This window comes from Caballeronia grimmiae, assembly GCF_000698555.1.
GTDB lineage: Bacteria > Pseudomonadota > Gammaproteobacteria > Burkholderiales > Burkholderiaceae > Caballeronia > Caballeronia grimmiae.
In genome coordinates this window covers 284144-338854 of sequence record NZ_JFHE01000004.1, presented here as the reverse complement: position 1 = coordinate 338854, position 54711 = coordinate 284144, and the positions used below count along the sequence as shown (strand labels likewise).

General features: G+C 63.9%; 57 protein-coding genes and 1 pseudogene (2 of these 58 only partly in view). 41 read left to right on the top strand and 17 right to left on the bottom strand.

Annotated features, from left to right (window positions below):
* Positions 1-89 carry the final stretch of a DUF493 family protein gene (locus BG57_RS07600; RefSeq protein ID WP_035961866.1) on the top strand. Its footprint begins 199 nt before the window's first position, so 89 of the gene's 288 nt are visible here — the last part of the coding sequence; its start codon lies off the left edge, out of view; the stop codon is at positions 87-89.
* On the opposite strand, the gene BG57_RS07595 is transcribed toward BG57_RS07600, so the two are convergent.
* Positions 73-1026 (bottom strand): transcriptional regulator GcvA, encoded by a 954-nt coding sequence (locus tag BG57_RS07595; protein WP_035961865.1) that lies wholly within the window; start codon positions 1024-1026, stop codon positions 73-75. The two genes, BG57_RS07600 and BG57_RS07595, sit on opposite strands and share 17 nt — an antisense overlap.
* Before the next feature lie 122 nt (positions 1027-1148).
* Between BG57_RS07595 and BG57_RS07590 the strand changes: the two genes are divergently transcribed.
* The 6 genes from BG57_RS07590 (at position 1149) to BG57_RS07565 (ending at position 8405) form a co-directional block, all read left to right on the top strand.
* On the top strand, positions 1149-1475 hold the full coding sequence (locus BG57_RS07590) for a DUF2917 domain-containing protein (RefSeq protein WP_035961864.1): 327 nt from the start codon (positions 1149-1151) through the stop codon (positions 1473-1475).
* Between the two features lie 59 nt (positions 1476-1534).
* The gene (gene lipB, locus BG57_RS07585; protein WP_035961863.1) at positions 1535-2335 is read left to right on the top strand and encodes a lipoyl(octanoyl) transferase LipB; all 801 of its coding nucleotides are present in this window, start codon (positions 1535-1537) and stop codon (positions 2333-2335) included.
* Entirely contained in the window at positions 2332-3339 is a 1008-nt protein-coding gene (gene lipA / locus BG57_RS07580) for a lipoyl synthase (protein ID WP_035961861.1), read from the top strand. The genes lipB and lipA overlap by 4 nt, the downstream gene beginning before the upstream one ends.
* A 412-nt stretch (positions 3340-3751) precedes the next feature.
* The gene (locus BG57_RS07575; protein ID WP_229753843.1) at positions 3752-5035 is read left to right on the top strand and encodes a dicarboxylate/amino acid:cation symporter; all 1284 of its coding nucleotides are present in this window, start codon (positions 3752-3754) and stop codon (positions 5033-5035) included.
* Between the two features lie 21 nt (positions 5036-5056).
* A complete protein-coding gene (locus BG57_RS07570) occupies positions 5057-7042 on the top strand; it encodes a sensor histidine kinase (RefSeq protein ID WP_081850849.1) in 1986 nt (661 codons plus the stop codon).
* A gap of 22 nt (positions 7043-7064) precedes the next feature.
* Entirely contained in the window at positions 7065-8405 is a 1341-nt protein-coding gene (locus tag BG57_RS07565) for a sigma-54-dependent transcriptional regulator (protein WP_035961859.1), read from the top strand.
* Positions 8406-8462: 57 nt separating this feature from the next.
* On the opposite strand, the gene BG57_RS07560 is transcribed toward BG57_RS07565, so the two are convergent.
* Complete coding sequence (locus BG57_RS07560) at positions 8463-9002, bottom strand: TlpA disulfide reductase family protein (protein ID WP_035961858.1); 540 nt, start codon at positions 9000-9002, stop codon at positions 8463-8465.
* A 172-nt stretch (positions 9003-9174) separates the two neighbouring features.
* Here BG57_RS07560 and BG57_RS07555 point away from each other — a divergent pair, with 172 nt between their 5' ends.
* Positions 9175-9765: a hypothetical protein gene (locus BG57_RS07555; RefSeq protein ID WP_167569249.1), complete on the top strand. Its 591-nt coding sequence runs from the start codon at positions 9175-9177 to the stop codon at positions 9763-9765.
* 352 nt (positions 9766-10117) lie between these two features.
* Here BG57_RS07555 and BG57_RS07550 read toward each other — a convergent pair whose 3' ends face one another.
* Entirely contained in the window at positions 10118-11656 is a 1539-nt protein-coding gene (locus BG57_RS07550) for a YifB family Mg chelatase-like AAA ATPase (RefSeq protein ID WP_035961857.1), read from the bottom strand.
* A gap of 96 nt (positions 11657-11752) precedes the next feature.
* Complete coding sequence (locus BG57_RS07545) at positions 11753-12013, bottom strand: accessory factor UbiK family protein (RefSeq protein ID WP_035961856.1); 261 nt, start codon at positions 12011-12013, stop codon at positions 11753-11755.
* Between the two features lie 397 nt (positions 12014-12410).
* Between BG57_RS07545 and BG57_RS07540 the strand changes: the two genes are divergently transcribed.
* Positions 12411-12749 carry a P-II family nitrogen regulator gene (locus tag BG57_RS07540; protein ID WP_014190273.1) on the top strand — a complete coding sequence of 113 codons (339 nt, stop codon included), beginning with the start codon at positions 12411-12413 and terminating at the stop codon, positions 12747-12749.
* A gap of 101 nt (positions 12750-12850) precedes the next feature.
* Here BG57_RS07540 and BG57_RS33665 read toward each other — a convergent pair whose 3' ends face one another.
* Positions 12851-13018, bottom strand: a complete 168-nt coding sequence (locus tag BG57_RS33665) for a hypothetical protein (RefSeq protein WP_229753825.1) — start codon at positions 13016-13018, stop codon at positions 12851-12853.
* Between BG57_RS33665 and BG57_RS07535 the strand changes: the two genes are divergently transcribed.
* From BG57_RS07535 to ptsP (BG57_RS07510), 6 genes are all read left to right on the top strand, one after another.
* On the top strand, positions 13017-14249 hold the full coding sequence (locus tag BG57_RS07535; RefSeq protein WP_229753824.1) for an ammonium transporter: 1233 nt from the start codon (positions 13017-13019) through the stop codon (positions 14247-14249). The genes BG57_RS33665 and BG57_RS07535 overlap by 2 nt on opposite strands.
* A 291-nt stretch (positions 14250-14540) precedes the next feature.
* Positions 14541-15830, top strand: a complete 1290-nt coding sequence (gene gshA, locus BG57_RS07530; RefSeq protein WP_035961853.1) for a glutamate--cysteine ligase — start codon at positions 14541-14543, stop codon at positions 15828-15830.
* A gap of 50 nt (positions 15831-15880) precedes the next feature.
* The gene (gene gshB / locus BG57_RS07525) at positions 15881-16837 is read left to right on the top strand and encodes a glutathione synthase (RefSeq protein WP_035961852.1); all 957 of its coding nucleotides are present in this window, start codon (positions 15881-15883) and stop codon (positions 16835-16837) included.
* A gap of 225 nt (positions 16838-17062) precedes the next feature.
* Positions 17063-17551 (top strand): PTS sugar transporter subunit IIA, encoded by a 489-nt coding sequence (locus BG57_RS07520; protein WP_035961851.1) that lies wholly within the window; start codon positions 17063-17065, stop codon positions 17549-17551.
* Between the two features lie 36 nt (positions 17552-17587).
* Complete coding sequence (locus BG57_RS07515) at positions 17588-17857, top strand: HPr family phosphocarrier protein (RefSeq protein WP_035961850.1); 270 nt, start codon at positions 17588-17590, stop codon at positions 17855-17857.
* 221 nt (positions 17858-18078) lie between these two features.
* A complete protein-coding gene (ptsP, locus tag BG57_RS07510; RefSeq protein WP_174447197.1) occupies positions 18079-19839 on the top strand; it encodes a phosphoenolpyruvate--protein phosphotransferase in 1761 nt (586 codons plus the stop codon).
* A 3-nt stretch (positions 19840-19842) separates the two neighbouring features.
* Here the strand turns inward: ptsP (BG57_RS07510) and BG57_RS07505 are convergent, their stop codons facing one another.
* The 3 genes from BG57_RS07505 to gpmA form a co-directional block, all read right to left on the bottom strand.
* Positions 19843-20601 carry a HesA/MoeB/ThiF family protein gene (locus tag BG57_RS07505; protein WP_035961944.1) on the bottom strand — a complete coding sequence of 253 codons (759 nt, stop codon included), beginning with the start codon at positions 20599-20601 and terminating at the stop codon, positions 19843-19845.
* A 137-nt stretch (positions 20602-20738) separates the two neighbouring features.
* The gene (locus tag BG57_RS07500) at positions 20739-22322 is read right to left on the bottom strand and encodes a S41 family peptidase (RefSeq protein ID WP_035961847.1); all 1584 of its coding nucleotides are present in this window, start codon (positions 22320-22322) and stop codon (positions 20739-20741) included.
* A 181-nt stretch (positions 22323-22503) separates the two neighbouring features.
* Positions 22504-23250 carry a 2,3-diphosphoglycerate-dependent phosphoglycerate mutase gene (gene gpmA / locus BG57_RS07495; protein ID WP_035961846.1) on the bottom strand — a complete coding sequence of 249 codons (747 nt, stop codon included), beginning with the start codon at positions 23248-23250 and terminating at the stop codon, positions 22504-22506.
* Between the two features lie 186 nt (positions 23251-23436).
* On the opposite strand from gpmA, the gene BG57_RS07490 reads away from it, so the two are divergent.
* The 5 genes from BG57_RS07490 to BG57_RS07470 are packed head-to-tail and all read left to right on the top strand — an operon-like array spanning position 23437 to position 26239.
* Entirely contained in the window at positions 23437-23862 is a 426-nt protein-coding gene (locus BG57_RS07490; RefSeq protein ID WP_035961845.1) for a rhodanese-like domain-containing protein, read from the top strand.
* The gene (gene grxC / locus BG57_RS07485; protein WP_035961843.1) at positions 23859-24119 is read left to right on the top strand and encodes a glutaredoxin 3; all 261 of its coding nucleotides are present in this window, start codon (positions 23859-23861) and stop codon (positions 24117-24119) included. The genes BG57_RS07490 and grxC overlap by 4 nt, the downstream gene beginning before the upstream one ends.
* A gap of 54 nt (positions 24120-24173) precedes the next feature.
* Positions 24174-24644: a protein-export chaperone SecB gene (gene secB / locus BG57_RS07480; protein ID WP_035961842.1), complete on the top strand. Its 471-nt coding sequence runs from the start codon at positions 24174-24176 to the stop codon at positions 24642-24644.
* A 41-nt stretch (positions 24645-24685) separates the two neighbouring features.
* Positions 24686-25684: an NAD(P)H-dependent glycerol-3-phosphate dehydrogenase gene (locus tag BG57_RS07475; RefSeq protein WP_035961841.1), complete on the top strand. Its 999-nt coding sequence runs from the start codon at positions 24686-24688 to the stop codon at positions 25682-25684.
* A gap of 24 nt (positions 25685-25708) precedes the next feature.
* Complete coding sequence (locus BG57_RS07470) at positions 25709-26239, top strand: O-acetyl-ADP-ribose deacetylase (RefSeq protein ID WP_035961840.1); 531 nt, start codon at positions 25709-25711, stop codon at positions 26237-26239.
* On the opposite strand, the gene trmL is transcribed toward BG57_RS07470, so the two are convergent.
* On the bottom strand, positions 26212-26682 hold the full coding sequence (trmL, locus tag BG57_RS07465; RefSeq protein ID WP_035961838.1) for a tRNA (uridine(34)/cytosine(34)/5-carboxymethylaminomethyluridine(34)-2'-O)-methyltransferase TrmL: 471 nt from the start codon (positions 26680-26682) through the stop codon (positions 26212-26214). The genes BG57_RS07470 and trmL overlap by 28 nt on opposite strands.
* 26 nt (positions 26683-26708) lie before the next feature.
* Positions 26709-27494, bottom strand: a complete 786-nt coding sequence (locus tag BG57_RS07460; protein ID WP_052005655.1) for a ComF family protein — start codon at positions 27492-27494, stop codon at positions 26709-26711.
* Positions 27495-27599: 105 nt separating this feature from the next.
* On the opposite strand from BG57_RS07460, the gene BG57_RS07455 reads away from it, so the two are divergent.
* The 8 genes from BG57_RS07455 to BG57_RS07420 all read left to right on the top strand — a co-directional run bounded on the left by BG57_RS07455 (position 27600) and on the right by BG57_RS07420 (position 34645).
* Positions 27600-28586: a methyltransferase domain-containing protein gene (locus BG57_RS07455; RefSeq protein WP_035961837.1), complete on the top strand. Its 987-nt coding sequence runs from the start codon at positions 27600-27602 to the stop codon at positions 28584-28586.
* Positions 28587-28853: 267 nt separating this feature from the next.
* A complete protein-coding gene (locus BG57_RS07450; RefSeq protein ID WP_035961941.1) occupies positions 28854-29330 on the top strand; it encodes a DUF2244 domain-containing protein in 477 nt (158 codons plus the stop codon).
* Positions 29331-29377: 47 nt separating this feature from the next.
* Positions 29378-31009, top strand: coding sequence for a cytochrome c oxidase subunit II (coxB, locus tag BG57_RS07445; protein WP_035961836.1), 1632 nt, complete (start codon positions 29378-29380; stop codon positions 31007-31009).
* A 92-nt stretch (positions 31010-31101) separates the two neighbouring features.
* Positions 31102-32715: a cytochrome c oxidase subunit I gene (gene ctaD / locus BG57_RS07440; RefSeq protein ID WP_035961940.1), complete on the top strand. Its 1614-nt coding sequence runs from the start codon at positions 31102-31104 to the stop codon at positions 32713-32715.
* 66 nt (positions 32716-32781) lie between these two features.
* Positions 32782-32922 (top strand): cytochrome oxidase small assembly protein, encoded by a 141-nt coding sequence (locus tag BG57_RS33315; RefSeq protein WP_035961835.1) that lies wholly within the window; start codon positions 32782-32784, stop codon positions 32920-32922.
* A 1-nt stretch (position 32923) separates the two neighbouring features.
* Positions 32924-33496, top strand: coding sequence for a cytochrome c oxidase assembly protein (locus BG57_RS07430; RefSeq protein WP_035961834.1), 573 nt, complete (start codon positions 32924-32926; stop codon positions 33494-33496).
* Positions 33497-33501: 5 nt separating this feature from the next.
* Positions 33502-33705: a DUF2970 domain-containing protein gene (locus BG57_RS07425; protein ID WP_035961938.1), complete on the top strand. Its 204-nt coding sequence runs from the start codon at positions 33502-33504 to the stop codon at positions 33703-33705.
* Between the two features lie 82 nt (positions 33706-33787).
* Positions 33788-34645: a cytochrome c oxidase subunit 3 gene (locus tag BG57_RS07420; protein WP_035961832.1), complete on the top strand. Its 858-nt coding sequence runs from the start codon at positions 33788-33790 to the stop codon at positions 34643-34645.
* A 181-nt stretch (positions 34646-34826) separates the two neighbouring features.
* Here the strand turns inward: BG57_RS07420 and BG57_RS07415 are convergent, their stop codons facing one another.
* Entirely contained in the window at positions 34827-35036 is a 210-nt protein-coding gene (locus BG57_RS07415) for a twin transmembrane helix small protein (protein ID WP_035961831.1), read from the bottom strand.
* 131 nt (positions 35037-35167) lie between these two features.
* On the opposite strand from BG57_RS07415, the gene BG57_RS07410 reads away from it, so the two are divergent.
* From BG57_RS07410 to BG57_RS07390, 5 genes are read left to right on the top strand one after another with little or no spacing between them, the layout of a single operon-like run.
* Entirely contained in the window at positions 35168-35917 is a 750-nt protein-coding gene (locus BG57_RS07410; RefSeq protein ID WP_035961830.1) for an SURF1 family protein, read from the top strand.
* 19 nt (positions 35918-35936) lie between these two features.
* Positions 35937-36590: an SCO family protein gene (locus BG57_RS07405; RefSeq protein WP_035961829.1), complete on the top strand. Its 654-nt coding sequence runs from the start codon at positions 35937-35939 to the stop codon at positions 36588-36590.
* A gap of 9 nt (positions 36591-36599) precedes the next feature.
* Positions 36600-37712, top strand: a complete 1113-nt coding sequence (locus BG57_RS07400) for a COX15/CtaA family protein (RefSeq protein ID WP_035961827.1) — start codon at positions 36600-36602, stop codon at positions 37710-37712.
* A 12-nt stretch (positions 37713-37724) separates the two neighbouring features.
* Positions 37725-38630 (top strand): heme o synthase, encoded by a 906-nt coding sequence (cyoE, locus tag BG57_RS07395; protein WP_035961826.1) that lies wholly within the window; start codon positions 37725-37727, stop codon positions 38628-38630.
* A complete protein-coding gene (locus BG57_RS07390) occupies positions 38627-39214 on the top strand; it encodes an SCO family protein (RefSeq protein WP_035961824.1) in 588 nt (195 codons plus the stop codon). The genes cyoE and BG57_RS07390 overlap by 4 nt, the downstream gene beginning before the upstream one ends.
* A 48-nt stretch (positions 39215-39262) precedes the next feature.
* On the opposite strand, the gene BG57_RS07385 is transcribed toward BG57_RS07390, so the two are convergent.
* The gene (locus BG57_RS07385; RefSeq protein ID WP_035961822.1) at positions 39263-39559 is read right to left on the bottom strand and encodes a YciI family protein; all 297 of its coding nucleotides are present in this window, start codon (positions 39557-39559) and stop codon (positions 39263-39265) included.
* Between the two features lie 188 nt (positions 39560-39747).
* Here BG57_RS07385 and BG57_RS07380 point away from each other — a divergent pair, with 188 nt between their 5' ends.
* Positions 39748-40560 (top strand): MetQ/NlpA family ABC transporter substrate-binding protein, encoded by an 813-nt coding sequence (locus BG57_RS07380; protein WP_035961821.1) that lies wholly within the window; start codon positions 39748-39750, stop codon positions 40558-40560.
* A gap of 69 nt (positions 40561-40629) precedes the next feature.
* On the opposite strand, the gene BG57_RS33660 is transcribed toward BG57_RS07380, so the two are convergent.
* On the bottom strand, positions 40630-41217 hold the full coding sequence (locus BG57_RS33660) for a GNAT family N-acetyltransferase (protein ID WP_229753842.1): 588 nt from the start codon (positions 41215-41217) through the stop codon (positions 40630-40632).
* Between the two features lie 117 nt (positions 41218-41334).
* A pseudogene (locus tag BG57_RS33655) lies at positions 41335-41553 on the bottom strand (bifunctional helix-turn-helix transcriptional regulator/GNAT family N-acetyltransferase); the annotation flags it as partial.
* A 693-nt stretch (positions 41554-42246) separates the two neighbouring features.
* On the opposite strand from BG57_RS33655, the gene nagA reads away from it, so the two are divergent.
* From nagA to nagE, 4 genes are all read left to right on the top strand, one after another.
* Positions 42247-43353: an N-acetylglucosamine-6-phosphate deacetylase gene (nagA, locus tag BG57_RS07370; RefSeq protein WP_035961937.1), complete on the top strand. Its 1107-nt coding sequence runs from the start codon at positions 42247-42249 to the stop codon at positions 43351-43353.
* A complete protein-coding gene (locus BG57_RS07365) occupies positions 43343-44350 on the top strand; it encodes an SIS domain-containing protein (protein ID WP_035961819.1) in 1008 nt (335 codons plus the stop codon). The genes nagA and BG57_RS07365 overlap by 11 nt, the downstream gene beginning before the upstream one ends.
* 12 nt (positions 44351-44362) lie before the next feature.
* The gene (gene ptsP, locus BG57_RS07360; RefSeq protein ID WP_035961818.1) at positions 44363-46951 is read left to right on the top strand and encodes a phosphoenolpyruvate--protein phosphotransferase; all 2589 of its coding nucleotides are present in this window, start codon (positions 44363-44365) and stop codon (positions 46949-46951) included.
* 63 nt (positions 46952-47014) lie between these two features.
* Complete coding sequence (gene nagE, locus BG57_RS07355) at positions 47015-48793, top strand: N-acetylglucosamine-specific PTS transporter subunit IIBC (RefSeq protein ID WP_035961817.1); 1779 nt, start codon at positions 47015-47017, stop codon at positions 48791-48793.
* Positions 48794-48941: 148 nt separating this feature from the next.
* On the opposite strand, the gene rpoH is transcribed toward nagE, so the two are convergent.
* The gene (gene rpoH, locus BG57_RS07350) at positions 48942-49877 is read right to left on the bottom strand and encodes an RNA polymerase sigma factor RpoH (protein ID WP_035961936.1); all 936 of its coding nucleotides are present in this window, start codon (positions 49875-49877) and stop codon (positions 48942-48944) included.
* Between the two features lie 355 nt (positions 49878-50232).
* On the opposite strand from rpoH, the gene BG57_RS07345 reads away from it, so the two are divergent.
* Positions 50233-50799 (top strand): acyloxyacyl hydrolase, encoded by a 567-nt coding sequence (locus BG57_RS07345; protein ID WP_035961816.1) that lies wholly within the window; start codon positions 50233-50235, stop codon positions 50797-50799.
* 43 nt (positions 50800-50842) lie between these two features.
* Positions 50843-51226, top strand: coding sequence for a nuclear transport factor 2 family protein (locus tag BG57_RS07340; RefSeq protein ID WP_035961814.1), 384 nt, complete (start codon positions 50843-50845; stop codon positions 51224-51226).
* 18 nt (positions 51227-51244) lie between these two features.
* Here the strand turns inward: BG57_RS07340 and leuA are convergent, their stop codons facing one another.
* Both leuA and ybiB read right to left on the bottom strand, forming a co-directional pair.
* On the bottom strand, positions 51245-52897 hold the full coding sequence (gene leuA, locus BG57_RS07335) for a 2-isopropylmalate synthase (RefSeq protein WP_035961935.1): 1653 nt from the start codon (positions 52895-52897) through the stop codon (positions 51245-51247).
* Positions 52898-53344: 447 nt separating this feature from the next.
* Entirely contained in the window at positions 53345-54316 is a 972-nt protein-coding gene (gene ybiB / locus BG57_RS07330; protein WP_152562537.1) for a DNA-binding protein YbiB, read from the bottom strand.
* 364 nt (positions 54317-54680) lie between these two features.
* Between ybiB and BG57_RS07325 the strand changes: the two genes are divergently transcribed.
* Positions 54681-54711, top strand: the start of a protein-coding gene (locus BG57_RS07325; protein WP_035961811.1) for a fumarylacetoacetate hydrolase family protein. 668 nt of this gene lie beyond the right edge of the window; 31 of the gene's 699 nt are visible here — the first part of the coding sequence; the start codon lies at positions 54681-54683; its stop codon lies beyond the right edge, outside the window.

Sequence of the window (54711 nt, the reverse complement as noted above, 5' to 3'; positions counted from 1 at the left end):
CGTGCACCGTGCGCGCGCAGAATCGCGCGCATCTGGACGACATCTATCGCGCGCTCACCGGTCATCCGATGGTCAAGGTAGTGCTCTGAGATTGCCTGCGGGCGCATCGCACACGGCGGGGGTGCGCTCGTAGAGCAGGCGGAACTGTTCCGCTTCCGCGAAAATCCATTCACGAAACGCCTGAACGCGGGCCGTCCCCAGCAACTCGGGCAGGCAGACGAAGAAATAGGTCCACGGGCTCGGACCGTCCACGTTGAAAAGCCGCACCAGCCTTCCCGCGATGATTTCCTGCATCGCGAGCGAGCGCCGCACGAGCGCAATCCCCTGGCCATCGATGGCCGCCTGCAGCAAATTCGACGAATCCTCGTATAAGACGCCGCGCTTCGGCTCGGGCACGTCGGGGAGACCGGCTGCGTCGAACCACGGGCGCCAGAGTTCGTCGCTCGAACGAAGGAGCTGGAAATTCGGCAGATCGGCCGGTGCGCGAGGCAGCTGGCCGCCGTTGAAACGCGGCGAGCAGGCCGGGAAGAACACTTCGTCGAGCAAGGGTTCGGCGTGCACGCCTGCGTATTTGCCGAAACCGAAGCGGATGGCCAGATCGACATCGTCGCGGTTGAAATCGGTGAGCGAACTGGTCGACAGCAATTCGAGATCGAATTCTGGATGCCTCTCGATGAAACCGCCCACGCGCGAGGTCAGCCAGCGCGCGGAGAACGACGGAATCGTCGATACGACCAGCCGCCGGTCGCGATCGCCCGCGCGGATGCGTCGCGTCGATTCGGCCATTGCGACGAGGGCCGCGCGCACATCCGCCGCGTACTGGCGGCCACGGTCGGTCAGGCGCACGCGCTTGCCGTCGCGGGCGAACAGCGTGACGGCCAACTCCGCTTCGAGCGCGCGAATCTGATGGCTGACCGCGCCATGCGTGACGAAGAGTTCGTCGGCGGCGCGCGAGAAGCTCTCGTGGCGCGCGGCGGCTTCGAAGGCGCGCAGCGCGTTCAACGCGGGCAACTGGCGCAGGTCCATGTGGATCGATGTCGAGGCGTTTGTCAATTCGGCTCACATAGCGGTGAAAATTGATCGTTTTGTCGGATGCCTTGCTACGCCTAGGATTGTAGTCATCGAAACGTTCCTTGGCGGAGTGGGTCATGCGAGAAATATCGACAAGCATCACGTTTGAAATCAAGCCGGGCGAAACGGTGCCGATGCGCATCGCGCGCAGCACGCGGCTCACCGTTCATGGCGGCCCGGTCTGGGCGACGCGCAGCGACGATATCGAGGATTACTGGCTCGCACCCGGCGATCGCCTCAAGCTGCGCAGCCGCGAACGCTTGTGGCTATCGGTGGAGGGCGACAAGCCGGCGTGCATCGTCTTCACGATGATGCCGCGCCGCGACGAACGCGCGATCCGGTGGCTGTCGAGCGCGATCGAGCGCCTCACGCAGCGTGCGCGCGCCGGCTGGCGCACCGTCTGAGCGCGCGTTTCCTTCCACCACGGGCGGGCATGGAGCGATTTCGGTAAACTACCGGAACCATGTCCGCCACGCCGCTTGCCTTCTCCCCCGAGCCTTCCCCCGATAACGTCGACGTGCTGCACGACGTCAGGCTGCGCTGGCGCGGCGTCGAGCCGTACGGCGAAAGTTTCGACGCGATGCGCGCGTTCACCGACGCCCGCACGCCGGACACGCCCGATGAAATCTGGCTAGTCGAACATCCCCGGGTGTTCACGCTCGGGCTCGCGGGCAATCCCGCGCACCTCTTGCTGGCCGACAGCGGCATTCCGCTCGTCAAGGTGGATCGCGGCGGGCAGATCACGTATCACGGGCCGGGGCAGATCGTCGCTTACCTGCTGTTCGACTTGCGCCGCCGCAAGCTGATGGTGCGCGAGCTGGTGCGGCGCATCGAAGAGGCCGTCATCGAAACGCTCGCGACGTATAATCTCGCGACCGACCGCAAGGCTGGCGCGCCCGGCATTTACGTCGCGACGCCGTCGCCGGAGCAGGCGCAGCAAGGCGCGAACGTTCGTCTGCATCAGGCGCATGAGGGCGCGAAGATTGCCGCGCTCGGGCTCAAGATCCGCAATGGCTGCAGCTATCACGGCGTCAGCCTGAACGTGAAGATGGATCTGCGACCGTTCCTCGCGATCAACCCGTGCGGCTACGCGGGACTCGAAACGGTCGACATGGCGACGCTCGGCGTCACCGCCGACTGGCACGACGTGGCGCTCACGCTTGCCGAAAGACTGGCGCTTCAGATTGACGGCTCACAGGGCGCCGCCGCTCAACCGCAAGACGGCGCGAGCCGTTTCGCTGCATCTACCGGACCAACCGAATGACTGACGCAACCGCAAACCTGGCCGGCGACACCGCTTCATCGGCGCCTGTTCCCACCACCGCTGCTTACGACGCAACCGCGAAGCAGAAGGCGCAGGCGAAGACATCGCGCATTCCGATCAAGGTCGTGCCGATCGAGAAGCTCAAGAAGCCGGACTGGATTCGCGTGCGCACGGCGACGGGCAACTCGCGGTTCTACGAGATCAAGCAGATTCTGCGCGAGCACAACCTGCATACGGTGTGCGAAGAGGCGAGTTGCCCGAACATCGGCGAATGTTTCGGCAAGGGCACGGCCACGTTCATGATCATGGGCGACAAGTGCACGCGCCGCTGCCCGTTCTGCGATGTCGGTCACGGCCGCCCCGATCCGCTCGACGCCGAAGAGCCGATCAACCTCGCGCGCACCATCGGCGCGCTGAAGCTGAAGTACGTCGTGATTACGAGCGTCGACCGTGACGATCTGCGCGATGGCGGCGCGGCGCATTTCGTCGAGTGTATCCGGCAGGTGCGCGAGCATTCGCCGGAAACGCGCATCGAAATTCTCACGCCGGATTTCCGCGGGCGTCTGGATCGCGCGATCAACATCCTGACCGCCGCTCCGCCCGACGTGATGAATCACAACCTCGAAACGGTGCCGCGTCTCTACAAGGAAGCGCGGCCGGGCTCGGATTATCACCACTCGCTGAAGCTGCTGAAGGACTTCAAGGCGCTGCATCCCGAAGTCGCGACGAAGTCGGGCCTGATGGTCGGCCTCGGCGAAACCGAGGAAGAAATTCTCCAGGTGATGCGCGATCTGCGGGCGCACGACGTCGATATGCTGACGATCGGCCAGTACTTGCAGCCGTCCGAGCACCATTTGCCGGTGCGGGCTTACGTGCATCCGGACACGTTCAAGATGTACGAGGAAGAAGCGTACAAGATGGGCTTCACGCACGCGGCGGTCGGCGCGATGGTGCGCTCGAGCTATCACGCGGACGTTCAGGCGCACGGCGCTGGAGTCGTTTGAAGAGAGCGTGCGCTTCGCGCAGCAAAGAAAACCCACGGTGACGTGGGTTTTTTTTCGGGCGTTCGAATTGTCCAGAGCCTCGGACGCCCGCGTTCCGGATTTCCGGAAACCGGGACTGCCCGCGCATCAGTCCTGCAAAAAACCTCGGCGTGACAAGCACTTAGGCGAAAAACGAAGCTGGCATCGCCCTTGCAATGAGAAAGGCACGGCCCGCGAAGCCGCCCATAAAAGTCAAGGAGACACGCCGATGACCCCTTTCGCATCCAGCCGTCCATAAATCCGTCGACGTAGCGGCTCTCGCTTACGCGACGCGATCCGGCGTGCGCGGCTTCCCCGCGCAACGACGCTTTGCCCGCTCTTCGCGGCTCGCCGCTGGCGCTCTTTTGCCAACTGCCTGATCTTGTCTGGAACCATCGTGAAGAAACCTTTCTATAAAGTCCTGTACGTGCAGGTGCTCGCTGCCATCGCCATCGGCATCTTGCTCGGGCATTTCTATCCCTCGCTCGCCACCGACATGAAACCGCTCGGTGACGCCTTCATCAAGCTCATCAAGATGGTCATCGGACCGATCATCTTCTGCACCGTCGTCACCGGCATCGCCGGGATGGAGGACATGAAGAAAGTCGGGCGCGTGGGCGGCAAGGCGCTGCTGTATTTCGAGGTCGTGTCGACGTTCGCGCTGGTTCTCGGCCTGATCGCCACGCACGTGCTGAAGCCGGGCGTCGGCTTCAACGTCGATCCGGCCACGCTCGACCACAAGGCGATCGATACCTACGCCGCAAAGGCGCACGGCCAGAGCACGGTCGACTTCTTCATGCACCTCATTCCGGACACGCTCGTGTCGGCGTTCTCGCAAGGCGAAATCCTGCAGATCCTGCTGATCGCGCTGCTGTTCGGCTCGGTGCTCGCGCATCTCGGCGAGCGCGGCAAGGTGGTGACGACGTTCATCGAAGGTCTGTCCGGCGTGCTGTTCGGCATGGTCGGCATCATTACGAAGCTCGCGCCGATCGGCGCGTTCGGCGCGATGGCGTTCACCATCGGCAAGTACGGCATCGGCTCGCTCGTGCCGATGCTCAAGCTCATCGGCACGTTCTATCTGACGTCGATCGTGTTCGTCATCGTGGTGCTGGGCACCATCGCGCGGATGGTCGGGTTCTCGGTGCTGCGCTTCATTGCGTACATCAAGGAAGAGATGCTGATCGTGCTCGGCACGAGTTCGTCCGAAGCCGCGCTGCCGCAACTGATGCTCAAGCTTGAAAAGCTCGGCTGCTCGCGTTCGGTCGTGGGTCTCGTCGTGCCGACCGGCTATTCGTTCAACCTCGACGGCACCAACATCTACATGACGATGGCCGTGCTGTTCATCGCGCAGGCGACGAATACGGACCTGTCCTGGGGACAGCAGTTGACGCTTCTCGCGGTCACGATGCTGACCTCGAAGGGCGCAAGCGGCGTGACGGGCGCGGGCTTCATCACCCTGGCGGCGACGCTCGCCGTGGTGCCGACCATTCCGCTGTCCGGCATGGTGCTGATTCTCGGCATCGACCGCTTCATGAGCGAATGCCGCGCGCTGACGAATATCGTCGGCAATGGCGTGGCGACGGTGGTGGTGTCGGCGTGGGAGCGCGAGCTCGACCGCAACAAGTTGCGCGCCGCGCTGAGTCGCGGCGGCGACGACACCGAAGCGGAAACCGTCTAAGCGATCCGCGCCGGTAAAGCCATGCAACGCGCGGCGAAGCATCGATCGGCGAATGCTTCGCCGCACGCGTCAGGCCCGGCGTACCCCGAAAACGCGTATGCCACAATGACGGATTCTCACTCGCGGGAATCTGTTCAAGTGACGCGCCGCATCCTCGTGTTCTTCGCGCTGCTTGCGCTGCTCACGGCGTGCTGCGCGCTCACGTGGCATATCGCATGGCAGCGCGGTATCGACGAGTTGCGGCGCAATGCGGCCGCCCGCGTCGACCGCACGACGAGCACGCTCAAGAGCACGCTCGACCGCTACGAATACCTTCCGTACCTTCTTTCACGCCACCCGTTCGTGCAGGACGTGTTGGCCGCGCCCGATGCGCGCAACGTCGATCGCGCGAACCGCTATCTCGAAGACCTCAATCGCCGCTCGCACGCGACCGCGACCTATCTGATCCGCGCCGATGGCTTTTGCGTCGCGGCGAGCAACTGGCGCGGGCCCGACAGCTTCGTCGGCGTGGAATATCACTTCCGGCCGTATTTCGTCGATGCCATGAAAGGCGGCGTCGGACGTTTCTTCGGACTCGGCACGATTTCGCTGGAGCCGGGCTATTACATCTCGCAGCCGGTGTATCGGGAAGGCTCGCACGATCTGATCGGCGTGGCCGTCGTCAAGCTGAACCTCGAATGGCTGCAGGGCGCGGATGCGTCGGAACCGCTGCTCGTCACCGACGATCACGGCGTGATCTTTCTGTCGTCGGTGCCGTCTTGGAAATATCACACGGTGCGGCCGCTGCCGCAGAGCGTCGAGGCGTCGGTCTATTCGACGCGCCAGTACGCGCAGCAGCCGATCACGCCGCTGCCGATGTCCGTCGTCGAGACGCTCGAAGGCGGCGCGCAGATCGTGCGCGTCGGCGGCGGATTGAACGCGCCGAGTTTCCTCGCGACGCGACGCTCCATCGGCGAACCGGACTGGCAATTGATCACGATGGCGCCGCTCGATCCCATCGAAAGCGCCGCGCAGACGGCGGTCGTCGTGACCGCGCTCGTGTTTCTGTCGCTGTGCTTGCTGGCGTTCTACTGGCGCATGCGCCGCGCGCGCGTGCGCGAGATGATCCGCAGCCGCGAGATGCTGCAGACGGCGTATGCGGAATTGAATCAGCGCGTCGCGGAGCGCACCGCCGATTTGTCGCAGGCGAACGCGCAACTGACGAAGGAAGTGAACGAGCGCACGCGCGCCGAACAGGACCTGCGCGCCGCTCACGACGAACTGATCCAGGCCAGCAAGCTCGCCGCGCTCGGACAGATGGCCGCCGGCATCACGCATGAACTCAATCAGCCGCTCGCTGCGCTGCGCAGTTTTTCGGACAACACGCGCGTGTTGATCGATCGCGGCGATCAGGCGGCGGCGCGGGAAAATCTCGAAGCGATTGCCTCGCTGACCGAGCGCATGGGCAAGATCACGAATCAGTTGAAGCTGTTCGTCGCGAAGGCGCGCCCGAAGAACGCGCGCACGGACGTGGCCCGCGCGCTGCGCAATGTCTTCGCGATGCTCGGTCCGCGTCTGAAGAACGTCACGCTCGACGTCGCGCCCGAACTCGAAGGCGACGGTGCGGCCATTCATGTGCGCTGCGAGGATCTGCGGCTGGAGCAGGTGCTCATCAACCTGATCGGCAATGCGCTCGACGCCGTGGCTTCCTGCGATGCCCCGCGCATCGTCATCGAACTGGACGCGCGGCCGGACGCGGTCGAGATCATCGTGCGCGACAACGGTCCCGGCATTCCCGCCGATGCGTTGCCGCATCTGTTCGAACCGTTCTTCACGACGAAGGAGACGGGTCACGGACTCGGCCTCGGGCTCGCGATTTCATCGGCGATTGCGCGGGATTACGGCGGCACGCTCGTCGCGCGCAACGTCGTCGCGCCGATCGTCGCGGATGGCCCGGAAGGCGGCACGCAGGCCGACGCCGATCGCTCGCACGGCGCAGAATTCGTGTTGACGCTGCGTCGTGCATAGAAAACTGAATCGAGGCCAGACCATGACCACCGGCTTGCAGGTGATCTTCATCGAAGACGACGAACTCGTGCGGCGCGCGAGCGTCCAGAGCCTGCAACTCGCGGGCTTCGACGTGACGGGCCACGGAAGCGTCGAATCGGCTGCGCGCGCCATCGACGTGAATTTTCCCGGCGTGATCGTCAGCGATATCCGGCTGCCCGGCGCAAGCGGTCTCGATCTGCTTGCGCAGTGCCGCGAGCGCGCGCCAGAGGTGCCCGTGCTGCTCGTCACCGGTCACGGCGATATTTCGATGGCCGTCCAGGCGATGCGCGACGGCGCATACGACTTCATCGAGAAGCCGTTCGCGTCCGAGCGGCTCGTCGAAGCGGTGCGGCGCGCGCTGGAGCGCCGCAAGCTCGTGCTCGAAAATCAGGCGTTGCGGCGCGAACTGGCGGAGCAGAGCAGCGTGGCGCCGCGCATCATCGGCCGCAGCCCGGCGATCGAGCAGGTGCGCCGGCTGATCGCGAACGTCGCGCCGACGGATGCATCCGTGCTCATCAACGGCGATACCGGCGCGGGCAAGGAACTGATCGCGCGCAGCCTGCACGATTTGTCGCCGCGTCGCGACAAGCCTTTTATCGCGGTGAATTGCGGCGCGCTGCCGGAGCCGATGTTCGAATCCGAGATGTTCGGCTTCGAAGCGGGCGCGTTCACCGGAGCGCAGAAGCGGCGCATCGGCAAGCTGGAGCACGCGTCGGGCGGCACGCTTTTTCTCGATGAAATCGAGAGCATGCCGCTTTCGCTACAGGTGAAACTGCTGCGCGTGCTGCAGGACGGCGTGCTCGAACGGCTCGGCTCGAATCAGCCGGTGCGGGCGAATCTGCGCGTCGTGGCGGCGGCAAAGGGCGACATGAACGAACACGTCGCCCAGGGAACGTTCCGGCGCGATCTGCTGTATCGGCTCAATGTCGTGACGATCACGCTGCCGCCGCTCAACGAGCGCCGCGAGGACATCGTGCCGCTTTTCGAACACTTTCTGCTCGATGCCGCCGTGCGTTACGAGCGGCCCGCGCCGCTCATCACCGACCGCCAGCGCGCCGAACTGATGCAGCGCGAGTGGCCCGGCAACGTGCGCGAACTGCGCAACGCGGCGGACCGGATGGTGCTCGGCGTCATCGACGATATCGGCGCATCGGCAGATTCGACGACGCAATCGCTCAAGGAGCGCACCGAGCAGTTCGAACGCGCGGTCATCGGGGAAACGCTGGAACAGTGCGGCGGCGCGGTCGCGGTGGCGGCGGATCGCTTGCAGGTCGGCAAGGCGACGCTTTACGAGAAGATCAAGCGGTACGGGCTCGCGGCAAAGGGCGACTCCGACCGCTAGACGCGATACAAACGACAACGCCCGCCGAAGCGGGCGTTGTTCATCGTGCGATGAGGCTCAGGCTGCAGAGCCGAGCGCCTTGTCCAGCAGCGCGTCGAGTTCCGCGAACGTCGGTTCGCCGACATAGCGCTTCAGGATCTTGCCGTTCTTGTCGATGACGAAGGTCGTCGGCGTGAGCTGCACGTTGCCGAACTGCTTGGCGGCGCTGCCGTCGTCCATGGCGACCTTGAACGGCAGATTGCGCGTTTGCGCGTAGTTGCTGACGTACATCGGGGCGTCGTAGCTCATCGCCACGGCGACGAATTCCAGGCCGCGCCCCTTGAACTTGTTGTACGTGTTGATCATGTCGGGCATTTCCTTCATGCAGGTCTCGCAGCTCGTCGCCCAGAAATTGACGAGATAGACCTTCCCTTTCAGGTCGGCCGAGGTCGAGATTTTTTGACCCGACAGCAGCGTGAACGTGGCATCGGGTACGCGCTGCTGGCCGCCGAACGCGAAATAGCCGGTGCACGCGATCACGCCGGCAATCAGCGCCATCACGATGTAACGCAACGGACTCTTCGCGCGTGCGGAAGTGGCTTCGGTGGTTTGGGACATGTGGAACCTCGAATTGCGGACTCGAGCGCCGCGACGGGCGCAATCGCAAAGAAACGTGCCAAGCATTCTACGCCAATCGCCCAATGCGGCGTCACAGTCGACGGCTCGCGCCAGTAGCCACGAGGGGCGACGCTGCGGCGCGATAATGATGCTTTTCCTGGCATCGATCGATATGAAGCGAGTTTCAACTTCCATCGCGGGGAATGTGCGCCGTTTTGCCGCAGGTTTTGCATCGCCGGTTGCGGCGGTGTGCGCGTCGCTGGCTTGCACTGCGCTCGTCGCCTGCACGCCTTCTTACGACTGGCGAACGATTCAGAACAACGACGACGGCTACGAAGTGACGCTGCCCGCGAAGCCCCGCGCGGCGGAACGCAAAGTCGAAATCGCGGGCCAGTCGATGACGATGCGCATGCAAACCGCCGAAGCCAACGACGCGGTGTTCGCCGTCGGCACGGTCGTCCTGCCGAGCGCCGATCCGCAACTCCAGCGCGCGGCGCTCGACTATCTCGAACGGGGCCTTGCGCGGAACGTGAACGCGCGGCCGGACGCTCGCGCGACGCAGATCGAGCTTGCCGCCGGTGGCCGCGTGCTGGGCAGCGAGATGCGGGTAACGGGCCAAAGCGGTGATAAGCGCGAGGCGCGGACGATTCAGGCACGCTTCGTCGCGCGCGGTGCGCATGTCTATCAACTGGCCATCGTCGCGGACAAGACGCCGCCAGCCGAGCAGGCCGACCAGTTCTTTACGTCCTTCAAACTTTTTTAGAGGAATGCCTCGAATTAAGTTAACGCCGAGTTAAAAGGGTGTGTCGGCAACTGCGCGCACTGAAAGTTCCTTCGAAGCAACGGCGCGTAATGCACGGATTTGTCAGGGCTTTTTTCACTATCCACAATATCTGTGGATAACTTTGTGGAAAAGAGTGTGCGGCAGGCATCAAAAGCCCGAGTCGCGCGGTTGCGCTTACTTTGCCCTCGTTCTCGGCAAGTTAATTAATTCAATAAAATCAATGGTCTGTGAAATGCGCATGCCGAGGCGGTGGGAGTCGGTCACGCGCCGGTGCAGATCGCCTTCGTGTGCATAAGTCAAGTCTTGACAAGCATTCTTTCGCGGTCCCCAGTCAGACGATCGACACCGCACGCCGATACTGGACCGCCTCCGCGACATGCGACGCATCCGGCGTCTCGGCCCCTGCGAGGTCGGCGATCGTGCGGACGACCTTGAGTACGCGATAGTAGGCGCGCGCCGACCAGCCGAATCGCTCGCCCGCCGATCGCAACAGCGATTCGCCGGTTGCATCGGGGCGGCAGACATCGTCGGCCTCGCGTCCGTCGAGTTCGCGGTTCGTCTTGCCCTGCCGCCGCAACTGAATGTCGCGCGCCACGGCGACGCGCCCCGCGACTTGCGCACTCGACTCGCCGCGCTTCGCGGTCCGCGCCGACAACTCCGCCGGCGACAACGCGGGCAACTCGATCTGAATATCGATGCGATCCATCAGCGGACCGGAAAGCTTGCGCAGATACCGGGCGGCGATTTCCGGCGAGCAGCGGCAACGCCCGCCCGGATCGCCGCGCCAACCGCACGGGCAGGGGTTCATCGCCGCGACGAGCTGACATGCGGCCGGAAAATCCGCCTGTTGAGCGGCGCGCGAAATGGTGATGCGCCCGGCCTCCAGTGGCTCGCGAAGGGTTTCGAGGACTTTGCGGTCGAATTCGGGCAATTCGTCGAGAAACAGGACGCCCAGATGCGCCAGCGTGATTTCGCCCGGCTGCGGCGGATTGCGTCCGCCGACGAGCGCGACGGAACTCGACGAATGATGCGGCGCGCGGAATGGACGCTGACGCCACTGCGCGGGCGTGAAGCCGATCGAACTCGCCGAGAGGATGGCGGCGGAAGTCAGCGCTTCGTCGTCGGTCATCGGCGGGAGGAGGCCGGGAAGTCGCGTGGCGAGCATCGACTTGCCTGCGCCGGGCGGTCCGACCATCAGCAGATGATGCCCGCCCGCCGCCGCGACTTCGAGCGCCCGCCGCGCACCGGGATGGCCGATCACGTCCGCGAGATCGGGCGATGAAACGGCGGTCGCATCTGAAAGCGTCGCGGCCTGCACCGGACTAAGGCGCGCATCGGGCACGCCGTTGAGATGAGCGCACAGCGCGCGAAGATCGTCCGCACCGTACACGCCGATGCCCGGCACCAGTGCGGCTTCGGCAGCACTTGCGAGTGGAAGGTAGATATCGGGGACGCGCGAATCGGAACTCGCATATTGGCGGGCCGCGCCGCAAACCATCGCGAAGGCGCCGCGCATTGGCCGTAGCGCGCCCGTCAGCGATAACTCTCCCGCGAACTCGCGATGCGCCAGCGATTCAGCCGGAATCTGCCCGCTCGCGGCGAGAATGCCGAGCGCGATCGGCAAGTCGAAGCGGCCTGACTCTTTCGGAAGATCGGCGGGCGCGAGATTGACGGTGATGCGGCTGACGGGAAAGTCGAAGCCGCAGTTCTGAAGCGCGGCGCGCACGCGCTCGCGGCTTTCGCGGACTTCGAGATCGGGAAGGCCGACGATCGAGAACGACGGCAACCCGTTGGCCAAATGGACTTCGACGACGACTTCCGGCGCGCGCCCAGGCGCGGGCGCGCGGCTGCGTACCACGGCAAGCGACATGATTTCACCCGATACGGCGCGACCGAAAAGCCGCGCCGGCAATGAGACTAGGACTTCACGGCTCGCCGGCCGGATACGAGAAAAAGGGCGGGCGTGTCAGTCCTGCGACGTGCCGCCGCTCACGGTCCGCTGTTCGAGTTGCGCGACGCGCTTTTCCAGCTCTTCGAGACGCGCGCGGGTGCGCACGAGCACTTGCGTCTGCGTGTCGAATTCCTCGCGCGTGACGAGGTCGAGCTTGGAGAAGCCCTGCTGGAGCATCGCCTTCATGTTTTTTTCGACGTCCTTCGCCGGCGAATTGCGAAACAGTTCGCTCATTTTCTGCTGAAGGTCGTTGAATACGTCGTTGGGCTGCTTCATCGTTTTCTCCCTTGTGCACAAATAATGTGCATTCATCGTTAGGTCAGTGCCCCGCGCTTTCGAATGGTCGATATTGGTGCGTCGATGCAATGCGGCGACGCACGGCGGGGCAGTCCCGAAGGCGACGCGATTTTAGCGCCGGCGTTGAGCCTTCTTCGCCGTCCCTGCCCTTATTACGGGGACTTCGGGACCACTCTAGCAATGAACCTGCCCCTCCGCCAGCGCGTAACTGCCGCTTTAGCCATTCGGCAGAGGCAACGCCCGTTTCGTGCCGAAATCCCGCAAACCCGCGTCGTTATTAGCATGGCATCGGAGTTGCATAAACGGCGCGACCTTTTCTGCACGCTTTTTCACCGAACGGCACGCGGAAAGATCAGGAAACCACAGCGAGGGATACATGAAGCTCATTACCGCAATCATCAAGCCGTTCAAGCTGGACGAAGCGCGTGAAGCGTTATCGGCGATCGGCGTGTCGGGGATCACCGTGACCGAGGTGAAAGGCTTCGGCCGCCAGAAGGGGCATACGGAGTTGTATCGCGGCGCGGAATACGTCGTCGACTTTCTGCCGAAGGTGAAGATCGAGGCGGCCGTGTCGGACGACATCGTCGACCAGGCGATCGAAGCCGTCGAGCGTGCCGCGCGCACGGGCAAGATCGGCGACGGAAAGATCTTCGTGACCGCGATCGAGCAGGTCATTCGCATTCGTACCGGCGAGACCGGCGCGGACGCGCTCTAAGAAAAATCGGCGATAAGAGGAACCAGAAGAATGCGTAACTTTTTGATGTCATTGTTGGTGGCGACCGCGCTTGCCGGCGCGACCGCCGGCACCGCTCTCGCTCAGGACGCGTCGGCTCCGGCCGCCGCGTCGGCGCCTGCAACGGACGCCGCGTCGGCCGCGAGCGCGCCGGCCAGCGCCAATACGGCGATGGCTTCGTCGGCGGACGCGGCATCGGCTGCCCAGGCCGCATCCGAGGCAGCACCCGCCGCGCCGACCGAACCGTTCATGGTCGATTCATCGAAGATCAGTTCCGGCGACACCGCGTGGATGCTGACTTCCGTCGCACTCGTGCTGTTCATGACGATTCCGGGCCTCGCGCTCTTCTACGCCGGCATGGTCCGCAAGAAGAACGTCCTCGCCACCGTGATGCAGAGCTTCGCCATCTGCTGCCTGGTCACGATTCTCTGGACGGTCGTCGGCTACAGCATCGCGTTCACGCCGGGCGGCTCGTTCCTCGGCGGCTTCTCGCGCGTGTTCCTGCACGGCCTGGCCTACGTCAAGGGCGACAAGGCGACGACGCTCACCGTCAGCCATCTCGCCTCGACCATTCCGGAGTCCGTCTACTTCGCGTTCCAGCTGACGTTCGCGATCATCACGCCGGCGCTTATCACCGGTGCATTCGCCGACCGCATGAAGTTTTCCGCGATGCTCGTCTTCATGGCGCTGTGGTCGCTGCTCGTCTATTCGCCGATCGCCCACATGGTCTGGGAACCGACCGGCTGGCTGGCATCGGCGGGCGTGCTGGATTTCGCGGGCGGCACGGTGGTTCACATCAACGCGGGTATCGCGGGCCTGATGTGCTGTATCGTCCTTGGCAAGCGCGTCGGCTATGGTCGCGAAGTGATGGCGCCGCACAACCTGGTGCTGTCGCTGATCGGCGCGTCGATGCTGTGGGTCGGCTGGTTCGGCTTCAACGCGGGTTCGGCGGTGGCGGCTGACGGCCGTGCCGGCTTCGCGATGCTGACGACGCAGATCGCCACCGCGTTCGCCGCGTTCGGCTGGATGTTCGCGGAGTGGATCACGAAGGGCAAGCCGTCGGTGCTCGGCATCATCTCGGGCGCGGTCGCGGGTCTGGTTGCGGTGACGCCTGCTTCGGGCTTCGTCGGCGTGACGGGCGCGATCGTGATCGGCATCGTCGCGGGCGTGGTCTGCTTCTGGTCGGCCACCTGGCTCAAGCACAAGTTCAACTACGACGACTCGCTCGACGCGTTCGGCGTGCATGGCGTCGGCGGGATCATCGGTGCACTTCTGACCGGCGTGTTCGCGGTGAAGGACATCGGCGGTTTCGACGGCAGCCTGCTCGTGCAGGCGAAGGGCGTGATCGTCACGCTGATCTACTCGGGCGTCGTCAGCTTCATCCTGCTGAAGGTCATCGACATGGTCATGGGCTTGCGCGTCACCGAAGAACAGGAACGCGAAGGCCTCGACGTCACCTTGCATGGCGAGCACGTCGAATGACGCACTGAAGACATCATCGCGACCGGCACGCGCCGGCGCGATGAAAAGAACGAGCGCAGCGACTTGACCCGCCTTCGATGGCGGGTTTTTTTTGCCATGCGACCGGCCGCATTCTTCGTCCAGCGGCGCACGACTCCGAAATGCTTGCCGCAAGGCCGGGAAACCTTGGTAATTGGCGGCCCATCCCCAATTAGGCAAAGCAATTGCTCTACAATCTTTCGTCTCTGTCGGCCGGCGCTTTCGTGTTGACGCGCGATGCCGGTCCCATGCAAAGCTGTCCGCGAGAAATCAATGGTTCCGCATTTAGTTACGGCGTTGAATGGTCCTCTGCTCGATCTCGAGCGGAAAATACTGGAGGCCACGCCTGCCATCGAGCGGTGGTTTCGTCTTGAATGGCAGGAGCACACGCCGCCGTTTTATTGTTCCGTCGATCTGCGTAACGCGGGGTTCAAGCTCGCGCCCGTCGATACGAATCTGTTCCCGGGCGGTTTCAACAATCTGCCGCAGGAAGTGCTGCCGCTGGCCGTGCAGGCGGCCATGGCGTCCATCGAAAAAATCTGCCCCGACGCGAAAAATCTGCTCGTGATTCCCGAGCGGCATACGCGCAACGCGTTCTATCTCGAGAACGTCGCCCGTCTCGCAACCATCATGCGGCAGGCGGGCCTGAACGTCCGCTTCGGCACGCTCGATGAAAACATCCACGGCCCGGTGACGATTCCGCTCGCCGATGGCCAGAAGGTCGTGCTGGAACCGCTCGAGCGCACGCCGCGGCGTCTCGGCCTCAAGAATTTCGATCCCTGTTCGATTCTGCTCAACAACGATCTGTCGGCGGGCATTCCGCCGGTGCTGGAGAATCTGCATGAGCAGTATCTGCTTCCGCCGCTGCATGCCGGCTGGGCCGTGCGCCGCAAGTCGACGCATTTCTCCTGCTACGACGACGTCGCGAAGAAGTTCGCGAAGATGGTCGAGATCGACCCGTGGATGGTGAACCCGTACTTCGCGCACGTCGAAGGCGTGGACTACGAAGCGCGCACGGGCGAAGAAGCGCTCGCGGACGCCATCGACGGCGTCATCAAGAAGATCGCGAAGAAGTATCGCGAGTATGGCATCAGCGAGAAGCCGTACGTCGTCATCAAGGCGGATGCCGGCACGTACGGCAAGGGCGTGATGACCGTGCACGACGCGAGCGAAGTCGCCGCGCTCACCAAGCGCGAGCGCGTCAAGATGAACGACGCGAAGGAAGGGCTGCAAGTCCACGACGTGATCGTGCAGGAAGGCGTGCATACGTTCGAGCGCGTCGGCAATGCGGTCGCGGAGCCGGTGGTTTACATGATCGACCGGTACGTGGTCGGCGGCTTCTATCGCGTGCATGAATCGCGTGAGCGCGATCAGAACCTCAACGCGCCGGGCATGCACTTCGTGCCGCTCGGCTTCGAGCACACCGCGCTGCCCGACACGCACGCGAAGCCCGGCGCGGCGCCGCCGAACCGCTTCTACATGTACGGCGTGGTCGCGCGGCTCGGGCTGCTCGCGGCATCGGTGGAACTGGAAAAGACCGATCCCGAAGCCATTCAGGTCTAATTGCGCGGCTTGCGGTAAGCTCGCAGGCCGCGTCAATCAAGCGAATACACATGGACATCCTCTTTATCGCCGACCCGCTCGATCGCTTCAGGATCTACAAGGACTCGACCTACGCGATGATGGCCGAAGCCGCGCGCCGCGGCCACGTGCTCTATGCCTGTGAGCCGCATCAGCTCGCGTGGACGGGCGGCGCGGTGGAGGCGAGCGTGCGCCGGATTGCGATCGTCGGAGATGAAGCCGATAGCGGCCGCTCTCCGTGGTACTCGGCGCAAGAGCCGGAGAACGTATCGCTCGCCAGGTTCGACGCGGTGCTGATGCGCAAGGACCCGCCGTTCGACCTCGAATACGTGAACGCGACGTGGCTGCTGGAAATGGCGGAACGGCAAGGCGCGCGCGTGTTCAACAAGCCGCAGGCAATCCGCGATCATTCGGAAAAGCTCGCGATCGCGGAATGGCCGCAATACGTGGCGCCGACGCTCGTCACGCGCGATTCCGCACGCCTGCGCGCATTCCACGCCGAACACGGCGACGTCATTCTGAAGCCGCTCGACGGCATGGGCGGCATGGGCGTGTTCCGCGTGAAGGCGGACGGCATGAACCTCGGTTCGATCATCGAGATGCTGAGCGAGGACGGCGCGCGCATGGTGATGGCGCAGAAGTTCATCCCGCAGATTTCGGACGGCGACAAGCGCATCTTGTTGATCGGCGGCGAGCCGGTGCCGTATTCCCTCGCGCGCATTCCGCAAGGCGGCGAAGTGCGCGGCAATCTCGCGGCGGGCGGACTTGGCCGTGCGCAACCGCTTTCGGCGCACGATCGCGAAATCGCGGAGGCGCTCGGCCCGGTGCTGAAGGCGCGCGGGCTGCTGCTCGTCGGGCTGGATGCGATCGGCGACTATCTCACCGAAGTCAACGTCACGAGCCCGACCTGCTTCCGCGAAATCATGGATCAGACCGGCTTCGACGTGGCGGGCATGTTCATCGACGCGCTGGAGCGCGCGGTCGGCTGACGCGGGGCGCTGCTGCGCGTCTCTGGCGCAGTGCAAAACGTGCGCCGCCGGCACTGTTACAATCAACTTCCCGGCGGCTTGCATCTGGGGCTGGATCACATTTCAGCAGCGCGGTCGACCGTTGATTTCCCGACCGCCCGGACGCATGTGCCACTTGCACCACGCGACGCTCGCGCGCTTTCGAGCGAACTCTGACGTTTCGTTCACAGAGGCAGCAATCCCGATATGGCTGGCATTCTGATCATCGCGCATGCACCGCTCGCTACCGCGCTTCGCGAGTGCGTCGCGCACATTTACGGCGGCTTGCCCGCGCGCATCGGCGTCATCGACGTGATGCCCGACTGCGATCCCGTCGAAGTCCGCGCGTTCGCGCGCTCCGAGATCGATCGTCTGAGGGAAGGCAACGGCGCGATCGTGCTGACGGACGTTTTCGGCGCGACGCCGGCCAATATCGCGGCGAGCCTGGCGGATGCCGACGTGCGCATTCTCTCGGGCGTTAATCTGCCGATGCTCGTGCGCGCCGTCTGCTACCGCGCGACGCCGCTCGACACGCTGTCGGAAAAGATCCTCCAAGGCGGTTCGAAGGGCATTCAGGAACTGGACGCGTCCACGCCGCTCAACCCCTGCGCAATCGCGACGAAAGTCGCCGGTTCGCCCGATCCTGCTTGCTCGGCAAGCGCCGATCTGGCCGCCGCCAAAGCCGCCAGTCACTGACGCCGCTTCATTCATCCACTAGCGTTCCGGAGCATCATGCTGCAACAAGAAACAACGATCGTGAACAAGCTGGGGCTCCATGCGCGCGCTTCGGCCAAGCTCACGCAACTCGCGGGGAGTTTTCAGTGCGAAATCTGGATGAGCCGCAATGGCCGCCGGATCAACGCAAAGAGCATCATGGGCGTGATGATGCTGGCGGCGGGCATCGGCAGCACGGTGACGATCGAAACCGAAGGCCCGGATGAAGCCGAAGCGATGCAGGCGATCCTCGCCTTGATCGCGGACAAGTTCGGCGAAGGGCAATAAGTCCATCATTTCTGCATCGACCATCAAGAGCCGCGCATCGACGCGGCTTTTTTGCGCCTCGGCGCTTCTGCCAAGGACGGAGCAGTCTGCAACCGGCACGGCTTCCACGCGGCAGTCCGTGCAGGGACTTTGGAATACTTCGAACTTATAATGGCTTCGGCGGCCAGCGCCCCCGCGGATTCTGAGAGAACGCGGGTACATCACAAATAGAGGAGGTGCGCGTGTCTTTCACGCTGCATGGAATTCCCGTCTCACGAGGCATCGCCATCGGGCGAGCGTATCTGATTGCGCCCGCCGCGCTGGATGTCGCGCATTACCTGATCGAAGCCGATCAGATCGACGCTGAAATCGAACGATTCCTGACAGCGCAAGCCGCTGTCGCCGCCGAACTCGATGCGCTGCGCGAAGACCTCGCCGCCGATGCGCCCAGCGAGATGGGCGCGTTCATCAACGTCCACATGATGATCCTGAACGACGCCATGCTCGTGCAGGAAACCATCGACCTCATTCGCACGCGCCGCTACAACGTCGAGTGGGCGCTGACCGAACAGCTCGACATCCTCGGCAGTTTTTTCGACGAAATCGAGGACGAATACCTGCGCGAACGCAAGGCCGACGTCGAGCAGGTCGTCGAACGTCTGCTGAAGGCGCTTGCGGGTGCGCCGACCGCCGCGTCGCTCGTCGTGCATACGGCGGCGAGCAATGGCCACAACGAGATGATCGTCGTCGCGCACGACATTGCGCCCGCCGACATGCTTCAGTTTAAGACGCAGGCGTTCAAGGGCTTCGTCACCGATCTCGGCGGCCGCACGTCGCATACGGCGATCGTCGCGCGCAGTCTTGGCATTCCGGCGTCCGTCGGCGTGCAGCAGGCGAGCGTGCTGATTCGTCAGAACGATCTCATCATCGTCGATGGCGATCATGGCATCGTCATCGTCGATCCCGCGCCGATCGTCCTCGAAGAATATTCGTATCGGCAAAGCGAAAAGCTGCTCGAACAGCGCAAGCTGCAGCGCCTGAAGTTCTCGCCGACGCAGACGCTGTGCGGCACGAAGATCGAGCTGTGCGCGAACATCGAACTGCCCGACGATGCGCAAGTGGCCGTCGAAGCCGGCGCGATGGGCGTCGGCCTGTTCCGCACCGAATTCCTGTTCATGAATCACAAGGACCGGCTGCCGGAAGAAGAAGAGCAGTTCGAGGCGTACAAGCGCGCGGTCGAACTGATGAACGGCAAGCCGGTGACGATCCGCACGATCGACGTCGGCGCCGACAAGCCGCTCGATTCGATGAGCGCCGGCGACGGTTACGAGACCGCGCCGAATCCGGCGCTCGGCTTGCGCGCGATCCGCTGGAGCCTCTCCGAACCGCAGATGTTCATGACGCAACTGCGCGCGATTCTGCGCGCGTCCGCGTTCGGTCCGACCAAGATTCTGATTCCGATGCTCGCGCACGCGCAGGAAATCGATCAGACGCTCGATCTGATCCGCGAGGCGAAGCGCCAACTGGACGACGCGGGCATCGCGTATGACCGGCAGGTGCAGATCGGCGCGATGATCGAGATTCCCGCGGCGGCCATCGCAGTGCAGTTGTTTCTGAGCCGGCTAGATTTCCTGTCGATCGGGACCAACGACCTGATCCAGTACACGCTCGCGATCGACCGCGCGGACAACTCCGTCGCGCATCTCTACGATCCGCTGCATCCGGCGGTGCTGCATCTGATTGCTTTGACGCTGCGCGAGGCGAAGCGCGCGGGCGTGCCGGTTTCTGTGTGCGGGGAAATGGCGGGCGATCCGTCGGTCACGCGCCTGTTGCTCGGGCTTGGCCTGACGGAATTCTCGATGCATCCGAGCCAGTTGCTCGTCGTGAAGCAGGAAATCTTGCGCTCGAACCTCAAGGCGCTGGAAAAGCCCGTCGCGGACGTGCTCGCGTCCTTCGAGCCGAACGAGTTGCAGGCCGCGCTGGCCCGGCTGCAAAAAGCCTGAACGCTACCCGCCGTGACGCGCGCCGCAGACCGGGCAATCCGGCTGCCGCGCGATCTTCATCGTGTTCCATTCCATGCGCAGCGAGTCGAGCATCATGAGCCGGCCCGCGAGCGTCTCCCCGAAACCGCCGATCACGCGCAACGCCTCGGCTGCCTGCATCGCGCCGATGATGCCGACCGTCGGCGAGAACACGCCCATCGTCGAGCACGCGACTTCCTCGAACGCCTGATCCGGCGGGAAAACGCAGGCATAACAGGGCGATGCGGGCGAGCGGAAATCGAAGGTGCTGATCTGCCCGTCGAAGCGCAGCGCCGCGCCCGAGACGAGCGGCACGCCATGCGCGACGCACGCCGCGTTGATCGCGTGGCGCGTCGCGAAGTTGTCGCTGCAATCGAGCACGACGCTCGCGCCGGGCACGTTCGCATCGAGCCAGCCGGCGTCGGCGCAGGCGTTGATCGCGTCGATTCGTACGTCCGGGTTCAGCGCGTTCAGCGTCTGCCGCGCGGATTCGACCTTTGCTTGGCCCACCGAGCGCGTCGCGTGCACGATCTGCCGCTGCAAGTTCGTGAGATCGACGGTATCGGCGTCGACGAGCGTCAGCCTTCCGACACCCGCAGCCGCGAGATACATTGCGGCGGGCGCGCCCAGGCCGCCCGCACCGACGATGATCGCCCGCGCATCGAGAAAACGCTGCTGCGCTTCGATGCCGATTTCATCGACGAGAATGTGGCGGGAATAGCGGAGGAGTTGGTCGTCGTTCATCGAGCGAGCGCGTTTGATGCGCCGATATTGCTGCGAAGGGAACGCCGAAAAAGACGGCGCGCTTGAACGTGACATTCTAAGCGCGCGGGGAGGGGAAGCGGCTTCGCGGCGCGATGCCGCGAAGCCTTGCTGCATGCTTACTTCGACTGCTGCGCGGTCGGCGACGAAGCCGGCGCGGTGCCCGAAGCCGGCGACGAGCCCGGCGCGGCGGGCGCTGCCGGCTGTGCAACGACCGGCGCGGACGCCGAACGCGGCGGCTTGTTCTGCGCGAGCTTGCGCTCGGCGAACGACTTCGATTCGACGACCTGCTTGCCTTCGAGCTTGTTCAGCGCCTGCTGGAGCATGAAGTCGTCGGTGCTGCCGAATTCGACCGGCTTGCGTTCGCGATCCTTGCGGCGCTGCTCCGGCGTCTTCTTGTCGTTCTGCTCTTCGAGCAGGCGCAGTTGCTCCAGACGATCCTGCTCGCGCTGGTCCTGCTCCTTCTTCTCGTTCGGGTCCTGCGTGTTCGCGAGGTGATTGGAGTAGTCGACTTCGCGCGTCACGAGCGCGTCGTCGGGATCGCCGTCCGCGTACTGGTCCACCGGCACGTCCGGGCGCACGCCCTGGTTCTGGATCGACTTGCCGCTCGGCGTGTAGTAGTACGCCGTGGTCAGGCGCAGCGCGGTGTCGGCGGTCATCGGGCGAACGGTCTGCACCGAGCCCTTGCCGAACGTCGTCTTGCCGACGATCAGCGCGCGATGATGATCCTGCAGCGCACCCGCGACGATCTCCGAAGCCGACGCCGAATAGGCGTTCGTCAGCACGACCATCGGCACCTTCTTGAAGATTTCCGGCACCGTCTTCAACGGGTCCTGATCGAAGGAGGGCAGACGATAGTTGTCGTAAGTATCCCGGAACGTCTGCTTGGCGTCCGCGATTTGCCCGTTCGTCGACACGACGATGGCGTTATCCGGCAGGAACGCGCCCGCGACGCCGACCGCGCTCTGCAGCAGGCCGCCGCCGTTATTGCGCAGGTCGAGCACGAGGCCCTTCAGGTTCGGCTGCTGGCGCGCGAGGTCTTGCAGCCTCGCCGCCAGATCCGGCACCGTGCGTTCCTGGAAACTCGTGATGCGGATATACCCGTAGCCCGGCTCCGGCACCTTCATCTTCACCGACTGCACGCGAATGACGGCGCGCGTGACGGTCAGCGGGAACGTGCGGTCGTCGCTCTTGCGGAAAATGGTCAGCGTGACCTTGGTGCCCGGCTCGCCGCGCATCTGCTTGACGGCCTTGTCGAGCGTCATGCCGCGCACCGGCTTGTCGTTGATGCGCGTGATGAGGTCGCCCGGACGAATGCCCGCGCGGAATGCAGGCGTGTCTTCGATCGGCGAAATGACCTTGATCAGCCCGTCTTCGGACGAAATTTCGATACCCAGGCCCGCGAAGCGGCCCTTCGTCTGCTCCTGGAGCTCTTCGTAATCGGTCTTGTCGAGGTAGGACGAGTGCGGGTCGAGGCTCGACACCATGCCCTTGATGGCGGCGGTGAGGAGCTTCTTGTCATCGACGGGTTCGACGTACTCGTGCTTGATTTGCCCGAACACTTCGGCGAAGAGCCGCAATTGATCGAGCGGCAGCGGTGACGATGCGGCTTGCTGAGCGGACGCGGAGATCTGCAAGGTGGCGAGCGCGCCGGCGGCAACGCCTACGGCGATCAGGCCGAAATTTTTCAGGTTCTTTCGCATAGAGAGTGCGTTCGGAATCGAATGAGCAGCATCGTGGGTGACGGGCCAGTATACCCGCTCCCCTCCAAAGACGACTTAAACGCAACTTAAATGCCCAGGGTACAGCCGGGCGACAGCAATGCGCCACGGGCGCTTCCGACGAAGCGCCCGTGGATGGACAAATCTTGCGAAGCCGAAAGCGTCAGCCCGCCTTGCCCTGCTTGGCGACCGCGGCCTGCGCGGCGGCGATGGCGTCGGCATCGCCGAGATAGTAGTGCTTGATCGGCTTCAGGTTTTCGTCGAGTTCATAGACGAGCGGCACGCCGTTCGGAATGTTCAGCCCGACGATGTCCGCGTCCGAAATCTCGTCCAGATACTTCACGAGCGCGCGCATGGAATTGCCGTGCGCGGCGATCAGCACCTGCTTGCCTGCCTTGATGGCCGGCGCGATGGACTCGTTCCACACCGGCAGCACGCGCGCCACCGTGTCTTTCAGGCATTCGGTGAGCGGCAACTGCTCGCGCGGAACCTTCGCGTAGCGCGGATCGTTGAAGGGCGCGCGTTCGTCGGAAGGATCGAGCGGGGGCGGCGGCGTGTCGTAGCTGCGGCGCCAGACGAGAACCTGCTCGTCGCCATACTTCTTCGCCGTTTCCGCCTTGTTCAGTCCGGCGAGCGCGCCGTAGTGGCGCTCGTTCAGGCGCCACGAATGGACGACCGGGATATACATCAGGTCCATTTCGTCCTGAACGTGCCACAGCGTGCGGATCGCGCGCTTGAGCACCGACGTGTACGCAATGTCGAACGCGAAGCCGGCTTCCCGCAGCAGCACGCCGGCCTGACGCGCTTCGCGGTTGCCCTGCTCGGTCAGGTCGACATCGACCCAGCCGGTGAACCGGTTTTCCTTGTTCCACGTCGATTCGCCGTGGCGGATGAGCACTAGCTTGTACATGTTTGATAGGTCGGTCAGTTGAGAAAGCGCTTGCGCCGATTCGCACTCCGTCATCCTGCCATCGCGCGTGGAGTGCCGCCATCGGCCGGATGGCCTGGGCCATCGCGGGAAACGGTTATTTTATAATGACGGGATTGCCCTCATTTTCCTTTCTCCCTTCTCCACTATCTTTCGGCGGCCCTAGACGTGAAGTTTTTCACTGATTACACGAATATCGCACTTATCGTCATTGCGCTCATCTCCGGCGCGCTGCTCCTGTGGCCCGCCATCACGCGTCGCGGACGCGGCGGAATTTCCGCGGCCGAAGCCACGACGCTGATCAACCGCCGCAACGCCGTCGTCATCGATATCCGCCCTCCCGCGGAATTCGCGAAAGGCCATCTGCCGTCGGCCCGCAATATCGACGCGGCGGAGCTCCAAGCAAAGATCGGCCAGATCGCGAAGAATAAGAGCAATCCGGTCGTGCTGGTTTGTCAGACCGGACAGCAATCGCAGCGCGCCAGCCGCACGGTGTCGGAAGCGGGCTACGCTGAGGTCCATGTCTTGCAAGGCGGGGTAGATGCCTGGCAAAAGGCAGGTATGCCGGTCGTAAAACAAGGAGCCGTCAAGTGAAGAAAGTCATCATGTACAGCACCCAAGTGTGCCCGTATTGCCAGATGGCCGAACGTCTTTTAAAGTCCCGCGGGGTCGAAAGCATCGAGAAAGTGCTGATCGATCGTGAACCGGGCCGCCGCGAGGAAATGATGCAGCGCACCGGACGCCGCACCGTGCCGCAGGTTTATATTGGCGACACGCATGTCGGCGGCTATGACGATCTTTCGGCGCTCGACCGCAAGGGCGGTCTCGTGCCGCTGCTCGAGTCGGCCTGACACACCACACGCTGCCCGGTCACGCCGGGCAACCGATTTACCTAGGGAATTACTATGTCCGACGAGAACAACCAGCCGTTTTTCAACATCCAGCGCATTTACCTGAAGGACATGTCGCTCGAGCAGCCGAACTCGCCCGCCATCTTCCTCGAACAGGAAATGCCGTCGGTTGACGTCGAAGTCGACGTGAAGGCCGACCGCCTCGCGGAAAGCGTCTTCGAAGTGCTGGTGACGGGCACGGTCACGGCGAAGGTCGCCGACAAGGTGGCCTTCCTGATCGAAGCGAAGCAGGCCGGTATCTTCGATATCCGTAACATTCCTGCCGAGCAGGTCGACCCGCTCGTCGGCATCGCATGCCCGACCATCCTGTTCCCGTACTTGCGCTCGAACATCGCCGACGCGATCACCCGCGCCGGTTTCCCGCCGATCCACCTCGCGGAAATCAACTTCCAGGCGCTGTACGAGCAACGTCTCGCGCAACTCGCGAGCGCGCAGGAAGGCGCGGCGAACGGCGCGACGCACTGAGCGTCATCGCCTTGTCCTGACTCTGCCGACCGGAGCCGAGCATGAAAGTAGCCGTTCTCGGCGCCGGTGCATGGGGCACCGCACTGGCGGGCCACCTTGCGGCACGGCACGACACGATGCTGTGGGCGCGCGATCGCGCGCTCATCGATTCTCTTTCCCAAAATCACGAAAACACGCGCTATCTCGCGGGCGTGCGCTTGCCTGAGTCGCTCGCGTTCGAAGCGGACTTCGGCATTGCGCTGAAACACGCCGCCGCGCCGGATGCGCTGTGCGTCGTTGCGACGCCGGTTGCCGGCTTGCGCGCGCTGTGCCGCGCGATGCGTCAGGCGAACGTCGTTCCGGCGCATATCGTCTGGCTCTGCAAGGGCTTCGAAGCGGACACGCAATGTCTGCCGAACGAAGTCGTCGCCGCGGAGCTTCCCGGCCACGCGAGCAACGGCACGCTGTCGGGGCCGAGCTTCGCGCGCGAAGTGGGGCAAGGCTTGCCGGTCGCGCTGACCGTGGCGAGTCCGTCGGCGGATTTGTGCGCACGCACGGTCGCCGCGTTCCATCATGGCGCAATGCGCATCTACACTGGCGACGACGTGACCGGCGTCGAAGTGGGCGGCGCGGTGAAGAACGTGCTCGCGATCGCGACCGGCATCTCCGATGGCCTCGGCCTCGGCCTCAACGCCCGCGCGGCGCTCATCACGCGCGGGCTCGCGGAGATGTCGCGCCTGGGCGTGGCGCTGGGCGGCCGCGCCGAGACGTTCACCGGACTCACGGGCCTCGGCGATCTGATCCTGACCGCCACCGGCGACCTGTCGCGCAACCGCACGGTCGGCATGCAACTCGCGAGCGGCCGCACGCTCGACGAGATTCTCGCCGCGCTCGGTCATGTGGCGGAGGGCGTGCGCTGCGCGCGTGCGGTGTTGTCGCTGGCGCAGTCGCGTGGCATCGAGATGCCGATCACGCACGCGGTATGCCGCGTGCTCTTCGATAACGTCGCGCCGCGCGACGCTGTCCAGGCCCTGCTGAACCGCGACGCGAAGCCCGAATAGCGCCACGTTTTCCCGGAGCGCGTCATGGTTCAACTGCAAGCCGTAGTCGCGGATATCACCACGCTCGAAGTCGACGCCATCGTCAATGCGGCGAACAAGTCGCTGCTGGGCGGCGGCGGTGTCGATGGCGCGATTCATCGCAGAGCCGGGCACGGCCTGCTGCGCGAGTGCGAAACCCTAGGCGGCTGCGAAACCGGCGACGCGAAGATCACCGGCGGATACGACCTGCCGGCCCGGCACGTCATTCACGCGGTCGGGCCGCGGTGGAACGGCGGCAAGCGCAACGAGGCTGAACTGCTCGCGCGTTGTTATCGACGCTCGCTCGAACTCGCGAACGAAGCGCACTGCAAGTCGATCGCGTTTCCGGCGATCAGTTGCGGCATCTATCGCTTTCCGGTGGAGCAGGCGGTGCGGATCGCGGTATCGACGGTCATCGACACGCTGCCGCACACGCCCTCGGTCGAGCGCGTCGTCTTCGCCTGTTTTCAGGACGCCATGCTCGCACTCTATCTCGCCGAACTGGCGGCTCATGCGCCGCCTTCGAAGCCCGCCTGACGCCAGGCTTCGAACGTCACGATCGCCACCGTGTTGGACAGATTCAGGCTCCGGTTGCCCGGACGCATCGGCAGACGCACGCGCTGCTGATTCGGAAAGCGGTCGAGCAATTCGGGCGCGAGGCCGCGCGTTTCCGCGCCGAACACGAACCAGTCGCCCGGCTTGAACGCGTGGTCGAAGAAGGGCGTCGAGCCGCGTGTCGTGAACGCGAACATGCGCGCCGTATCGGGCGATTCCTTCGCGATAAACGCATCCCAGTTCGCGTGCACATTCATTTCGGCGTACTCGTGGTAGTCGAGTCCGGCGCGGCGCAGCTTCGCGTCGTCGAGCGGAAAGCCGAGCGGTTCGATCAGATGCAGCCGCGCGCCCGTGTTGGCGCAGAGACGGATGACGTTGCCGGTGTTCGGCGGGATTTCGGGCTCGACGAGTACGACGTTGAACATGGATTGCAGGATTCCGGCTGAGTTGATCAATCTTTCGGCGTGCGCAGCGCGACGAAGTTGGTGACGCGGCGCGCGCCCGCGAGCTTGAGCGTGCGGGCGAGGGCGTCGAGCGTGGCGCCGGACGTCATCACATCGTCGACGACGCCGACATGCTTGCCGCGCACATCGCTTCGGACGACGAACGCGCGCGCGACATTGCGCCTGCGCGTATCGACATCCAGCTTCGATTGGGCCGCAGTATGAATGACGCGGACGATGAGCGCGGCATCGGCGCGAACGGCGAGGCGTCGCGCCAGCGGGCGGGCGATCGCCCACGCCTGGTTGTAGCCGCGCGAGACGAGCCGCTTGCGCGACAACGGCACCGGCGCGATGACATCGGGCGGCGGCAGGCCGCTGTCTTCGAACATCGCGTGCAGATGACGCGCGAACTCCGCACCCGCAGCAAGACGTGCGCGAAACTTCAGTTCGACGGCGAGCGTGTCGAGCGGCGCGCGGTAGTCGGCGAGCGCGAGGGTGTCGTTGAACGCGGGCGGATCATCGAGACACGCGGCGCAGTGCAGCCGCACGTCTTCGCGATCCCGCCTGACATATGACGGCGCGAGCGGCATCGCACAGGTCGCGCACCGGATGCGTGGCTCGTTCCAGTTTTGCTCGTCGCATCCGGCACACAGAAGTTGCTGCGACACATTGCCGCATAACGCGCACTGACTCGGCAGCGCGATGTCGAGCGCCTTGCGCGCGATCGTCGTCAGCGCGCGTGCACGCGCTGCAGCGAGCGCGGAAAACGGCGGTAAATGGCTGACGAGTTTCATGGTGGCGTGCGCGTCGGAAGCCGTGCGACGGGGCCGAAGCCGCTATCGCATGGGCCTATTTCGAGACGACCGAGTATACTTCGCACTCTTCGCGAACTGATCGTCATGTCCCCCACGTCCCCCAAAACTAGCCGACCGGCCTATGATCCGCGCCGTTTGCGCGCGATTTTCGACCGTCGCGCCGCCGCGTTCGACGAAGTCGCGTTCCTGCCGCGTGAGATCGCGGATCGCATGCGCGAGCGTCTGGAGTACATCAAGGTTACGCCGATGCGCGTCCTCGATGCGGCCTGCGGCGCCGGTTCGGATCTGGGGCGTCTGAGGGAGCGGTTTCCCGAGGCGTCGGTGCTCGGCGTCGATATCTCTTCCGCGATGCTCGCGCGCGCCCGCGCCGCTGAAGCGGCGGAAGCGGAGAACGGCGCAGGCTGGCGACGTTTCTTGCCATCGACGCTCGCCCGGGCCTTCGGCGCGCGTGGCCCGCAACTGGCGCAGGCCGATTTCTCCGCGCTGCCGTTCGCGGGCGGCGCATTCGAACTGCTGTGGTCGAACCTCGCGCTGCACTGGCATTCGCGCCCGGACGCCGTGTTGCCCGAATGGCAGCGTGTGCTGAAAGTCAACGGCCTGCTGATGTTCAGCACCTTCGGTCCCGATACCTTGCGTGAGCTCGCCGCCGCGTATCGCGAAGCGGAGCGCACGCTGGGCCTCGCGCCGATGCCGCACACGATCGATTTCGTCGACATGCACGATCTCGGCGACATGCTCGTCGAAAGCGGCTTCGAGATTCCGGTCATGGATCAGGAAGTGCTGACGATCACCTATGGTTCGCCCGAGTCGCTGCTCGCGGATGTGACGCGCTGGGGCGCCTATCCGTTCGAGCGCGCGGACGCCGAACAGTCTGTTAGCGCTGCCGGTGCAGCCTTGCGTGGCGCGGTTCACCGGGCGCTCGAGGCGCTGCGCCGCGACGACGGCACGATTCCGCTGACCTTCGAGGTCATCTATGGTCACGCGTGGAAAGCGGTGCCGCGAACGACGGCGGACGGACATGGCATCGTTCGGCTGGAAGATATAGGGCGGGGGCCGAAACGCGGCCGCTAGGGAGCGGTCGGGCGCCCGGTGAACGGCCTGGCGATCGGCGTAAATAGGGCGCTTGTTATGTCAAGGATCAGCGTGCAAAAGACATGTGAAAAACTGCGTCAATTGGGCGCAGAGGCTTGTGCCGCTTGGCTTTGCGACGCTACGACCCTTGCTTGTGGATGCCACCCAACCCGCCTATAATGCGTCAGTTTGTCGCCCGGACTGACACAAATTTGGGCGAAATCCGAGCAAATGTATGGCATTGCGTGCGGATGGATGGAGGCGGCGATGCAGGCGAGTCAAACGCTGACGGAGTCCGAGCCGGTCGTGAAAGACTGGCTGATGAAACGCAACTGCTCGGTGTCGCCGCGTCAGTTCGTGTGCTTCTATTTGTCGCTTGCGCTGTTTTCGCTGGCAATCGCGACACCGCTTTTTCTGAATGGCGCCTGGCTGGTGCTGCCGTTCACCGGAGTCGAGTTGATGGTCGTGGCCGTCGCGTTCGTGATTTACGCGCGGCACGCCGTCGATTACGAAAGAATCCGGCTGTATCGAAACCGGTTGTTGATCGAGCAGATGAACGCCGAAGTACTGACGCAGTTCGAGTTCAACCCGCGCTGGGTGCGGGTCGAAGCGGGTGCGACGCCGAGAGAGCCGCTTACGATCGTGTCGCGCGGTCAGTCGGTGAAGATCGGACTGCACCTTGCACAGCATCGTCGCAGGCAGTTTGCTGCCGAGTTGCAGGCGTCACTGAGACGCCTTGCCTGAAGAGGAACGGGCAACCAGGCGCGATGCCCACGGGGTCGAGGGTTTGAATGGAAATTTTGGGTAAGGATGCTATGAAAACAATCAAGCGAGCCCTCGCGGGCGTGCTGGCGGCAGGCGCACTGCTGAACGCCGGCGTGGCCCTGGCGGTCAACGACAGTCCTGGCGGTCCCGCTGTGAACGAAATCAACTTCCAGCAGCCTGTGACGAAGATCGCCGAGGAGCTCTACGGCCTCCATATCTTCATGCTCATCATCTGTACCGTCATTTTCCTCGGCGTGTTCGGGGTGATGTTCTATTCGGTCGTGAAGCATCGCAAGTCGAAGGGTTTCAAGCCGGCGCATTTCCACGAAAGCACCACGGTCGAAATCATTTGGACGATCGTGCCGTTCATCATCGTCATTTTGATGGCGCTGCCGGCTACCAAAGCCGTCGTCGCGATGAAGGACACGACCAACGCCGACCTCACAGTGAAGGTCACCGGCTATCAGTGGAAGTGGGGCTACGACTACGTGAAGGGGCCGGGCGAAGGCATCAGCTTCCTGTCGACGCTGTCCACGCCGCGCAGCCAGGTGAACGGCCAGGAGCCGATCTCCGATCTGTATCTGCAGGAAGTCGATAACCCGCTCGTCGTTCCGGTCGACAAGAAAATTCGCATCATCACCACCGCGAACGACGTCGTCCACTCGTGGTACGTGCCGGCGTTCGGCGTGAAGCAGGACGCGATTCCCGGCTTCGTGCGCGACACGTGGTTCAAGGCGGAGAAGGTGGGCGTGTATCGCGGCTTCTGTACGGAACTGTGCGGCAAGGAGCACGCGTACATGCCGGTCGTCGTCAACGTGCTGTCCGCCGACGACTACACGAAGTGGGTCGATGCGCAGAAGAAGAAAATGGCTTCTTCCACCGACGATCCCAACAAGACCTACACGATGGACGAGCTGAAGACGCGCGGCGCGCAGGTCTACGCTTCGAACTGCGCGGTCTGCCACCAGCCGACCGGCAAGGGCGCAGGCCAGTTCCCGGCCATCGACGGCAGCAAGATCGCGAACGGTCCGGTCGCCGAGCACGTGAACATCGTGCTGCACGGCAAGGGCGCCATGCCGCCGTGGCAAACCACGCTGAACGACGTCGAAATCGCATCGGTCGTGACCTACGAGCGCAACTCGTGGAGCAACCACGCAGGCGACATGCTGCAGCCGAAGCAAGTGGCCGACGCCCGCAACGGCAAGATGCCCGAAGGCGGCGGCACGACGGCAGCGGCAGCGGCATCCGCGCCTGAAGCCGCGAGCGCTGCGGCGCCGGCGGCTGCGGAGGCGAGCGCGCCGGCCGCATCCGGCGCCGAAGCGACGCCAGCGGCTCAGGCTGCAGGCTTGCCGGCCAGCGTCTACTTCGAAACGGGCAAGAGCACGCTGCCCGCTGACGCAAACAATGCAGTCCAGACCGCGGCAGCGTACGCGAAGGCCCATCCGGACGCGAAGATCGCGTTGTCGGGCTTCACGGATGCCACCGGCGGCGCGGACCTCAACGCCGATCTCGCAAAGAAGCGCGCGCAAGCCGTTCGCGATGCGCTGAAGGCGGCAGGCGTGGCAGAAGAACGTATCGTGTTGAAGAAGCCCGAGTCCGTCACGGGCGGCACGGATGCGAAGGAAGCACGCCGCGTGGAAATCAGTCCGGCTGCTTGACATGTCTCGCACGCGCTTCTCCTTCGCCCTGGGCAACGGAGAAGCGTCGAGAAGCCAAGTGCCACGAGTATTCGCTTTAGGAGATGATTGTCATGTCTAGCATCGGACACGATGTAGCCGCGGGTCACGACCACGCGCACGACGACCATGCGCACGAGGTGCCGCATGGTTGGCGCAGGTGGCTATGGGCCACCAACCACAAGGACATCGGTACGCTGTACCTGTTGTTCTCGTTCATCATGTTCCTCTCCGGAGGCGTGATGGCGCTCGGCATCCGTGCCGAACTGTTCGAGCCGGGCCTGCAGATCATGCGCCCCGAGTTCTTCAACCAGCTGACCACCATGCACGGCCTCATCATGGTGTTCGGCGCGATCATGCCGGCGTTCGTCGGTTTCGCGAACTGGATGGTGCCGCTGCAGATCGGCGCATCGGACATGGCGTTCGCGCGGATGAACAACTTCAGCTTCTGGCTGCTGCCGGTTGCCGCCGTGCTGCTGGTCGGCTCGTTCTTCGTGCCGGGCGGCGCGACCGCCGCGGGCTGGACGCTCTACGCGCCGCTGTCGACGCAGATGGGCCCCGGCATGGACTTCGCGATCTTCGCGGTGCACATCATGGGCGCGTCGTCGATCATGGGCGGCATCAACATCGTCGTGACGATCCTGAACATGCGCGCGCCGGGCATGACGCTGATGAAGATGCCGATGTTCGCGTGGACGTGGCTCATCACCGCGTATCTGCTGATTGCCGTCATGCCGGTTCTGGCGGGCGCAATCACGATGGTGCTGTTCGACCGTCACTTCGGCACGTCGTTCTTCAACGCGGCGGGCGGCGGCGATCCGGTCATGTACCAGCACATCTTCTGGTTCTTCGGTCACCCCGAGGTGTACATCATGATCTTGCCGGCGTTCGGGATCGTGTCGCAGGTGATCCCGGCGTTCTCGCGCAAGCCGCTGTTCGGCTATAGCTCGATGGTGTACGCAACCGCATCGATCGCGATTCTCTCGTTCATGGTGTGGGCGCACCACATGTTCGCCACCGGGATGCCGGTGACGGGCCAGCTCTTCTTCATGTACGCGACGATGCTGATCGCCGTGCCGACGGGCGTGAAGGTCTTCAACTGGGTCGCGACGATGTGGCGCGGTGCGCTGACCTTCGAAACCCCGATGCTCTTCGCGATCGGCTTCCTGTTCGTGTTTACGATGGGCGGCTTCACGGGCCTGATCCTGTCGATGGCGCCGCTCGATATCCAGATGCACGGCACCTACTACGTGGTCGCGCACTTCCACTACGTGCTGGTGGCGGGTTCGCTGTTCGCGCTGTTCTCGGGCTGGTACTACTGGTCGCCGAAGTGGACGGGCTGGATGTACAACGAGATGCGCGGGAAGATTCACTTCTGGGCGTCGATGATCACGTTCAACGTCACGTTCTTCCCGATGCACTTCCTGGGTCTCGCGGGCATGCCGCGACGCTACGCGGACTACCCGGCGCAGTTCACGGACTTCAACCAGATCGCGACGATCGGCGCGTTCGGTTTCGGTCTCGCACAGGTCTACTTCCTGTTCGCGGTTGCGCTGCCGACGTACCGCGGCGGCGGCGAGCACGAGAAGGCCGGCGACAAGCCGTGGGACGGCGCGCAAGGCCTCGAATGGACCGTGCCGAGCCCGGCGCCGTTCCATACGTTCGAGAACCCGCCGACGGTCGAGTAAGTAAGCCGTTTTATCGTGCTGCAAGGCTTCGAAGCGAAGCCTTGCAGCCAGTCAGTTCAGGAAAGCATGGCCCCGAATCCACAAAAAAGACGCACGCCCGAGGAAATCCGCGCGGGCAACAAGCGGCTCGGCCTCGTCATGGTGTTAATCGCCGCCGTCTTTTTTCTGGGTATCGTCGTCAGGCAATACCTGTTGTCGCGAGGATAACGTGTCCACTCAGCAGGATGATTCGCGCGTCGACCGCTCGTTCAACCGGTCGATGCTCTTCAAGCTCTTCGTCGTCGCTGCGATGATGTTCGGCTTCGGCTTTGCGCTGGTGCCGATGTATCGCGCGATCTGCCAGATCACCGGCATCAACAATCTCGTGCAGCGGGACGTCGGCGTGCGCGAGGCGAAGAACACGCAGGTCGATGCGAGCCGCACGGTTTCCATCGAGCTGGATGCGAACGCACGCGGCCCGCTGCAGTTCAAGCCGGAGCAGTCGAGCCTGGACATCCATCCGGGCGAAGTGATGACGGTGATGTATCAGGTGACCAACGAACAAAGCCGTACCGTGAAGGCGCAAGCCATTCCGAGTTATGCGCCGAAGCAGGCCACCGAGTATTTCAAGAAGATCGAATGCTTCTGCTTCACTCAGCAGACGCTCGCACCGAACGAGACGAAGCGCATGCCGGTGGTGTTCGTCGTCGATCCGAAGCTGCCGAAAGACGTGAAGACGATCACGTTGTCCTACACGTTCTTCGAACTGGACGCGCCGAAGTCGGTCGCGAAGGGAACGTGAGCGCCATGAGTTCCCCAACGCCGCGCAAGGGCGGGTTCGTGAAGCTGCTGAAGGCGGTGTTCTGGTCGTTCTTCGGCGTGCGGCGCCGGGCCGACCTGGAAAACGATGCGGCGCAGTTGAACCCGTTGCATCTGATCGCGGCCGGCGTGATCGGTGCGGTGCTGTTCATCGTGCTGTTGCTGGTGATCGTGCGGGCGGTGGTCGGGTAGTCGGACGAGCGCGCGGCGCGTGAGCGCGGCGATGCGGCATCAAAAAAAATTCAAGCAACTGGATCGAAGTGGAGAATCAACAATGAGCGGTCAAAACGAGAGCCCGTACTATTTCGTGCCGCATCCGTCACGGCATCCGATTCTGGCTGCGTGCGGCTTGCTGGTGATGCTGTCCTCGCTGGCGGCGTGGATCAACGGTCATTCGTTCGCGCCGTTCACGACGCTGATCGGCCTGCTGTTCCTGCTGTTCGTGCTGTGGCACTGGTTCGGCGACGCGATCTCCGAATCGGAAGGCGGCATGTACGGCAAGCGCGTGGACGTGTCGTATCGCTGGAGCATGAGCTGGTTCATCTTCTCCGAAGTGATGTTCTTCGGTGCGTTCTTCGGTGCGCTGTTCTATGCACGAGCCATCGCATTGCACGAACTCGGCAGCCTCGACTACAAGCTGATCTGGCCGGACTTCTCCGCCGTGTGGCCAAACAATGGCCCTGCCGCGCTGGTCCCGCACTTCCGCGCGATGGTGCCGTGGCCGCTGCCGACCATCAACACCGCGCTGCTGCTCACTTCCGGCGCGACGCTGACGGTGGCGCACCATGCGCTGCGCGAGGATCATCGCAGGAAGGCGATCGGCTGGCTCGCCGCGACGGTGCTGCTCGGCGTGATCTTCCTGTTCTGCCAGGGCTACGAATACTTCCACGCGTACAACGAACTGAACCTGACGCTGGCATCCGGCGTGTACGGCTCGACGTTCTTCCTGCTGACCGGCTTCCACGGCTTCCACGTGTTCCTGGGCGGCACGATGCTCGCGGTCGTGCTGGTGCGCATGATGCGCGGACACTTCACGGCAGAGCACCACTTCGCATTCGAAGGCGCCGCGTGGTACTGGCACTTTGTCGACGTCGTCTGGCTCGGGCTGTACGTCGTCGTGTACTGGCTGTAAGCGCGTTTCCAGCGGGCGGCTTCGTGCGCCCGCTAACCGCAGTCGAGCCGTGATTTCGCGCCGCCCTCAGGTTTCGGGGGCGGCGTTTTGCTTTGCGGCGCGGGAGGAAATGGAAACGGCACGCGCGAGCGATTCGCGCTCCGCGACAATCGGTCCTGTGTTGGAGAACCTTTGCGGCGGGTTATCGTCCGAGGGGAATGCCCGTCGATTGAATCCAGCCCATCCAGTGTGCGAAGAGGATGAACAGGAACAACGAAATGGACAGCCCGACGCGCATGGCGAGCGACCACACCATCCGCTTGGTCTTGCCGCGGTCGGTCATCATGAAATACAGCGCCGAACCGAGGCTGCCGAGGATGAGAATGAAAGCGATGGCGACGATAATGTGCATGAAACCAGCCGGCAATGTTGCTCAAGTTGCCCGGATAACGCATTGAGCAGTATGGAAACGAGTCATCTCATTATCTCACTCGACGCATCGCGCCGCGCGGCGCGCAACGCTTCACTGCGGTCGTGTCGCGCATGAAAATCCGTTTCTGGCCCACGGTCCTGATTCTTATCGTCGTGGCGGTGACCGTGCGTCTCGGCTTCTGGCAGCGCGATCGCGCGCTTCAGAAGGAGGCGCTCAACGCGCGTATCGTCGCGTTCGAGAACGCGCCGGCAGAGCGTGTGGGCGTCGATCCGATGCCGCTTAAGTCGGTCGAGTTCCATCGCGTGGAAGCGCGCGGCGAGTTCATGCCCGAGCGCGTCGTGTATCTGGACAATCGTCCGTATAACGACCAGCCCGGCTTTTATGTCGTGATGCCGCTTAAACTCGAGGGCGGCGGCTACGTGCTCGTCAATCGCGGATGGCTGCCGCGCAATCTGGCCGACCGCACTGGCATCGAACGCTATGAGACGCCGCAGGGCGTCGTCGATATTCAGGGCGTTGCGCGCGCCAATCCGTCTCAGGCGTTCGAACTGGGCAAGGGTGGATCGGCGGCGCATCAGCAGATCCGGCAGAACCTGAGCATTCCCGCGTTCGCCGCCGAGACGGGGTTTGCGCTGCAGCCGTTCGTGATCCAGCAAACGAACGACACGCACGACCGGCTCGTGCGCGACTGGCCCGCGCCGACGCTGGGCGTCGAACGCAACTACGGTTACATGCTTCAGTGGTGGGGCATGGCCGTCGCCGCCGTGGGCTTCGGCCTGTATGCCGCACGCCGCGCCGCGAAGAAGACCGACGCACCGCGCAATCCCCGCGACGACGACGAAGCCGCAAATCACGCCTGAATTCATTTCTATACGAACGATGCCTTCCCAACGCCCCACGACCGCCGCAGACAAGCCGCCCACGCGGCAACGCACGCCCTCCAAGGGCTCCTGGACCAACGGCCGCTGGATGCTCGTGCTGCTGGCGCTCGTTTGCGCGGCGCCGGTGATCGCGTCGTACCTGATGTACTACGTCTTCAAGCCGGCAGGCGGCACCTCGAGCTACGGCAAGCTCATCGATCCGCAGCGCCCGATTCCGTCGCAACTCGTCGTTACGGACGAGAAAGGGCAGACGCTTCCGTTCAAGTCGCTAGAAGGCAAGTGGCTGATGATCACCGTCAATGGCGGCGATTGCGACGAACAGTGCGTGAAGCGCCTCTACTACATGCGACAAGTGCGCGTGCTGCAATCGGCGGAGCGTGACCGCGTGGTCAACGTCTGGCTGCGCACGGACGACAAGCCCGTCGCCGACGTCATCAAGGCAGCGTATCCGCAACCGGACACGCGCATGCTGATCGCCGATCCACGCGCCGTCGGCGAGTGGCTGCCGGTCGCGGACGGCACGAAGCTGACGGATCACATCTTTCTCGTCGATCCGAACGGTAATTTGATGATGCGCTTCCCGAAGGACCCCGATCCGAAGAAGATCAACGCGGATGTGGCGAAGCTGTTGAAGTGGTCGCGTATCGGTTGAGGGTGGACTATGAGTTTCGTGTTGCAACTGGGACTGATCGGCTTGTGCATTGCGCTGTTGCCGCTGTCCTATGTCTGGGTGAAGGCCGATGACGACAAGTTCAAAAAGCTCGTCTGGCTCACCACTTTTCTGACGCTCGACCTGATCATGTTCGGCGGCTTCACGCGCCTGACCGATTCCGGCCTCGGCTGCCCGGACTGGCCGGGCTGTTACGGCACGTCGTCGCCGTTCATCGCGCACGCACAGATTTCCGCCGCGTATCAGGCCATGCCGACCGGACCCGTCAGCATGGTCAAGGCGTGGATCGAGATGTTGCATCGCTATTTCGCGATGGCGATCGGCGTGCTGATCATCGCTCAAGTGATCATCGCGTGGACCGCGCGCATCAAGCGCCGTCCGCTGCACGTGTCGCCGTGGTGGCCGACCGGCATCCTGCTGCTGATCTGCCTGCAAGGCGCATTCGGCGCGTGGACCGTCACGCTCAAGCTCCAGCCGGTGATCGTCACGACGCACCTGCTGCTCGGCCTCGCGCTTCTGGGCGTGCTCGGCTGGCTGGCGGCGCGCATGACGCCGGTTCCGTCGCTCGATTCGACCGCCGCGCGCTGGATGCCCGCCGCCGTGTTCGGACTCGCGCTGCTGGTCGTACAGATCGCGCTCGGCGGCTGGGTGAGCACGAACTATGCTGTGCTGGCCTGCACCGACTTTCCGCTCTGCAACGGGCAATGGATTCCGCCGATGAACTTCGAACACGGCTTTCACCTGTGGCGCGCGCTCGGCATGACCGGCGAAGGCGATGTCATCTCGCAGGATGCGCTCGTCGCGATTCACTGGACGCATCGCACGTTCGCGGTCGTCGTCGTGCTGTATTTGCTGTGGCTGGCTGCGAAGCTGCGCCGCTTCGAATCGCTGCGCAAGCCGGCGAACGGCGTGCTGGCGGTCATCGTCATTCAGTTTTTGACGGGCATGTCGAACATCGTGCTGCAATGGCCGCTGCCGGTCGCCGTCGCTCATAACGGCGGCGCGGCCGTCCTGTTGCTGCTGCTCGTCATGCTAAACTTTCGAATCTCTTCCAGCCGTCCCGGCCGCGCCGCGCTTCCCGCGCGCGACGTCGTTTCAGCGTGATGGCCCATGTCCATGGATAGCACCACACTCAATTCCCCCCTCGGCAGCCGCGTCTCGCAGTACATCGCGCTGACCAAGCCGCGCGTGACGCAACTGGCCGTCTTCTGCGCGGTCATCGGCATGTTCCTGTCGACGCCCGGCATGGTGCCGTGGACCAAACTCATCGGCGGCGCGGTCGGCATCTGGCTGCTCGCGGCTGGCGCATTCGCCATCAATTGCCTCGTCGAGCAGAAAGTCGATGCGAAGATGCGTCGCACCGCATGGCGTCCGTCGGCGCGCGGGCAGATCACCAGCACGCAGATTCTGATGTTCTCGGCGGTGCTCGGCGGCATCGGCATGTGGACGCTTTACAGGTTCACCAATCCGCTGACGATGTGGCTCACGGTCGCGACTTTCGTCGGCTACGCGGTCATCTATACGCTGCTGCTCAAGCCTTACACGCCGCAGAACATCGTGATCGGCGGCGCGTCCGGCGCGATGCCGCCGGCGCTCGGATGGGCCGCCGTCACGGGCGCGGTGCCCGGCGACGCCTGGATTCTCGTGCTGATCATCTTCGTGTGGACGCCGCCGCATTTCTGGGCGCTCGCGCTGTATCGCCGCAAGGACTACGAGAACGCCGGCCTGCCGATGCTTCCCGTAACTCACGGCGAAAAGTACACCCTGCTGAACATCTTTCTGTACACCATCGTGCTGTTCGCCGTCACGCTGATGCCTTTCGTCTCCGGCATGAGCGGCGTCGTCTATCTGGCGAGCGCGATCGTGCTGGGCGCGATCTTCCTCGGCTATGCGTGGAAGCTGTATCGCGCTTATTCGGACGCGCTCGCGCGCCGCGCTTTCCGTTATTCGATCGTCTATCTGTCGCTGCTCTTCGCCGCCCTGCTGATCGACCACTACGTTCGCACGGTGATCGGCGCATGATGGCCGCTGTTCGCCGCCTTCTCGCATTGTTCGCATGCGCGGCGCTGCTGTGCGCGTGCGACAAGGCGCCCGATTTCAAGAACCTCGATATCACCGGCAACAAGCAGTTCGGCAGCGACTTCTCATTGCCCGACACCGCCGGCAAGACGCGCACGCTCGCTGACTTCAAGGGTAAGGCGGTCGTGCTGTTCTTCGGCTACACGCATTGCCCCGATGTCTGCCCGACGACGCTCGCCGAGCTTTCCCAGGCGATGCAGCAACTCGGCGACAAATCGAAAGACGTGCAAGTGCTGATGGTCACGGTCGATCCCGCACGCGACACACCGGACCTGCTCGGGCAATACGTGTCGGCGTTCAACACGTCGTACATCGGCTTGCGCCCCGATGACGCGCAGCTTCAGAAAGTTGCCAAGGATTTTCGCGTGTACTACGGAAAGGCAGCGGGCAAGACGCCTGCCGATTACACGATGGATCACACCGCCGCGAGCTACGTGTTCGACAAGGACGGCAAGCTGCGTCTTTTCGCTCGCGATGGGCAGGGCGTGGAGCCCTGGGTGCACGATCTCAAGCTGCTGATCGACTGATCGGCCAGGCAGCAAGCGAAACACGAAGCGGCCCGCAGGCCGCTTTTTTCATGGCGTCGAGGGTTCAGGCAGGTTCAGCCCCGGCGCGAGACGCGTCGCCTTGAACTCGGTGATCTCGTAGTGTGCGAGTTGCTGACGGGCAAACGGGTCCTCGGCAATGATCGCGTCGAGCCGCTCACGATCTACGCCCGTCGCGATAATCACGCCGCCGTCGCGCGGCACCTTCGGCCCCGCCATCACGAACACGCCAGCGGCGAAATGGCGTTCGAGAAACGCCCGATGTTCTTCGAGCGCATCGTCGATTTCGGCGAGCGCGCCGGTGTATCGCAGATTGATCAGGTACATGCTGATGGCGCCTCGACGAAGCTTGTGTGCATTTAATTGTACGGCGCACCGCCAGCGGATATGGTCATAAGCAAACCGTATTTCCGCAGGCGCCGACGCTGTGCGAAGATTTGCGCATCGGCCGCGCGCCTTGTGCGACAGCCGGTACAGCACTCCCGCAGTCATTTTGCATTCGAAACAGGAACACCATGCAGCGCAGAAATTTGCTTAAAGCTGTGGCCGCCTTCGTGGCGTCCGCGGCGTTCGTCACGAGCTTCTCGGCCCATGCCGACGACAAGGTCATCAAGGTCGGCACGATCAGCGGCCCCGACGCACAAATCTGGCAAGTCGTGCAGAAAGTCGCCAAGCGCGAAGGTCTGAACGTGAAGGTGATCGAGTTCAACGACTATGTTCAGCCGAACGCCGCGCTCGATGCCGGCGATCTCGACGCCAACAGCTTCCAGCATCAGCCGTATCTCGATAGCCAGGTCAAGCAGCGCGGATACAAGATCGTCAACGCGGGGCTGACGTACATTTCGCCGCTCGGCGTGTATTCGAAGAAGCTGAAGTCGCTGAAGGACCTGCCGCAAGGCGCGAAAGTCGCGGTGCCGAACGATCCGTCCAACGAGAATCGCGCGCTTCTGCTGTTGCAGTCGCAGGGCGTCATCAAGCTGAAGGCCGGCGCCGGCGCGAACGGCAACAGCGCAACTGCGCTCGACGTCGCCGAGAATCCGAAGAAGATCAAACTGGTCGAGCTCGATGCAGCGCAACTGCCCCGCACGCTCGCCGATGTCGACGCCGCCGCGATCAACACGAACTTCGCCCTTGCCGCCGGCCTGCAGCCGACGAAGGACGCGATTGCGCTCGAAGACGTGCATAGCCCGTATGCGAACCTGATTGCGGTCCGCGCGAAGGACAAGGACCAGCCCTGGGTGAAGAAGCTCGTCGCCGCGTATCAGTCCGAGGACGTGCGCCAGTTCCTCAAGAACGAGTTCAAAGGTTCTGTCGTGCCTTCGTTCTAAACGAACTGCAGTCCTCTCGTTTCTACGGCGTCCCGATGGACGCCGTTTTTTATTGCGCGGATCAGTCCGTCATTCGGCGTAAATCCGCCGCAGCTCGCGCTCCCAGACGACGCCTGTTTCATCTTGACGCAGCTTGAAGCCGCTGCGCATGAAGAGGGCGCACAGGTCCTCGCGCGCATCGTCGATTTGGCAGACGACGCTTTCGTAACCCGCGCCCTGCGCAAAGTTCGCGCATGCCGCGACGAGGCTTTCGCCCAAACCGCAGCGCCGTGCGCCCGGCTCGACGAACAGCAGTTCAATGCGCGCCTGACTTTCCGACGCCGCATTCAGCACCGCCGCACCGACGCGAGCGGCGCCTTGCTGCTCGGCCACCCAGCATGCGATGCCCGGCTTGTTCGTCTGCATGGCGTGTAAAAAGCGTGAGATGACGTCGGCCGCGTGAGTCTCGTTCAGGAGGCACGCCCCTTCGGATACGTCGAGCAGCGCGTGACGCTCGATCATCCAGCCGAAATCGCCGCACCGCGGACTGCGCAGGCGTGTGACGACGTCGGCGGAAGAGGGCGACAGCAGCCGCTCGATGTCCGCCATCGCCGACGACAACTGCTCGATCTCGCCGGGGGCCAGCCGGTTGAGAAGCGAGGCCGTTTCCGTGGACACATGAAGGTCGAGTTCATCGACTTTGGCTTTCGCCTCGGTTGTCATGAACAGGAGATGCGCGCGCCCGTCCGACTCGTTCTTGCGCCGCACCACGAGCCCCATCTTCTGGAAGTTCGAGATGAGGCGGCTGAGGTAGCCCGTATCCAGCCCGAGATTGCGCGAAAGATCGGCGGCGGTGTGCGCGCGATCGTGCGCAAGCTCGTGAAGAATGCGCACCTCGGTGAGCGAAAAATGGCTCTTGTGAAGCCGTTCATGGAAAGCGCCCGCGTGGCGCGCGTAAAACCGGTTGAAGCGCCTGACGGCTTCAACACCCCGACTCGGATCAAAACAGCCCATCTGCCTTCGCTCTCTCAGAAATCTGGTTTTGATTAATTAATTGCGATTCCGAACTAATGCCCACATTGTGCCAAAGAAAGCACGATCGTGCGAATGCGTGCATGCCCAAATTCTAGTGCAATCGACAATCGAGCAGACCAGCCAGGTTTATGCGGGTAAGTCCTCATGGCAATTATTCTCCGAAAGCACACGCGGATCAATCTGTAACTTATTGATTATGAGCAGGATTCCAGCGGTGCGTGCAGCTATCTGGCAGACATTGACTGGTATTATGTTGGTTATATAATGGGCTCCACTTTCAAGCGGTGTGGGCTTTCAAGGCTCGCCGCGGAAACCATTCAATGCGATGCACAAAAGCCTGCGGTTTCCATTCGCATTTCACGCGACACCCTGAATTCAGGCGTTGCGCGAGCAGCAAAAGGCGCACGGCGCTGCCTTTTCAGTGACCGCTGCTCGGCGGCAATGAACCTGCGTCGCAGCGGCAGCGGCAGCGGCAGCGGCCTCGCCGAGGCCAGCCAACCTTGCATCGCGCGATTCGCACGGATTCCGAAGAGAGTAACGAAGACAACAAGAGGACCCAATGACGCCGTCCGCAGGCTCGCGCTTATCGAAGTACGCGCGAGTCAGCCTGCTCGCAGCATGGCGCGAACGGCCCGGAACCTCATCACGCATTGCGCACTTCCAGAGAACTTCATGCTGAAAGGAAACATACTGACGAACGACGGATGGATCCACGGTTCCGTGCGTTTCGAAAACGGCCGTGTCACGGCGCTCGAAGGCCATATCGCCGATCCGTCGATTAATGACGCGCCGTTCATACTGCCCGGCTTCATCGATCTTCACGTGCATGGCGGCGGTGGCCGCGACATCATGGAAGGCGGCGACGCAGCCGATACCGTCGCCCGCGAGCACGCGAAGCACGGCACGACGAGCCTGCTGGCCACGACGATGACCGCGCCGCGCGACGAACTGATGGACGTCGTCGCCGGCCTGGGCGAACGCGCCAAATACCGCGCCGCGAACGGTGCGCGCGTGTTGGGCGTGCATCTGGAAGGACCGTACATCAATCCCGGCAAGCTGGGCGCGCAGCCGGACGCAGCCGCCGTCGCGGTGCGCGACGAAGTGCTCAAATTCCTCGAACTCGCGCCGATCCGTGTCGTGACCATTGCGCCGGAGATTTCGGGGCATATGGAAGTCATCGCCGAGATGGCTGCGCGCGGCGTGCGCGTGCAACTGGGTCATTCGCTCGGCACTTACGACGACGCCGTCAACGCGCTCAAACACGGCGCACGCGGCTTCACGCACCTGTTCAACGCGATGTCCCCGCTGCATCATCGCGATCCCGGCATGGTCGGCGCGGCGCTCGCGCATGCGGAGTACGCCGAACTGATTCCCGACCTGCTGCACGTCCATCCCGGTGCGATCCGCGCCGCGATGCGCGCGATCCCGCGTCTTTACGTCGTCACCGACAGCACGTCGGCGGCCGGTATGCCGGACGGCGAGTATCGCCTCGGCAGCCAGCACGTCACCAAATGCATGGGCGGCGTGCGCCTCGCGGACGGCACGCTCGCAGGCAGCACCCTGACGATGGATCAGGCGCTCCGTAATCTCGTCTCGCTGGGCATTCCGCTCGCGGACGTTTCCAACCGCTTGTCGCGCTTTCCCGCCGATTACCTCGGGCTCGAAGATCGCGGCCGCATCGCGCGTGGCGCATGGGCCGATCTCGTCGTGCTCGACCGGGACTTTGCACTGACCGCCACGTATGTCGAAGGAGAATCGCTTGTCGAATATGCTCAATGAGGCGCTGGAGTCCGCGGATGTCGTCGCGGCTCAGCTCGCCGATACCTCGCGCATCGAAGCGCTGGCCGTGAAACTCGCGGAGCAGCCGCGTCATGTCGCGTTGACCGTCGCTCGCGGCAGTTCGGACCACGCCGCCAGTTATTTCGCAAGCCTGACGATGAGCCGCATCGGCGTGCCCGTCGCCTCGCTGCCGATGTCCGTCGCCACGCTCCAGCAAGCGCCGCTGCGCGTGTCCGGTCAGCTTGCCGTCGCCTTCTCGCAATCGGGCAAGAGCCCCGACCTCGTCGGCACGATGCAGGCGCTGCGCGATGCGGGCGCGTTCACCGTTGCGGCCGTCAACGTGCCGGGCTCGCCGCTCGAAACCGCGTGCGAATGGTACTTGCCGCTGCTCGCCGGGCCGGAGTTGTCCGTCGCGGCGACCAAAAGCTATATCGCGATGCTCTCGCTGTCGGCAATCGTGATCGCGCACGTTCAGCGCGATGTCGAATTGCTCAACGCGCTGAAGTCGCTGCCGGACGCACTGCGCGCGGCGGGCAAGCTCGACTGGACGCGCGCCGTCGACGAACTGAAGAACGTCGATCGCATGATCGTGATCGGGCGCGGGCTTGGCCTTGCCATCGCGCAGGAAGCGGCGTTGAAGCTGAAGGAGACGTCGGGCATTCAGGCCGAAGCGTTCTCGAGCGCCGAAGTGCGTCATGGCCCGATGGAGATCATCGATCGCGATTATCCGCTGCTCGTTTTCGCGCCGCGCGGACCGGAGCAGGCTGGCCTGATCCAGCTTGCCGCCGACATGCGCGCACGCGGCGCCCGCGTGCTGCTCGCCGCGCCGAGCGACGTGGCCGAGGCGGAACTGCCGCTCGTTGCAACCGATCACCCGGCGCTCGATCCGATCGCCGCAATTCTTTCGTTCTATGTGATGGCCGCCGGTCTGGCCGCCGCACGCGGGCGCAATCCCGACGCGCCGCGCCACCTGAACAAAGTCACCGAAACCCATTGAGTGAGAAAGACGATGCGCCGTGCCGAGCAGTCTTTGCTGAATTCCTCCACCGCCGATAACCCGAGCGACGTCGTTCTGCTCGCTCCGTTCACCGGCCCCGTCGTCCCGCTCGCCGACGTGCCCGACCCCGTATTCGCCGAGGGCATGTTCGGCGACGGCATCGGCATCGACCCGCTCGATCACGTGCTCGTTTCGCCTTGCGATGGCACGGTCACCCATCTCGCGCGCACCCATCACGCGGTCACGCTGCGCACCGCGCAGGGAGCGGAAATCCTCGTGCATATCGGCATCGATACGGTCGAACTGGGCGGCAAGGGCTTCACGCCGAAGGTCGAGCAGGGCGCGTCGGTGCGCGCGGGCCAGCCGCTGATCGAATTCGACGCCGATTTCGTCGCGCAGCACGCACCCAGCCTTGTTTCCGTCATTGCGATCGCCAACGGCGATGCATTCGATGTCATCCAGCGCGCCAGCCGCGGCGTGGTGAAGGCGGGCGAGCGCATGCTCGTGCTGCGCGCGAAGGAAGGCGCGGCGGCGCAGGCGGCGCTGTCGTCGTCGAACGTCGTCAATGAAGCGCGGCGCAGCGTCACGCTGGCGCACGCGGGCGGCTTGCATGCGCGTCCGGCGGCGCGGGCGCGGGAAGCGGCGCGCGGCATCGACGCCAAGGTCGAAGTGCGTTACCAGGGCCGCAAGGCGGCGGTGGAAAGCGTTGTCGGCCTGCTCGGTCTGGGCGCAGGCGAAGGCGCGACCATCGAGCTCGTCGGCATGGGCGCGCAGGCGCAGGAAGCGGTCGATGCCGTCGCGACCGAGTTGTTGCGCGCCGCTCAAGGCGAAGTCGAAGAAACGCCGGCGCGCGAGAAATCGCCCGCGCCGCTTGCGGCTCGCGCTTCCGCGCAACCACTGCCGCCGAACATGCTGGCCGGCGTGTGCGCCGCGCCTGGCATCGCGGTCGGAAAGCTTGTGCGCTGGGACGATCAGGAGATCGTGCCGGAAGAAAAAGCGAGCGGACCTTCGGCGGCCGAAAGCCGGGCGCTCGACCGCGCGATCGCACAAGTGGACACGGAACTCGAGGACACCGTGCGGACCGCCTCGCAACGCGGCGCGGTCGGTGAAGCGGGCATTTTCGCGGTGCATCGCGTGCTGCTGGAAGACCCGACGCTCGTCGACGCCGCCCGCGATCTGATCAGTCTCGGCAAGAGCGCAGGCTTCGCGTGGCGCGAGTCGATCCGCGCGCAAATCGCGTTGCTCAACAACGTGAACGACGCGCTGCTCGCCGAACGCGCCGCCGACCTGCGCGATATCGAAAAGCGCGTGCTGCGCGCACTCGGCCTCACGAACACGGCGGCGCGCGCGCTGCCCGACGAAGCCGTGCTCGCGGCCACCGAATTCACGCCGTCCGACCTGTCGTCGATCGACCGGACGCGTGTGACCGCGCTCGTGATGTCGCGCGGCGGTGCGACGTCGCACGCGGCGATCATCGCGCGTCAAATGGGCATTCCGGCGCTCGTCGCGATTGGCGATGCGCTTCACGCGATTCCGGAAGACACGCAAGTGGTCGTGGACGCATCGGCGGGACGCTTCGAACATGCGCCGACCGCGCTCGATGTCGAACGCGCGCGCCATGAGCGCGAACGGCTTGCCAGCGTGCGCGAGGCGAATCGCAAGATGTCGCAGGAGGCGGCATCGACGCGCGATGGGCGTCACATCGAAATCGCCGCGAATATCGCCACGCTCGACGACGCGAAGGCCGCCGTCGACAACGGCGCGGACGCGGTCGGGCTGCTGCGCACGGAACTGCTGTTCATCCACCGTCAGGCTGCGCCGACGGTCGCGGAGCACGCGTCGAGCTATCAGGACATCGTCGATGCGCTCGCCGGGCGCTCGGCCATCATCCGCACGCTCGATGTCGGCGCGGACAAGGAAGTGGACTATCTGACGCTGCCGCCCGAAGAGAATCCGGCGCTGGGCTTGCGCGGCATCCGTCTCGCGCAGGTGCGCCCCGATCTGCTCGACGACCAGTTGCGCGGTCTGCTCGCCGTCACGCCGGCGGGCGCGGTCCGCATTCTTCTGCCGATGGTCACCGACGCCGGCGAATTGCAGCGGCTGCGCGCGCGCATCGACGAACTGGCGCGCGAAGCGGGCCGCACGGATGCGATCGAAGTAGGCGTGATGATCGAAGTTCCGTCGGCGGCGATGCTCGCCGATCAACTCGCGAAATACGCCGATTTTTTCTCGATCGGCACCAACGATCTGACGCAGTACACGCTCGCGATGGACCGCTGCCAGCCCGATCTCGCCGCGCAGTCCGACGGCCTGCATCCGGCCGTGCTGCGGCTCATCAAGGCGGCGGTGCAGGGCGCGGAGAAGCATGGCAAGTGGGTCGGCGTATGCGGCGCGCTCGGCGGCGATCCGCTCGCGGTGCCGCTGCTCGTCGGCCTGGGCGTGACGGAATTGTCGGTCGATCCGTCCGCCGTGCCGGGCATCAAGGCGCGCGTGCGCAATCTCGACTACCAGCTTTGCCGTCAGCGCGCGCAAGACGTGCTCGCGCTCGAATCGGCTCAGGCAGTAAGGGCGGCCAGCCGCGAAATCTGGCCGCAGGACTAAACGGCACTGACCGTCGTACAACCCCGAGCAGCACCGACAAGACCTATATTTTTGGAGAACCCGATGGACGCTAACCCGTTTGCAAAGATGCAGCGCCTAGGCCGCGCGCTGATGCTGCCGATTGCCGTATTACCGGTGGCCGGCCTGCTGCTGCGTCTTGGCCAGCCCGACGTCTTCAACATCAAGATGATCGCCGACGCCGGCGACGCCATCTTTTCGAATCTGCCGCTTCTGTTCGCCATCGGCGTCGCAGTCGGCTTCGCGAAGGACAACAACGGCACGGCGGGTCTCGCCGGCGCGATCGGTTATCTGATCGAAACGGCCGTCATGAAGGACATCGACGCCAAGCTCAACATGGGCGTGTTGTCGGGGATCATCGCGGGGATGGTCGCGGGATACATGTACAACCGCTTCAAGGACATCAAGCTCCCCGAGTATCTGGCGTTCTTCGGCGGCAAGCGTTTTGTGCCGATCGCCACGGGGGTCGCCTGCCTCTTTCTCGGCATTCTCCTCGGCTTCGTCTGGAAGCCGGTGCAGCTCGGCATCGATACAGCCGGCAACTGGCTCACGACGGCAGGCGCGCTCGGCACCTTCGTATTCGGCGTGCTGAACCGCATTCTGCTTGCGACGGGGCTGCATCACATCATCAATTCGCTCGCGTGGTTCGTGTTCGGCTCCTACACGCCTGCCGATGGCGGCGCGGTGGTGCACGGCGACCTGCATCGCTTCTTTGCGGGCGACAAGAGCGCGGGCGGCTTCATGACCGGCTTCTTCCCGATCATGATGTTCGGCCTGCCCGCCGCGTGTCTCGCGATGTTCCACGAAGCGCCTAAGGAGCGCCGCGCGGTCGTCGGCGGCCTGCTGTTCTCGATGGCGCTCACCGCGTTCCTCACGGGCGTGACCGAGCCGATCGAATACAGCTTCATGTTCCTCGCGCCGGTGCTCTACGGCATCCACGCGGTGCTGACCGGGCTGTCGCTCGCGATCTGCTCGGCGCTCGGCATTCACCTTGGCTTTACGTTCTCGGCGGGCGCGATCGACTACGTGCTGAACTACGGTTTGTCGCAGCGCGGCTGGATGGCGATTCCGCTCGGCCTCGTGTACGGCATCGTGTATTACGGGCTGTTCCGCTTCTTCATCCGCAAGTTCAACATGGCGACGCCGGGCCGCGAACCCGCCACGACCGACGCCCAAACCGATGCCACCCCTGCCGGCGGCTTCGTACCGGGTGAGACCGTGCCGGCTGCGGCCAGCACGCGCGCAGGCAAGTACATCGCGGCACTGGGCGGCGCGTCGAACCTGACGCTCGTCGATGCCTGCACGACGCGGCTGCGTCTGTCGGTGGTGGATGCGGAAGCCGTGTCCGAGCCGCAGTTGAAGACCATCGGCGCGCGCGGCGTGCTGAAGCGCGGCAAGACCAGCGTGCAGGTCATCATCGGACCGGAAGCGGACCTGATCGCGGACGAGATTCGCGGCGAACTCGAGCATTCCTCGACGCGCGGTGCGACGCCGGCCTCGTCGGCCCCGGCGCAGCCTGTCGCCGCTGCAAGCGTGGCTGACCAGACTGCCGGTCCGCTCGATCCGGACCCGCTGCGCTGGATCGCGGTGTTCGGCGGTGCGACGAACGTCGTTTCGCTCGATGCCGTCGCGCAGACGCGCCTGCGTGTCGTCGTGCGCGATCCGTCGTCGGTGGATCGTCAGCGACTGTCGCAACTGGATGTCGCGTGGGTGTCGGCGGATACGTTCCACATCGTCGTCGGCGCGGCGGCGCAGCGATATGCCGCACAGTTGAGCACGCGTCTGACGGGTAACGGCGGCGGCGCTGCACCGATGCCGGCCTGATTCGGCAAGCGGTTGTTTCGAGAAACGGCGCTCCTTCGGGAGCGCCGTTTTTTTTCGACCAGCGGCACTGCAAAGCGGCTGTGCAAAAAAAAAGCCCGCTGTCTTTCGACAGCGGGCTTCGATCTTCCGCTACAGCCTCTACGCGGCGTTACGCGTAATCGTGCAGCGCCGAGCGCATTTTCTTCATCGCGCTGGCTTCAATCTGGCGAATGCGCTCCGCCGACACGCCGAATTCGTCGGCCAGTTCGTGCAGCGTCTTGCCGCCCGATCCGTCGTCCTGCACGTCCAGCCAGCGCGCCTTGATGATGCGGCGGCTACGGTCGTCCAGCGACTCCAGCGCGGTCGACAGACCATCGCTTTGCAGCTTGTCGAACTGGCGCGCGGCGATGACGTTTGTCGGTTCGTTATGCGAGTCCGCCAGATAGGCGATCGGCGCGAACGCTTCCTCGCCGTCATCGACCTGGCCTTCGAGCGCGATATCGCCGCCCGACAGACGCGTTTCCATCTCCGCGACTTCCTCGCGCTTCACGTTCAACTCGCTCGCGAGACCTTCGATCTCGCCCGGCGTGAACGCCGCGTGCCCGGTCTTGTGACTGCGCAGGTTGAAGAACAGCTTGCGCTGCGCCTTGGTTGTCGCGACTTTCACCATGCGCCAATTGCGCAGGATGTATTCGTGAATCTCGGCCTTGATCCAGTGCATCGCGTACGACACGAGGCGCACGTTTTGCTCCGGGTCGAAGCGCTTAACGGCCTTCATCAGACCGATATTGCCTTCCTGAATCAAATCAGCATGCGGCAAGCCGTAGCCCAGATAGTTCCGGGCGATGGACACCACGAGACGCAGGTGCGAAAGCACGAGCTGCCGCGCCGCGTCGAGATTGCCGTGCTCGCGAAATTCGGTTGCGTACTGACGTTCCTCCGCTTGCGAAAGCATCGGAATGCGGTTCACTGCTTGTATGTATGAATCGATGTTGCCGATCTGCCCGGTCAGCATCGACGACTGTGCGTACGTCAGCGCGCCTGCCGAAGATGCCTTGGCAGGCGCCGAGCCCACTACATTCGGAAGGGTCATCGCATTGGTCACGCTCATAAGCTCCTTTTCAAATGATTTGCCCGCAGCCAGAACGGCGGCGGCAAGTCAGCCACGATATTAGCACTCCGTTCCAACGAGTGCTAAGTATTAGAGGGAGGAACAACGTGAGAGTTCCCACAAAGCTATCAACTTTATGAGTTCGATAGTGGCGCGGGGTGGGCGGAAAAGTCGAAATTACCGATTCGATCTCTAGCGGCTACTTAATTACCGCATTTATTCGCCTGTGAAAGGCTTTGTTCAAATAAATGAATCGCCAATGTGGCTTTGTGCAAATTTTTATCAATCCACATACAATCTGCCGATCCCGTCATGCGGACATGAAACTCAACCCTTATATGGGGCGCTCATGCAGAAAAGCAAAGATCTCTGGCGCAGTGTGTTTTGTCACGGCGCGCTCGCGCTTTCGCTCGGTCTCGTTTCAGCGGCGGCGCACGCCGACCGGTTCGGCCTGCAGATCACGGGCGGGGTGTCCGACCGCGACATCCGGAAGGCGGACCTCGGCGTGGTCTGGGATCCGGGCCTGACCTGGTGGGAGATCGGCGGCTTTCACTTCACGCTGCTCGGCGAGGGCCACGTCGGATACTGGCATTCGACCCTGGACTACGCGGTCAATCCGAACATCTGGGAAATCGGCGTGACGCCCGTTCTGCGATTCGTGAAAAGCTCCGGCTATATCCGTCCGTTCATCGAGGCGGGTGTCGGCGTGAGGCTGCTCTCGCACACGCGCATCACGCCATATTTCACGGTATCGTCGGCGTTCCAGTTCGCCGATATGGTCGGCGTCGGCGCGATCTTCGGTGCGAAGCAGAACTATCAGGCCGGTTTTCGCTTCCAGCATGTGTCGAACGCCGGTATCAAAGAGCCGAATCCTGGTATAAATTTCAGCCAGATTTATCTGCAATACAACTTCTGACGAGGCGCCGGCGCATCGGTTCCTTGGCGAGGGGAATCGACAGATGCCCGCAAAAACCTTCGAGGTCATCCGCGGCCTGGAGCGCGACCGCTTTCGCGCGATGGTCGAAGGCGACGGCCCGACGCTGGAGGCGCTGCTCGCCGAGAACGCCAGCTACGTGCACACGAACGGCAAGCGCGAGACCAAGCGTCAGTTCATCGACGCAATCACCGCAGGCCGCCGCCGCTACCGCCAGATCGAAATTCAGTCGCAGGACGTGGTCGCAGCCGGCCGCGACAGTTGCCTCGTGTCGGGCCGGGCGCTGATCGAGATGGAATCGAAGAACGGCGCGCTGCTTTTTCCCGTCGCCTATACCGCGATTCACGTTCAGACCGACGGTCAATGGCTGATGCTCGCGCTTCAGGCGACGCGCGTGGCGCTCGAATAGCCGCGCGCGCCGCGCCGGTCACGCCTCCACCGGCTCGTCCCGCCGCGCATCCTTCACGATCCGCCGCGACCGGTTCACCGCGCTGATGACGGCATCGACGACGGCGAGCGCCGGATTCGCATGCACCGCGACGCCGAAGCGCGTCGGCTCATCCGCGACGCGGCAGCCGACAAACACGGCCGTATCGCCGCTCGTTGTCTTCGTCGATTCGAACCAGTTCACGCTCGCCTCGACGCCCAGTGCCGAGGCAACCACCTGCGCGTAATGCTCCTCGCTCGCCGCGCCGGACACGGGCGGCATCGCGATGCGCTCGCCGCACACCGACGCCGTCGCCGCATCCACCCGCGATACCGCGCCGCCCGCGTCGAAGTATTCGCGTTTGAAGAGGGCGCAGATCGCGTCGCCGCTAATTTCCTCGCCCGATTCGTCCGCGACGGCCTGCACCGCATGGCTGAACTCGATCTGCACGCGGCGCGGCGGCGTAAAGCCCAGGCCCCGTTCGAGCAGGTAGGTCGCGCCGCCTTTGCCGGACTGGCTATTGACGCGAATCACCGCGTCGTAGCTGCGGCCGAGATCGGCCGGATCGATCGGCAGATACGGCACTTCCCATACGCTGCCCGGCACGCGCTGCGCGAAGCCTTTGCGGATTGCGTCCTGATGCGAGCCCGAGAACGCGGTGAAGACGAGATCGCCGGCATAAGGATGGCGCGGATGCACCGGCAACTGATTGCATCGTTCGACGACGCGCCGCACGGCGTCGATGTCCGAGAAATCGAGGCCCGGATCGATGCCCTGCGTGTAGAGATTCAACGCGAGCGTGACGAGGTCGACGTTGCCCGTGCGCTCGCCGTTGCCGAACAGACAGCCTTCGACGCGGTCCGCGCCCGCGAGGATCGCCAGTTCCGCTGCGGCGACCGCCGTGCCGCGATCGTTATGCGGATGCACCGACAAGACGATGCAGTCGCGGTACCCCATGTTGCGGTCCATCCACTCGACCTGGTCGGCGAAGACGTTGGGCGTCGCGGATTCGACCGTCGCCGGCAGATTCACGATCATCTTGTGATCGCGCGTCGGACGCCACATTTGCGCGACGGCGTCGCAGGCTTCGCGTGCGAAGGGCAGCTCCGTCATGCTGAAAGTCTCGGGCGAATACTGATAGGTCCAGTGCGTGCCGGGCCGCGCCGCCGCACATTCCTTGATGATGCGCGTGCCTTCGACGGCCAGCGCCTTCACTTCATCCTTCGACTGATTGAACACGATGCGCCGGAACGACGGCGCGATCGCGTTATACAGATGCACGATGACCTTGCTCGCGCCTTCGACCGCCTCGAACGTGCGCTCGATCAGTTCGCGGCGCGACTGCACGAGCACTTCGATCGTCACGTCGTCGGGAATGCGCTTTTCGTCGATCAGCTTGCGCACGAAATCGAAGTCCGTTTGCGACGCCGATGGGAACCCCACCTCGATTTCCTTGAAACCCGTTGCCACCAGCATGTCGAAGAACTCGAGCTTCGCGGCGATGCTCATCGGCTCGATCAGCGACTGGTTGCCGTCGCGCAGATCGGTGCTCATCCAGATGGGCGCTTTCTCGATCGTGCGATTTGGCCAGCGGCGGCCATTCAGACGGACTTGCGGGAACGGGCGGTATTTCTCGGCGGGGTTCGGCATCATGGTCGTCGATCTCTCTTGGAACAGTCTGCGTAGCGCCTGCGAGAGGAACCGCGGCCGGCGGCTGGCCGGCTGCGGCGCGATGCACATGTTGCGAAGCCGCGCACACGGTCCCGTTGCGCACCGGCGATGGTGACGCCTGCGACCAACGTGAACGTGCGCGAAGCAGCGTGCATTTGACCCTCGCGTTCTCGTTTCGCGGGATGTGCGAACGAAAAGCTGACGACTACAGGTGGTAAGGAAAGGAACTGCGGGAACTGCTGGCAGGACCGCGCGCCTGGCGACGCGCGGCGCTACGTCTGGCGACTTACGCTAGACGTAGCGATAGGGGCCGCGCTAGGCGGCCCGAAATAATTCGGAGGGAGGAGGGCTGGGTGAAGCTCATTGGCTCACTTTAAACCAGCGTAGAAGAATGTGTCAAACGACTGCTGACCTTTTTTTTGCGGACGCCTAAACCGGCCTGCGCACGATATCCGCGATGACTTCGACCTGGCGCAAAACCGCCGGCGGCACGGCCACATCGCCGCGCATCACGTCCTCGATCCAGCGCGCAGTGGTCGCGGCATCGAGCGATTCGGGCATCTCGACGGCGGGCGCATCCGCTTGAGAACGCTCGGGCGACAGCAGCGTCTCGACGCGGCCGTCGTGGAACCAGTCGACTTGCACTTGCCGGCGTGTATCCGCCACCGCTTCGCCTTCAGTGCCGCGCGCAAGCAGTGCGCCGCCCTGAGCGGCATCGGGATGATCGGTGAAAAGGTCGGTCAGGCTGTCGCGATACTCCGGATGCGTGTAGTTCACGAGGCGCAAGCCCGGCTCCGCGAACGGCTGGAGAATCTTGACGAGCGTATGCGTCGAGTTGCGCACGCCCATGATGCGCCTGAGCGCGAGCAGGCGCGCAAGCTTCGGCGCGAGCGAGGTGACCGGCGCGAAAGCGAGCCGGCGGGATGCGAGACTATCCTCGATCTCATCCGGCGATGCCGCGTGCGGAATGCCCAGTTCGGCGAAGATCGCGGCGCTCGTCACGCGGCCGGGATCGTCGACGACGCCGTGCACCAGCACCGGCACGCCTTCGCGGGCAAGCAGGAGCGCGAGCAGCGGCGTCAGATTCGGTTGCTTGCGCGCGCCGTTGTAGCTCGGAATCGATACCGGGCGGGCGTGATCGCGGCCCTCCTGCACATGCAGCGGCTCGAACGACCGGTGCGCCGCCGCGAGCATTGCGGCAAGCTCGGCGGCGGTCTCGCCCTTCACGCGATAAGCAAGCAGCACCGCGCCGAGTTCGAGATCGGAGACGCGGCCATCGAGCATGGCTTCGTAGAGCGTGTAAGTGTCGTCGCGGGACAGCGCGCGTGCGCCGTTCGGCCCGCGGCCGATTTCCTTGATGTAGCGTGCGCAGGCGAAAGGGGAGGCTTGGGTGTCGTTCATCGGAAGCATGCGCAAACGGGCGTTCAGTTCCGGGGTCGTGAGCGTCGCCGTCGCTAGGTTGAAGGTCCGGAAAGGACACTCGTATCGCATTTGAGCGTCGCTGGCAAGCATTGGCGACCGTCCCGGCGGCGCGAAGCCGGTGCGATGGACGGCCTTGCGCGGCATTCCGAAGGATTGCCGAAGGGCCGGCGAAAGCTCGCGGACTCACGCCAGTCAAGGCTCGCCACGATTATCCGGCGCGCGTTACACTCGTTCTTCTCGCAGGCCGCGCTTTCTCGGGCCAGCATTCGAATAACAGCAACCGAGTTGCATGAGACCGGGGCGGCGCATGGCATTTCCGCTTCGTTCTCGACAGGAGAACAGGATGAGCTACGTGTTTCCCCCGGCGCCCGCAG

What these genes read in the sequence shown, in the direction of transcription:
- BG57_RS07595 (WP_035961865.1), bottom strand. Translation starts at nt 1,026, where the DNA reads ATGGACCTGCGCCAGTTGCCCGCGTTGAACGCGCTGCGCGCCTTCGAA.
- BG57_RS07590 (WP_035961864.1), top strand. Translation starts at nt 1,149, where the DNA reads ATGCGAGAAATATCGACAAGCATCACGTTTGAAATCAAGCCGGGCGAA.
- lipB (WP_035961863.1), top strand. Translation starts at nt 1,535, where the DNA reads ATGTCCGCCACGCCGCTTGCCTTCTCCCCCGAGCCTTCCCCCGATAAC.
- lipA (WP_035961861.1), top strand. Translation starts at nt 2,332, where the DNA reads ATGACTGACGCAACCGCAAACCTGGCCGGCGACACCGCTTCATCGGCG.
- BG57_RS07570 (WP_081850849.1), top strand. Translation starts at nt 5,057, where the DNA reads ATGCAACGCGCGGCGAAGCATCGATCGGCGAATGCTTCGCCGCACGCG.
- BG57_RS07565 (WP_035961859.1), top strand. Translation starts at nt 7,065, where the DNA reads ATGACCACCGGCTTGCAGGTGATCTTCATCGAAGACGACGAACTCGTG.
- BG57_RS07560 (WP_035961858.1), bottom strand. Translation starts at nt 9,002, where the DNA reads ATGTCCCAAACCACCGAAGCCACTTCCGCACGCGCGAAGAGTCCGTTG.
- BG57_RS07555 (WP_167569249.1), top strand. Translation starts at nt 9,175, where the DNA reads ATGAAGCGAGTTTCAACTTCCATCGCGGGGAATGTGCGCCGTTTTGCC.
- BG57_RS07550 (WP_035961857.1), bottom strand. Translation starts at nt 11,656, where the DNA reads ATGTCGCTTGCCGTGGTACGCAGCCGCGCGCCCGCGCCTGGGCGCGCG.
- BG57_RS07545 (WP_035961856.1), bottom strand. Translation starts at nt 12,013, where the DNA reads ATGAAGCAGCCCAACGACGTATTCAACGACCTTCAGCAGAAAATGAGC.
- BG57_RS07540 (WP_014190273.1), top strand. Translation starts at nt 12,411, where the DNA reads ATGAAGCTCATTACCGCAATCATCAAGCCGTTCAAGCTGGACGAAGCG.
- BG57_RS07535 (WP_229753824.1), top strand. Translation starts at nt 13,017, where the DNA reads ATGGTCGATTCATCGAAGATCAGTTCCGGCGACACCGCGTGGATGCTG.
- BG57_RS33665 (WP_229753825.1), bottom strand. Translation starts at nt 13,018, where the DNA reads ATGAACGGTTCGGTCGGCGCGGCGGGTGCTGCCTCGGATGCGGCCTGG.
- gshA (WP_035961853.1), top strand. Translation starts at nt 14,541, where the DNA reads ATGGTTCCGCATTTAGTTACGGCGTTGAATGGTCCTCTGCTCGATCTC.
- gshB (WP_035961852.1), top strand. Translation starts at nt 15,881, where the DNA reads ATGGACATCCTCTTTATCGCCGACCCGCTCGATCGCTTCAGGATCTAC.
- BG57_RS07520 (WP_035961851.1), top strand. Translation starts at nt 17,063, where the DNA reads ATGGCTGGCATTCTGATCATCGCGCATGCACCGCTCGCTACCGCGCTT.
- BG57_RS07515 (WP_035961850.1), top strand. Translation starts at nt 17,588, where the DNA reads ATGCTGCAACAAGAAACAACGATCGTGAACAAGCTGGGGCTCCATGCG.
- BG57_RS07505 (WP_035961944.1), bottom strand. Translation starts at nt 20,601, where the DNA reads ATGAACGACGACCAACTCCTCCGCTATTCCCGCCACATTCTCGTCGAT.
- BG57_RS07500 (WP_035961847.1), bottom strand. Translation starts at nt 22,322, where the DNA reads ATGCGAAAGAACCTGAAAAATTTCGGCCTGATCGCCGTAGGCGTTGCC.
- gpmA (WP_035961846.1), bottom strand. Translation starts at nt 23,250, where the DNA reads ATGTACAAGCTAGTGCTCATCCGCCACGGCGAATCGACGTGGAACAAG.
- secB (WP_035961842.1), top strand. Translation starts at nt 24,174, where the DNA reads ATGTCCGACGAGAACAACCAGCCGTTTTTCAACATCCAGCGCATTTAC.
- BG57_RS07475 (WP_035961841.1), top strand. Translation starts at nt 24,686, where the DNA reads ATGAAAGTAGCCGTTCTCGGCGCCGGTGCATGGGGCACCGCACTGGCG.
- BG57_RS07470 (WP_035961840.1), top strand. Translation starts at nt 25,709, where the DNA reads ATGGTTCAACTGCAAGCCGTAGTCGCGGATATCACCACGCTCGAAGTC.
- trmL (WP_035961838.1), bottom strand. Translation starts at nt 26,682, where the DNA reads ATGTTCAACGTCGTACTCGTCGAGCCCGAAATCCCGCCGAACACCGGC.
- BG57_RS07460 (WP_052005655.1), bottom strand. Translation starts at nt 27,494, where the DNA reads ATGAAACTCGTCAGCCATTTACCGCCGTTTTCCGCGCTCGCTGCAGCG.
- BG57_RS07455 (WP_035961837.1), top strand. Translation starts at nt 27,600, where the DNA reads ATGTCCCCCACGTCCCCCAAAACTAGCCGACCGGCCTATGATCCGCGC.
- BG57_RS07450 (WP_035961941.1), top strand. Translation starts at nt 28,854, where the DNA reads ATGCAGGCGAGTCAAACGCTGACGGAGTCCGAGCCGGTCGTGAAAGAC.
- coxB (WP_035961836.1), top strand. Translation starts at nt 29,378, where the DNA reads ATGGAAATTTTGGGTAAGGATGCTATGAAAACAATCAAGCGAGCCCTC.
- ctaD (WP_035961940.1), top strand. Translation starts at nt 31,102, where the DNA reads ATGTCTAGCATCGGACACGATGTAGCCGCGGGTCACGACCACGCGCAC.
- BG57_RS33315 (WP_035961835.1), top strand. Translation starts at nt 32,782, where the DNA reads ATGGCCCCGAATCCACAAAAAAGACGCACGCCCGAGGAAATCCGCGCG.
- BG57_RS07425 (WP_035961938.1), top strand. Translation starts at nt 33,502, where the DNA reads ATGAGTTCCCCAACGCCGCGCAAGGGCGGGTTCGTGAAGCTGCTGAAG.
- BG57_RS07420 (WP_035961832.1), top strand. Translation starts at nt 33,788, where the DNA reads ATGAGCGGTCAAAACGAGAGCCCGTACTATTTCGTGCCGCATCCGTCA.
- BG57_RS07415 (WP_035961831.1), bottom strand. Translation starts at nt 35,036, where the DNA reads ATGCACATTATCGTCGCCATCGCTTTCATTCTCATCCTCGGCAGCCTC.
- BG57_RS07410 (WP_035961830.1), top strand. Translation starts at nt 35,168, where the DNA reads ATGAAAATCCGTTTCTGGCCCACGGTCCTGATTCTTATCGTCGTGGCG.
- BG57_RS07405 (WP_035961829.1), top strand. Translation starts at nt 35,937, where the DNA reads ATGCCTTCCCAACGCCCCACGACCGCCGCAGACAAGCCGCCCACGCGG.
- BG57_RS07400 (WP_035961827.1), top strand. Translation starts at nt 36,600, where the DNA reads ATGAGTTTCGTGTTGCAACTGGGACTGATCGGCTTGTGCATTGCGCTG.
- cyoE (WP_035961826.1), top strand. Translation starts at nt 37,725, where the DNA reads ATGGATAGCACCACACTCAATTCCCCCCTCGGCAGCCGCGTCTCGCAG.
- BG57_RS07390 (WP_035961824.1), top strand. Translation starts at nt 38,627, where the DNA reads ATGATGGCCGCTGTTCGCCGCCTTCTCGCATTGTTCGCATGCGCGGCG.
- BG57_RS07385 (WP_035961822.1), bottom strand. Translation starts at nt 39,559, where the DNA reads ATGTACCTGATCAATCTGCGATACACCGGCGCGCTCGCCGAAATCGAC.
- BG57_RS07380 (WP_035961821.1), top strand. Translation starts at nt 39,748, where the DNA reads ATGCAGCGCAGAAATTTGCTTAAAGCTGTGGCCGCCTTCGTGGCGTCC.
- nagA (WP_035961937.1), top strand. Translation starts at nt 42,247, where the DNA reads ATGCTGAAAGGAAACATACTGACGAACGACGGATGGATCCACGGTTCC.
- BG57_RS07365 (WP_035961819.1), top strand. Translation starts at nt 43,343, where the DNA reads ATGCTCAATGAGGCGCTGGAGTCCGCGGATGTCGTCGCGGCTCAGCTC.
- ptsP (WP_035961818.1), top strand. Translation starts at nt 44,363, where the DNA reads ATGCGCCGTGCCGAGCAGTCTTTGCTGAATTCCTCCACCGCCGATAAC.
- nagE (WP_035961817.1), top strand. Translation starts at nt 47,015, where the DNA reads ATGGACGCTAACCCGTTTGCAAAGATGCAGCGCCTAGGCCGCGCGCTG.
- BG57_RS07345 (WP_035961816.1), top strand. Translation starts at nt 50,233, where the DNA reads ATGCAGAAAAGCAAAGATCTCTGGCGCAGTGTGTTTTGTCACGGCGCG.
- BG57_RS07340 (WP_035961814.1), top strand. Translation starts at nt 50,843, where the DNA reads ATGCCCGCAAAAACCTTCGAGGTCATCCGCGGCCTGGAGCGCGACCGC.
- leuA (WP_035961935.1), bottom strand. Translation starts at nt 52,897, where the DNA reads ATGATGCCGAACCCCGCCGAGAAATACCGCCCGTTCCCGCAAGTCCGT.
- ybiB (WP_152562537.1), bottom strand. Translation starts at nt 54,316, where the DNA reads ATGAACGACACCCAAGCCTCCCCTTTCGCCTGCGCACGCTACATCAAG.